The sequence below is a fragment of the Achromobacter sp. KK8 genome, assembly GCF_054188005.1.
In genome coordinates this window covers 2,693,737-2,748,859 of sequence record NZ_CM135178.1, presented here as the reverse complement: position 1 = coordinate 2,748,859, position 55,123 = coordinate 2,693,737, and the positions used below count along the sequence as shown (strand labels likewise).

The following is a 55,123-nucleotide window of genomic DNA, read 5'->3' as shown; positions in this document are numbered from 1 at the left end:
CATCGCCATCGTCGCCGAGATCTTCGCCACCAGCGCGCTGAAAAGCTCCGATGGCTTTTCACGGCTGGTGCCGTCGGTGGTGACGGTGTTCGGCTACATGATCTCGTTCTATTTCCTGTCGCTGACGCTGCGCGAGGTGCCGGTCGGCATCGCCTACGCCATCTGGTCGGGCGTGGGCATCGTACTCATCTCCCTGATCGGCGCGCTGTTCTTCAAGCAGCACCTGGACACCCCGGCGCTGGTCGGCATCGGCCTGATCATCGCCGGCGTGGTGGTCATGAACGTCTTCTCGAAGTCCGTGTCGCACTGAGCCGTTCCGGGCGCGAGCCCTGATCCGGCCCGCTCCCGGCATATATCCGAACCACCCGGCGCCTGCCTCCGTTTCAGACCGTGCCGTTCTCCGTTGGCGGCTTCGGCGCGCCCGGATGACGCAGATAATCCACCAGCGCCAGCGTGGCGCGATCCGGCGGCGGCGTCAGCAGCGACACCACGACGATCGTCAGGAACGCCACCGGCGCGCCGAACACCCCCGCCGCGATCGGCTGGATGCCCCACCACAGGTCCACCGGCTGGGTCCGCGAAATCCCCAGCACCCACTCGCGCAGCCACGGATGCGTATGCGTCATGTAGGCAAAGGTCACCAGCAGCCCCGCCGCCATGCCGAGCGTGGCGCCCCATTTGTTGGCGCGGCGCCAGAACACGCCCATCACCAGCGCCGGGAAAAACGACGAGGCCGCGAACGAGAACGCCGCCGACACCATGAACAGAATGTCGGCCGGCTTGCGCGCCGCCACCCAGGCCGCGCCGAACGCCACCACCAGCAGCAGGATCTTGGACACCATCACCCGCCGCGCCGCCGACATGCGCGGCGACACCATCCGGTACCACATGTCGTGCGACAGCGAATTGGACAGGGTCAGCAGCAGGCCATCGGCGGTGGACAGCGCCGCCGCCAGGCCGCCGGCCGCCACCAGCCCCGAGATCACATAGGGCAGCCCGCCGATCTCGGGCATCGCCAGCACCACCACGTCCGCGCCCATGCTGATTTCGCTGAGCTGGACCACGCCGTCACGATTGATGTCGGTGACGTCCAGCAGGTTGCTGTCGACCGCGCTCCAGGCATGCACCCAATTCGGCAGGCTGAGGAAATTCGACCCCACCACCTGCGTGTAGACCTCGTACTTGACCAGCAGCGCCAACGCCGGCGCCATGAAATACAGCAGCAGGATGAACAGCAGCGACCAGCACACCGAACGCCGCGCTTCCACCACCGACGAGGTGGTATATGAGCGCATCAGGATGTGCGGCATCCCCGCCGTGCCCAGCATCAGGCACAGCACCAGCGCCAGGAAATTGATGCGCATGTTGCGGCGCTCGTCCGGATCGCTGGACGGGAACGGTTCCGCATGCGGGGTCGGCGGCGCGGCCCGGGCCTCGAAAGTGGCCTTGGCCTGCGACCAGGCGATGCGCGCCTCTTCCACCGTCGGCGGAAATGCCGCCAGCTCGCGTTCGACCGAGCGGATCTCGACCATGGGCGCATCGCTGGCGTTGAGCTGGGCCAGGCGACTGCGCAGCTTGTCCTTTTCCAGCGCCCAGGACTCGGGCAGGTCATGGACCCGTTGCGCCATCTCGTCGGCGCGCTCCTGCCACAGGCGGCGCGCCTCGATTTCGGCGGGGTCGTTGCGCAGGTAGACCTCTTTTTCCGTCACTTCCTGCAGCACCACGCCGGCCGACAGCTGCGGCACCGGCATGTCGGTGTGCTTGATCGACAGCCACACCACCGGCACCAGGTAGGCGATGACCAGGATGATGTACTGTCCCACCTGGGTCCAGGTGACGGCGCGCATGCCGCCCAGGAACGAACAGACCAGCATGCCGCCCAGCGCCACGAAAATGCCCAGTTCGAACGAGATGCCGGTCATGCGCGTGGTGATGATGCCCACACCGTAGATCTGCGCCACCAGATAGGTGAACGAACAGAGAATGGCGCAGGCCACGCCCGCCAGCCGCGGCAGGTTGCCGCCATAGCGCGCGCCCATGAAGTCGGGAATGGTGTATTGGCCGAAGCGGCGCAGGTACGGCGCCAGCAGCATCGCCACCAGCACATAGCCGCCGGTCCATCCCATGATGTAGGCCAGGCCGCCGTAGCCCGTCAGGTAGAGCGTGCCGGCGACCCCGATGAACGAGGCCACCGACATCCAGTCGGCCGCGGTCGCCATGCCGTTGTAGATGGCCGGCACGCGCCGGCCGGCGACGTAGTATTCCACCTGGTCCGAGGTGCGGCAGACGATGCCGATGCCGGCATACAGGCTCACGGTCACCAGCAGGAAGACGTAGCCGATCCAGTTGCGCGGCAGGCCCAGGATCTCGGCCAGCGCCATCAGCAGGATCATCAGCGCGAAGCCGGCCGTATACAGCACGTAGATGCGGCGCAGCCGGATCCTGAATTGCTGCGGGGTATCTCCGCCGAACGGCATCAGCGGTTCTCCTTGGCCTCTTCCCCGCGTTGGTCGGCGCGGTTCATGATCCGGGCGTAGATGCAGATGATGATGAGGTACGCCAAGGGGGCGCCGTAGGCCGCCATCCAGAACGAGAACGGCCAGCCGATGAAATCGAACGACAGGCCTCGGGCAAAGTAGGAGGGGATGAATGTCAGCGCTGCCCAGACGAGCGCCAGCAGCGCGATCAGGCGCACATTGCGACGCCAATAGCGGGACGGGGTGGGCTCGGGGGAAACGCGGGATTCCGGCATAGCTGGCGTGAGCGAAACCTGAGGAATATCGCGAAACGCGGCGCTAGAAAACCCTGGCTGGACGAAATACGGGCTTTTTATGCGACAACGGCCGGCACTGCCTGGTGCCAGCCGTTGTGCGTTTTGCTTTTCTTGAGTACTGCTACTTTTTTATGTACCGGTGCCGCCGGTAATTGCCCATGCAGGGCTTTGTCTCCTCACCTGCATGGGAAGAGATTCTGCACCAGATGCGGGAATGCCACACTAGGGGAATGCCCTAATTCGGCGCATTCATTTACATATTCCATGCACCACATCAGTGCATTTTGGCATCTCTGTTCTAAATATTGGGATTTTTCCCGCCCAAAACCGCTTTCCGGAAGGGGGCGGCGCACCCGGTTTTGAGCCAGCCTCAACAACGCCCGCGCCGCCGCCCGGATCCGGGCACCCGCGTCGCGCCATCTCGGCGCATCCGTGACCGGGATTATGGCAGCGCGTCTTTACGTTCCGTTTACACCCCCCCGCCAAAGCTATACCCCGTTTTTACCCCCCGCTCCGTAACCTGCCGGTGTCCTGATTGGTCACTACGCCCGCGCGGTCCGCATCCCCTTTGCCGCGCCGGTTCGTCGTTCGAAGGGAGCCTGGCTCCCGGGAGGAAAAACGTGGATGCCATCTATATCGCGATCTTCGCCGTCATGGCGGGGCTGACCTACGCCCTGCTCCGATTCTGCGAAGCCTTGTCCTCGGGAGAGCAATCATGAGCTGGCTCTACTGGCTGAGCGGCCTCACGGCCGCGCTGCTGTTCGTGTACCTGCTGGTCGCCCTGTTCAAACCGGAGAAGTTCTGATGACTGCCGAATTCGTCGGACTGCTGGTCGTGTACCTGGCGGTCCTGCTCGCGATCGCGCCCTTTCTCGGGCGCTACATCCGCATCGCCATGGAAAACGGGCAATCCCGGCTGACCGCCTGGGGCCGCCCGCTGGAACGCGGCATCTATCGGCTGGCGGGCATCGACCCGCAGGCCGAAATGGGCTGGAAGCGCTACGCGCTGGCGGTGCTGGCCTTCAACATCCTGGGCATCGTGGCGGTCTATGCGCTGCAACGCCTGCAGGGCCTGCTGCCGCTGAACCCGGCCGGGATGGGCGCCGTCTCGCCCGACTCCTCGCTCAACACCGCCATCAGCTTCGTGGCCAACACCAACTGGCAAGGCTACGGTGGCGAATCGACCATGAGCTACCTGACGCAGATGCTGGCGCTGACGGTGCAGAACTTCGTCTCGGCCGCCACCGGCATCGCGGTGCTGTTCGCGCTGATCCGCGGACTGGCGCGCCACTGTTCGGCCACGCTGGGCAACTTCTGGGCCGACATGGTGCGCTGCACGCTGTACGTGCTGCTACCGCTGTCGCTGGTGCTGGCCCTGGCGCTGGTGAGCCAGGGCGTGCTGCAGAACTTCAACGACTACCAGGAAGTGCAGACGGTCGAAGCCCTGCACTATGACCAGCCGCGCGTCGACGCCCAGGGCCAGCCGGTGCTGGACGCCAAGGGCCAGCCCGTGACCGACCCGGCAATCACCCGCACGCAGACGCTGGCCATGGGCCCGGTCGCCTCGCAGGAGGCAATCAAGATGCTGGGCACCAACGGCGGCGGCTTCTTCAACGCCAACTCGGCCCATCCATTCGAGAACCCGACCGCGCTGTCGAACTTCCTGGAAATGCTGGCGATCCTGGTGATCCCGGCGGCGCTGTGCTTCAGCTTCGGTGAAATGGTGGGCAGCCGGCGCCAGGGCATCGCCATCCTCGCGGCCATGACGCTGCTGTTCGCCGTGTTCGCGCTGAGCGCCGCCTATTTCGAGCAACAGCCCAACCCAATGGCCGCGCAGGCCGGGGCCGACAGCGCCATGAGCGTGCTTTCGCCGGGCGGCAACATGGAAGGCAAGGAAACCCGCTTCGGCATCGCCGCCACCTCGCTGTTCGCCACCGTCACCACGGCGGCGTCGTGCGGAGCGGTCAACGGCATGCACGATTCGCTCAACGCCATGGGCGGCCTGACGCCGATGCTGCTGATGCAATTGGGCGAGGTAGTCTACGGCGGGGTCGGCTCCGGCCTGTACGGCATGCTGGCCTTCGCCATCCTCGGCGTCTTCATCGCCGGACTGATGATCGGCCGCACGCCCGAGTACCTGGGCAAGAAGATCGAGGCCTACGACATGAAGATGGTCTCGATCGTGATCCTGGCGACGCCGCTGCTGGTGCTGGGCGGCACCGCGCTGGCGGTCTCGGTGACGGCCGGCCAGGCTGGCGTGCTGAACCCCGGCATCCACGGCTTCTCCGAGGTCCTGTACGCCCTGTCCTCGGCCGCCAACAACAACGGCAGCGCCTTCGCCGGCCTCTCGGCCAACACGCCCTTCTACAACGTGCTGCTGGGAACCGCGATGTGGTTCGGCCGCTTCGCCGTCATCGTTGCCGTGCTGGCGATGGCCGGCTCGCTGGGGGCCAAGCGCCGCCTGCCCGCCGGGCCCGGCAGCATGCCCACCACCGGCCCCCTCTTCGTCGTGCTGCTGATCGGCGCGGTGCTGCTGGTGGGCGCCCTGACTTATGTGCCCGCGCTGGCCCTGGGCCCGGTCGCGGAACACCTGCAACCCTGAATGCAACAGGCTAGGAAAGAAAATGGCCAAGATTGATATGCCAACCCAAGGCGCCGGCGGCGGCGCCGCCCGCGCGCCCTCGGCCGCGCCGCACGAACGCACGTTCGGCATGTGGTCCAGCGCGCTGGTCGGCCCCGCCGTGGTCGACAGCCTGCGCAAGCTCTCGCCCGCGGCGCAGCTCAAGAACCCCGTGATGTTCGTGGTCTACGTGGGCAGCATCCTGACCACCATCCTGTGGATCATGGCGCTGCGCGGCCAGGCCGAGGCGCCGGCGGGCTTCATCCTCGCGATCACGGTATGGTTGTGGTTCACGGTCCTGTTCGCCAATTTCGCCGAAGCGCTGGCCGAAGGCCGCGGCAAGCAACAGGCCGCCACGCTGCGCGGCCTGCGCACCACCATCGACGCGCGCCTGCTCAAGGGCTTTCGCGACGAAGACGCGGCCACCGCCGACCCGGCGCGCTGGCGCGAACGGGCCGTCAAGCAGGCGTCCGGCCTGCTGCGCCGCAATGACGTGGTGCTGGTGCAAGCCGGCGAGACCATTCCCGGCGACGGCCAGGTCATCGCCGGCGTGGCCTCGGTGGACGAAAGCGCCATCACCGGCGAATCGGCGCCCGTCATCCGCGAATCCGGCGGCGACTTCTCCTCGGTCACCGGCGGCACGCGAGTGCTGTCCGACTGGATCTTCGTGCGCATCGCCGCCGATCCGGGCGAGAGCTTCCTGGACCGCATGATCGCCATGGTCGAAGGCGCCAAGCGCCAGAAGACGCCCAACGAACTGGCGTTGACCATTCTGCTGGTCGGCCTGACGGTGGTGTTCCTGCTGGTGGTGGCAACGCTCATGCCATTCTCGATCTACTCGGTCTCGGCCGCGGGCGGCGGCACCGCCGTCACGGTCACGGTGCTGGTGGCGCTGCTGGTGTGCCTGATCCCCACCACCATCGGCGGCCTGCTGTCGGCCATCGGCGTGGCGGGCATGAGCCGCATGATGGGCGCCAACGTCATCGCCACCTCGGGCCGCGCGGTGGAGGCCGCCGGCGACGTCGACGTGCTGCTGCTGGACAAGACCGGCACCATCACCTTCGGCAACCGCCAGGCCTCGACCTTCCTGCCCGCGCCCGGCGTGTCGCCGCGCGAACTGGCGGATGCGGCGCGCCTGGCCTCGCTGGCCGACGAAACGCCGGAAGGCCGCAGCATCGTGGCGCTGGCCGACAAGGCCATCCACGCCCCGGCCGTGCGCGCCCCGGACGCGGAATACGTGCCCTTCACCGCGCAGACCCGCATGAGCGGCGTCAACCTGAGGGATCGCGTCATCCGCAAGGGCGCGGTCGACGCGGTGCGCGCCTGGCTGGCCGCGCAGGATGCCACCGTGCCCGAGCAGGTGCTGCGCCTGGCCGAGGACGTGGCGCGCCGCGGCAGCACGCCGCTGATGGTCAGCGACGGCAACCGGGCGCTGGGCGTGGTCGAACTCAAGGACATCGTCAAGCCCGACATCCAGTCGCGCTTCGCCGAGCTGCGCCGCATGGGCATCAAGACGGTCATGATCACCGGCGACAACAAGCTCACCGCCGCGTCCATCGCCGCCGAAGCGGGTGTCGACGACTTCCTGGCCGAAGCCACGCCGGAAGCCAAGCTCAAGCTGATCCGCGCCTACCAGGGCGAAGGCCGCCTGGTGGCGATGACCGGCGACGGCACCAACGACGCGCCGGCGCTGGCGCAGGCCGACGTGGCGGTGGCGATGAACTCGGGCACGCAGGCCGCCAAGGAAGCCGGCAACATGGTGGACCTGGACTCCAACCCCACCAAGCTCATCGAGATCGTCGAGATCGGCAAGCAGATGCTGATGACGCGCGGCGCGCTCACCACCTTCAGCATCGCCAACGACGTGGCGAAATACTTCGCCATCATCCCGGCCGCCTTCGCCACGGTGTATCCGCAGCTGAACCTGCTGAACATCATGGGCCTGGCCACGCCGGCCTCGGCCATCCTGTCGGCCGTCATCTTCAACGCGCTCATCATCATCGTGCTGATCCCGCTGGCGCTCAAGGGCGTGCGCTATCGGCCGCTGGGCGCCTCGGTCCTGCTGCGCCGCAATCTCCTCATCTACGGACTGGGCGGCCTGCTGGTGCCGTTCGCCGGCATCAAGCTGATCGACATGGTGCTGGCCGCCCTGGGCTGGGTCTGACCCGCGCCCGCCATTACGAAGGAACCCGTCATGAAACAAGCTCTTCCCCTGCCGCGCCAAGGCGGCATCCTGCGCCCCGCGCTGGTGGTCTTCGCCGCCCTGTCCCTGGTGACCGGCCTGGCCTACCCGTTCCTGACCACCGGCATCGCCGCCGCCGTGTTTCCTCACGAGGCCTCCGGCTCGCTGATCCGCCAGGGCGACAAGGTGGTCGGCTCGGAATGGATCGGCCAATCGTTCAGCGCGCCGCAGTACTTCTGGGGCCGGCCCTCGGCCACTTCGCCGATGCCGTACAACGGCGCCAACTCCGGCGGCTCGAACCTGGGCCCGCGCAATCCGGCGCTGGCCGAAGCCATCCAGGCGCGGATCGCCGCCCTCAAGGCGGCCGATCCCGACAACCCCACGCCGGTGCCGGTGGACCTGGTCACCGCCTCGGGCAGCGGCCTAGACCCGCACATCAGTCCGGCGGCCGCGGCCTACCAGGCCGCGCGCGTGGCCCGTGCCCGCCACCTGCCGCGGGAAAAAGTCGACGCCCTGATAGCAGCCCATACCAGCAAGCCCTGGCTGGGCGTGCTGGGCGACCCGGTCGTCAACGTGCTCAAGCTGAATCTGGCGCTGGACCAACTGGCGCCGGTGCAATGACGCGCCGGCGTATAGTATTGCCAGCCGTTTCCCTCCTTCACTTGCGCGTTCATGGCTGACAATGCTGGCGAGCGTCCCGATCCGGACGCGCTCTTGAAAGACCTCGACGATGCCGCGCGCCAGGCGGTGCGCGGCAAGTTGCGGGTCTACTTCGGCTCGTCCGCCGGCGTCGGCAAGACCTACGCCATGCTGGTGGCCGCGCGCGCGCAGGCGGCGCAAGGCGCCCGTGTGCTGGCCGGCATCGTCGAAACGCACGGCCGGCGCGAAACCGCCGCCCTGCTCGAGGGCGTGGCGACCCTGCCGCTCAAGGACGTCGTCTACCGCGGCCACACGCTCAAGGAATTCGACCTGGACGGCGCGCTCGATGCCCATCCCGACCTGGTGCTGGTCGACGAGCTGGCCCATTCCAACGCGCCCGGCTCGCGCCACGTCAAACGCTGGCAGGACATCCAGGAACTGCTGGCGGCCGGCATCGACGTCTGGACCACGCTCAACGTGCAGCACCTGGACAGCCTCAACGAGGCCGTCGGCAGCATCACCGGCGTGCGCGTCTGGGAGACCGTGCCCGACGAGGTCTTCGATGCCGCCGACGAAGTCATCCTGGTCGATCTTTCCGCCGACGAACTGCTGCGCCGCCTGAAGGAAGGCAAGGTCTACCTGCCCGAGCAGGCGCGCCACGCCACCCGCAATTTCTTCCGCAAGGGCAACCTGATCGCGCTGCGCGAACTGGCGCTGCGCCGCACCGCAGACCACGTCGACGACGACGTCCAGGCCTACCGCCGCGACCGCGCCATCGAACCCGTCTGGCGCACCCGCGAAGCGGTGGTGGCCTGCATCGGCTCCGATGCCGACGCCGACTACGTGATCCGCAGCGCCCATCGGCTCAGCCAGCAGCTGGAATGCGACCTGCACGTCGTCACCATCGACGCGCCGCGCGCCGCGCCGCCGCCGCAGGCCGAGCAGGAACGGCTGCAACGCAGCCTGGCGCTGGCCGATTCGCTCGGCGCGCGCTGCGAAACCCTGGCTGGCGGCGACATGGTCGACGCGGTGGTGCGCTACGTGCGCCGCCACAACATCACCAAGGCCATCATCGGCCGCACCCGCGCCAGCGGCCTGCAGCGCCTGCGCCTGTCGCTGTCGGCGCTGCTGACGGCGGCCATCAGCCCGGGCTGGCTGTGGCGCCGCCACAGTTTTGCCGACATGCTGGCCGCGGGCTGCCCCGAGATCGACATCATCCGCCTGGGCGCGCCGCCCTTGCCCGCCAGCAGCGCGCCCGGCCGCGATCCGCTGACGCTGGGCCGCCGCGGCCGCCAGGCGGCCGACGAACGAGGCCCGCTGGCGCTGGCCGGCTACGCCTGGGCGCTGTGCTATTGCGCGGTGGCCACCGCGCTGTCGGCGCTGGCCTTTCCGGCGCTGCACCAGACCAACATCGTCATGCTGTTCCTGCTGGCGGTGGTGGCGGTGGCGTTGCGCCATGGGCGCGGTCCGGCCGCCCTGGCCTCCATTGTCAGCGTGGGATTGTTCGATTTCTTCTTCGTGCAACCGCTGGCCTCCTTCGCGGTCTCGGACGTGCAGTACCTGCTGACCTTCGGCGTGCTGCTGGCCGTGGGCCTGCTGATCGGCCAGCTCACCGCCGGCCTGCGGCTGCAGGCGCAGGCCTCGGTCAAGCGCGAGGCCGACGCGCGCAGCCTGTATGAGTTCGCGCGCGAGCTGTCCTCGGCGCTGCTGCCCGAGCAGATCGTCGCGTCCGCCGGCGCCTTCGTGCACGCCACCTTCGGCTCGCGCTGCGCGCTCTACATCCTGGGACTGGACGATCGCCTCAAGCTGGCCTCGCCCGCCGCCGCGGACATGCCGCCGCTGGAATCGGCGCTGGCCCAGTGGGTCTACGACCACGGCCAGCCGGCCGGCGCCGGCACCGCCACGCTGTCCAACAGCGACCTGCTGTACCTGCCGCTGAAGGCGCCGATGCGTACCCGTGGCGTGCTGGCGTTGGCGGCGCCGCGTCGCAGCCTGTTCTCGCAGCCCGACTCGCGCCGCCAGATCGAGGCCTACGCCACGCTCATCGCCATCGCCCTGGAACGATTGCACTACGTGGAAGTGGCGCAGCAGGCGCTGGTCAGCATGGAATCCGAAAAGCTGCGCAACTCGCTGCTGGCGGCAGTCTCGCACGACCTGCGCACCCCGCTCACCAGCCTGGTCGGCATGACCGACACGCTGATGCGGCGCCAGGACGCGCTGCCGGCCGACATCCAGGACACCATCCGCGCCATGCGCGACCAGGCCCAGCGCATGCACGCGCTGGTCGCCAACCTGCTGGACATGGCGCGGCTGCAGAGCCGCGACACGCCGCTGCGGCTGGAGTGGCAGTCGATCGAGGAACTGGTCGGCGCCTCGCTGGCCGCCATGCGCGAGCCGCTGGCATCGCATCGGATCTCGGTCGACAGCCTTTCCGGCCTGCCGCTGGTCGAATGCGACGGCGTGCTGATCGAGCGAGTGCTGTGCAACCTGCTGGAGAACGCCGCCAAGTACACCCCGGCCGGCAGCGCCATCCGCCTGCATGCTACGGCGCAGGACGGCGAGCTGCGTGTCGCGGTGTGCGACAACGGCCCCGGCGTGGCCCCCGGCGCCGAACGCCGCATCTTCGAGAAATTCACCCGCGGCGAACGCGAATCCGCCACGCCCGGCGTCGGCCTCGGCCTGGCCGTGTGCGAAGCCATCGTCAGCGCCCACCACGGCCGCATCTGGGTCGAACACGCGCCGGGCCAGTCCAGCGGCGCGCAGTTCGTCTTCACCCTGCCGTTGGGCACGCCGCCCCCGATCCAACCTGAAATCGCCTGAGCCCATCGCATGTTCGACTTTCAGCCCACCATCCTCATCATCGAGGACGACGCCAATATCCGCCGCTTCGTGCGCCAGGCCCTCGAGAGCGAAGGCTGTGCCGTGTACGAAGCCGACACCGTCAAGCGCGGCCTGATCGAGGCCGGCACGCGCCAGCCCGACGCCGTGGTGCTGGACCTGGGCCTGCCGGATGAAGACGGCATGACCCTGATCCGCGAACTGCGCGGCTGGACCGAAGTGCCGGTGCTGGTGCTGTCGGCGCGCACCGCCGAGGCCGACAAGGTGGCGGCGCTGGACGCCGGCGCCGACGACTACCTCACCAAGCCATTCGGCGTCAGCGAACTGCTGGCGCGGCTGCGCGTGCTGCTGCGGCGCCATGCCCGCGGCGGCGCCGGCAGCGCCGCCGAGATCAGCTTCGGCGACGTGCGCGTCGACTTCGCCAGGCGCGTGGTCGAGCGCGGCGGCCAGCACGTGCACCTGACCGCGATGGAATACCGCCTGCTGGCCGCGCTGCTGGCCCATCGCGGCAAGGTCATGACCCACCGCGAACTGCTGCGCGAGGTCTGGGGGCCTTCGCACGTGGAAAGCAATCACTACCTGCGCATCTACATGGGCCACCTGCGGCAGAAACTCGAAGCGGATCCGGCCCAGCCGGTCTATCTGCTGACCGAAATCGGCGTGGGCTACCGCTTCGCCGGCTAGGCGCGGGCGCGCTGAACTGAACGTGGCGGCGCCGTGCCGGGCGCGGGCGCGCACTACACCCATCATCATTGATGCGCCTTTTACGCCGGCCACGTAAGTCTTGTCTCGCCGTTTACGCCGCTTCTCCTATCTTGGCGATCCCGTCCAACACAGGAGAATCCCATGTCCCGCAACACCCTGGCCGCGCTTGCGCTGGTGGCCCTGGCCGCCCCGGCGCATGCCGCCGACAGCGCCGCCGCCGACGCCCCCGAGTACACGCTGACCGCCAACGTCACCCTGGCCAGCCAGTACCGCTATCGCGGCCTGATGCAGACCAACAACAAGCCCGCCATCCAGGGCGGCTTCGATTTCACCCATGCCAGCGGCCTGTACCTGGGCAACTGGAACTCCAGCGTCAGCTGGCTCAATGACGGCAACAGCGATGTGTCGGCGCCAGTGGAAATGGACTTCTACGGCGGCTACAAGGGCAACCTGGCGCCGGACGTGCCGTTCGACCTGGGCGTGCTGCAGTACTACTACCCGGGCGACTACCCCTCCGGCTACACCAGCCCAGACACCACCGAACTGTACGCCGGCGTGGGTTACGGCCCGGTCATGTTCAAGTATTCCGTCGCCATGACCAACCTGTTCGGCTTCGCCGACAGCAAGTACAGCCAGTACTTCGACCTGAGCGGCAACTTCGACACCGGTTTCTGGGGCCTGACGGTCAACGCCCACGTCGGCCGCCAGACGGTCCGCAACCTCACCGACGGCGCCTACACCGACTGGAAGCTGGGCCTGACCAAGGACTTCGGCCAGGGCCTGGCCATCTCGGTCGCCTATATCGACACCAATGCCGACCGCGCGGTCTACACCAATAGCCGCGGCCGCTACATGGGCCGCGCCACCGGCCTGCTGTCGCTGACCAAGACGTTCTGACGCGCCCGGGCGTTGACGCGCTTTTTACGCTTCGCGCCCGCATTTATCGGCAGGTTTTACGGCCCGCTTTCTATAGTGGAATCGTCATCAACCAACCGGATACGCGCCAGCCAGCACGGCCGCCGCCCCGCCAGATACCATGATTCCCCGCCAAGAACGCAGCACGCGCGCCTCGTTTGATCGCCCCGCCCCGGCCCATGCGCCGCGGCCCGCGGAGATGGTTGCCCTGACCGTCAGGATCGACACCCTGGACGCCCTGAAGGTACGGCTGGCGCTGCACCGCGAACTGGGCGAACGCATCGGCGTCTACGTGCTGTCGGTGGATCATGCGCACGGCCAGAGCATCCTGCAGCTGCAATGCGATCGCGGCCAGGTCGATGCCCTGATGCACGCGGTGATGTGTGGCCTGCCCCAGGCCGAGTTCGGCCCGCTGCGCCCGGCCGCCGCGATCACGGTGCAGTGAGCCATGGATACCTCGGTCCAAGCCACGTTCCCCGGCATCTGGCTGCCGATGGTCACGCCGATGCGCGGCGGTTACGTCGATTGCGAGGCCGCCCAGGCCCTGGCGCGCTACTACCGCAATGCCGGCATTGCCGGCCTGGTGCTGTTCGGCTCCACCGGCGAAGGCAACCTGCTGTCCATCCCCGAAAAGATCGAGATGATCGAGGCCATCCGCCGCGATCGGCACGCCCTGCCGTTGGTGTTCGGCGCCGGCGGCGTCGACACGCGCGGCGTGGCCGCCGCCATCCGCCGCCTGGACAAGTACGCCCCCGCCGGCTACCTGGTGCCGCCGCCCTACTACCTGGGTCCGTCGCAGCAGGGCATCCTGTGGCACTACCGGCAGATCGCCTGGGCCACCGAACGCCCCATCATCCTCTACAACATTCCCAAGCGCGCCGGCGTCTCCATGACCGTCGAGACCATGGAATCGCTGGCGCTGCTGCCCAATCTGCGCGCGGTCAAGGAATGCAATCCGGCCGCGCTGATGGCGTTGAACGCGCGCGGCCATCTCGAGGCGCTGTGCGGCGAAGACCTGGCGCTGCCCGACCATTTTCTGGCCGGCGGACGCGGCGCCATCCCCGCCGCCGCCCATCTGTTCCCCGAGCGCTTCGTCGAGGTCATGCAGCTGGCGCGCGACGGCCACGCCGAGGCCGCGCGCGAGCTGTTCGAGCCGCTGCGCGGCCTGGCCCGCCTGCTGTTCGCCGAACCCAACCCGGCGCCGATCAAACGGGCTTTGGCGCTGCAGGGCCTGATCGCCGACGAACTGCGCCTGCCCATGACCAGCGCCAGCCGCGAACTGACGCCACGCCTGCAACGCGCGATGAGCGTGGTGCAGGGGTCGCCTAGTAGGCTGCAGACAGCTTGAACACCGCCACCGCGCGCGCCAGGTCGTCGGCCTGATCGTGCAGCGTGGCGGCGGACGCGGCGAACTCCTCGACCAGCGCCGCATTCTGCTGCGTCACGCTGTCCAGGTGCGTCACCGCCTGGTTGATCTGTTCGATGCCCACGCTCTGCTCGGCCGACGCGGTGGCGATCTCGCCCATCAACGGCGCGCTGGTCGCGGCCGATTGCAGCACGCTGCCCATGGTGGCGCTGGCCTGTTCCACCCGCTGGCTACCGCGCGCCACCGAATCCGACGATGCCTCGATCAGGGTCTTGATCTCCTTGGCGGCGGTGGCCGAGCGTTGCGCCAGCGCCCGCACTTCGCCTGCCACCACCGCGAACCCGCGGCCCTGCTCGCCGGCGCGCGCGGCCTCCACGGCGGCATTGAGCGCCAGGATATTGGTCTGGAAAGCGATTTCGTCGATCAGGCGGATGATCTCGTCGATCCGCTGCGAGCTTTGCGAGATCTCGTGCATCGCGTCGATCGCGTGCTGGGTTTCTTCGCTGCCCTGGCGCGCCAGCTGCGCCGATTCGCCCGCCAGCGCGCTCACCTGCTGCACGTGATCGGCGCTCTGCCTGGCGGTCGCGGTGATCTGTTCGACGCTGGCCGCGGTCTGCTCCAGTGCCGCCGCCTGCTTCTCGGTGCGGTCGTGCAAATCCATGCTGCCCGCGGCGATCTGGCGCGATGCGGCCGCGATCGAACCGGTGGAATGGACGATGCTGCGCACCGCCACGTCCAGCCGCTCCTGCATCAGCGCCATGGCATCGAACAACCGGCCGATTTCCCCGCGATGATGGCGCGAAACGATGCTCGACAGATCGCCATGCGCCACGCGTTCACAGACCGTCACCGCTTCATCGAGCGGACGAATGATGTGCGACCGGAAGAACCGCAGCGCCGCCGCCAGCAGCAGCACCAGCAGCAACAGCGTCACGCCGCCCTGGCGCCACAGCGTGGCGCGGAACGCCGCGTCGACGTCGTCCACATAAAGGCCCGTGAACATCACCCAGCCCCATTCCGGGTCATGGGCGGCATAGCTGATCTTGGGCAGCGACGCTTCCGCCCCCGGCCGCGGGAAGCGGTATTCGACAAAACCACCGCCCGCCCTGCCCCGCTCGTGGAGATTCTCGAAAATCGGCAGGCCATCGCTGTCCTTGACCGCGCGCACATTGGTGCCGGCGAGCTTCGCATCCGGATGCACCAGCAACGCATAGCCGTCGTCGAACACGCCGACGTAGCCGTCCGCGCCATAGCCCAGCTGCGCGAGGCGCTGCGCCACATTGCGCTTGGCCTGTTCGACGGACAGCCCCTCCTCGACGGCGCGTTGCTTGCCATTGCGCACGATACTGGCCGCCAGGTCGAGCACGTGGCGCAATTCGGTCTTGCGCTCGGCCAGCATCTCGGCGCGTCGTTCCCAGGCATCCCAGCCACCCAGGGCCAGCACCGCGACCCCGATCGCCAGCACGAACCACAGCAACTCCCTGCGCAAGCTTGAATTCTTCATAGGCCCTCTTTCCTGATGTCCTTCCGCGCCCGCAACCAAAGACGGCGAAATGTGACGATTTATCTGTTGCGTCTGATCAGAATACGAGGGAGCAGCAGGGTTTTAACCGACGAGGCCGGCCCGGCTTGATCTACGTCAAGCCCGTCGGGCATTTGCCGCGCAACGCGCACGCAAAAAAAAAGCAAGGCCATACAAGCCTTGCTTTTCATGCGGACAAGCCGCCCGCGCCGGCGGCCGTTGGCGGCTAACGCCGCGCCGCCAGGCGCTGCTGCGCCAACCCGGTGCGGGCCGACGTCAGCGCGTACAGCACCACCACCGTCAGCGCGTAGATCGGCACGCTGCGCATGTTGCGGAACATCATTTCCGACAGGCTGAAGACCAAATGTCCCAGGCAGAACAACAGGCCTATCTGTGAACTGACATGCACAACCGGATCATCGCTAGCCGATCGCCGCCAGAAGACCACGGCAGGAATCAGGTACAAGGCCAGGATGCTCAAAAACCCCAAGGCGCCGTAACCGGCAAGCGCCCCCAACATATCGTTGTGCGGTTCACCAAAATCAGTGGACACCAATTCGGTGACCACGCCTTGCTGCTGAAGTCTGGCCAATTCCGATCGGAAATTTCTCACGCCCACGCCAACAACCGGGCTTTCCTTGAACATCAGCCAGGACGCTTTCCAGAGCTGGATACGAATTCCGACCGACGTGTCGCGGTCCTGCTGCTGATAGCTGTCCAGATCCGACAGGACGCCCCGCCAACGACTATCCTGTGAATACCAGGAGCCGACGGCCACAAGCGCCATCAACGCAATCAATCCGCCCACAAAGAACAACTTGGCGCGCATCGTCCAGTGACGCTTGGTCAGCAACAAAACCAGGCCGAGCACCGGCAAGAGCCCCCAGCTGCTACGCGTCTGAGACACCCATACCGCATACAGGCATATCGGCACTATGATGATTTTCAAGGCAAATTCCGCCCGCGGCCAGGGAGACAGCTTCCAGGGCAAGGTCAACAAGGACGCCAGGCCAAAGAGCATTGTCAGGTCCGCGAATCCCACGGCGTTGTAGCGGCCACCGAAATCAGATACCGCGTTTCGGCCCAGGCCGGGGGTATGGATGATGACCACCAGCATCACGGAGCCCGCAATCGCACCAAAGAGCAAGCTCCATTGCAGATGCTGCAGCCAATTGCGCGGCACCCGTAGCAGCAACCAGCAGACGGGCACGGCCAATGCGAAGCGCAATAACTTCTCGATCTCGGAAGAACTCCAAGCCCCCAGATAGGTGCAACTGATCAGCATTGCGGCAAATGGCGCTATCAATGCAACAGCGATGGCAGCCAACTCATTCAGCGCGAACGGCTCCCACCTGCGCACGAGGTTGGCCGCCATCGTGGTCAAGGCGATCAGCGCAGTCACATAGATGATGATGGGTCCGCCGACTGCGCTGGTCAGCGCCAGGGCGGGAATCAGGAGCGCCAGGAAGGCGACGCTACGCAAGCAGATTATTGGCATAGTGTGATATTCAACTCGGCCTTTGCGATGAAGACCTGAAGCTCGTTCGAGGAAGAAAGCCGGCCATCCGATGGCCGGATGGCGTTACCGCTGCATAAGGTCGTGGAAGTCCCGGAAACCCGTGAAACAGCGGCTCCAGCGCCCGACTAGAAACGGAGAGACTTGGAAGACGCGATTGATCTTTTGTAGTCGCGCGTCAAACCTTCGAAAGCCGCCATGACGCTTCCCGGCCGCAACCATTCGCGCCAAAGCCGGTCGCGCCAGCGGCCTCCCGGGATATACGCCGGATACGCAATGCGCGACATCGACCATCCCGGCCGCCACGCCTTGGTGCGGGTCGGGCGCCCGGTCAAGGTCAGCGTCGGCACGCCCACGCTGGACGCCAGGTGGCCGACACCGGATTCATTGCCGATGAACCAGCCGCATTCGTGGATGAATGCCGCCACGTCCACCAGGGCGGGCGACTGCTGGATGGCCAGGCCGGCCTCGGTCAGGCAGGCCCACTCGGCACGCTCGTGGGGGGCCAGGATGAACACCGGTTCATAGCCCTGGCGCTGCAATCGCAGGCCCAGCTCGACGAAATGCCGCGGTGCCCAGCAACGATCCGGGCCGGTGGACGACGGATGCACCGCCACCCGCTTCTCGAAGATGCGGTGGCGCCCCGCCACCGGCGGACGCAGGCCGATGTCGGTATCCGACAGCGCCAGGCCAAGTTGGTCGCGGCAATAATCCCTGATCTGGTTGAGCTTGACGAATCCCCTGCCGGTAATCACCACATGCGCGTCGTAATAGAAATAGGACGGAGCGTAGGCATGCAAGGCGTAAGGCCAGCCGACGTGCATCTGGGCGGCGCAATCAAAGTCCGCCAACGCCGCGGCGGCCTGTTCCTCCGCCAGGGAAGGTCGGATGTCCATCCCCGGGAACCAGTCGCGCAGGCCATAGGCGTAGTCGCCAAAAATGACCACTTCGCGGCCATGGGCGATCAGATTGCGGGCCATGGTCATCATGAGCAGCGTGTCGCCCAACCGGGGCGCCATCAGCAGCGCGACCCGTTTGGCGTCACGCAGGCTTTGGACACACGCCGGAGCGTCATAGGGCGGCATATTGGGAGCTGGTTGTGCCATGTCGAAGAAGAATCCGCAGACTGAAAGGAATACCGTACTTGGAACGCGGGAATTATAACGGCGTAATAATCACAATTTGATGCTTTCTGTCTCGGAACGAAGCATGAATGCAGCCCGCTTTTTCGGAGCGACGGAAACAGGAAATGCACCACAGCGCCCGCCTCCCAAAAAAAACCCGCAGGCCTCGCGGCATGCGGGTTTTAGGGGCGAAGCGCAGAGACGCTCCCGATCACATGTTGTCGATCATGACCTGGCCGAAGCCCGAGCAGGACACCTGGGTCGCGCCTTCGAGCAAGCGCGCGAAGTCGTAAGTGACCTTCTTTGAGAGGATCGATTTTTCCATGCTGGAGATGATCAGGTCGGCCGCCTCGGTCCAGCCCATGTGGCGCAACATCATTTCCGCCGACAGGATCTCCGAACCCGGGTTGACGTAGTCCTTGCCCGCGTACTTCGGCGCCGTGCCGTGCGTGGCCTCGAACATGGCGACCGAATCCGACAGGTTGGCGCCCGGGGCGATGCCGATGCCGCCCACCTGCGCGGCCAGCGCGTCGGAGATGTAGTCGCCGTTCAGGTTCAGGGTGGCGATCACGTCGTATTCGGCCGGACGCAGCAGGATCTGCTGCAGGAACGCGTCGGCGATGACGTCCTTGACGATGATCTCGCGGCCGGTCTTGGGATTCTTGAACTTGCACCACGGGCCGCCGTCGATCAGCTGCGCGCCGAATTCCTTCTGCAGCAGCGCGTAGCCCCAGTCACGGAAACCGCCTTCCGTGAACTTCATGATGTTGCCCTTGTGCACCAGGGTCAGCGAGGTACGGTCATTGTCGATGACGTACTGCGCCGCCTTGCGCACCAGGCGCTCGGTGCCTTCGCGCGACACCGGCTTGATGCCGATGGACGAGGTGTTGGGGAAGCGGATCTTCTTGACGCCGAGCTTGGTCTGCAGGAACTGGATCAGCTCCTTGGCCTGCTCGCTTTCGGCCATGTATTCGATGCCGGCGTAGATGTCCTCCGAGTTCTCGCGGAAGATCACCATGTTCGTCTTTTCCGGTTCACGCACCGGCGACGGCACACCCTTGAAATACGCCACCGGACGCAGGCAGACGTACAAATCCAGCTGTTGGCGCAGCGCCACGTTCAGCGAGCGGATGCCGCCGCCGACCGGGGTGGTCAGCGGGCCCTTGATCGACACCACGTAGTCCTTGACGACCTCCAGGGTCTCGTCGGGCAGCCAGACGTCCGGGCCGTAGACCTTGGTGGCCTTCTCGCCGGCATAGACCTCCATCCAGTGGATCTTGCGCTTGCCGCCGTAGGCCTTTTGCACGGCGGCGTCGACGACCTTGATCATCACGGGGGTGATGTCCGCGCCCGTGCCATCACCCTCGATATAGGGCACGATGGGCTGATCGGGCACGTTCAGCGAGAAATCAGCGTTGACCGTGATCTTCTGGCCCCCAGCGGGCACCTTGATATGTTGGTAGGACATGAATGCTCCATTTGCTCCGAGTGGTTTTGCTGCACGCGCGCCCATCGGCCGGCGTGTGGTCCGCAGGGCCGCGCGGCCCCGGCGAAACGCGCACTGGATGGCGGATAGCAACCAATTCTATATCGCATTGGGGCCGGCGGGCGGGCGGCGGACCCGCGGGCGGTAAAATAAAGCCATCTATAGCCCGCATGGCATCCTTCTACCGATGTTCAACCCTTCCCGCGACCAAGTCCGCGAATTCTTCATCGAAACCTGGCGCAAGCACCGCGCCAACCAGGTCCTGACCCCGCTGGAGGCCATGGCCCTGGACTGGATCATCGAACATCCGGAATACCATCCCGATCTCGAAAGCCCGGACGCCATGACCGCCGAGTACGCGGTCGAAAAAGGCCGCACCAATCCGTTCCTGCACCTGTCGATGCACCTTGCCATCGCCGAGCAACTGTCGATCGACCACCCGCCCGGCATCCGCAGCGCCTACCAGCGGCTGGTGGCGCGCACCGACGCGCACCAGGCCGCGCACGAGATCATGGAATGCCTGGGCCGGGTGGTCTGGGAAGCGCAGCGCCTGGGCACGCCGCTGGACAGCGATACCTACATCGACCTGATCCGCCAGCGCGCCGAACGCTGAACCGCCCGCCCAACGAAAAACCCTCGGCATGCCGAGGGTTTTTTCACTTTCGCCAGATCGAACGCGGCCTTATTTGCGCACGCCCAGGTCGCTGGGCAACGACGACAGCCAGGCGGCCACGTTGCTGATGTCCTGGTCCGACAACTGGGTGGCGAAGGCGCCCATGATGGGGTTCTTGCGCACATTGGCCGTGGCCGCGCTGCCCGAAGCGCCCCGCCGGTAGGCCTTCAGCGCATGCACCAGGTAGTCGGCATGCTGGCCGGCCAGCGTCGGATAGGCCGGGTCCACCGCCGTCTTGGCGTCGGCGCCGTGGCACGACGCGCACTGGAATTTCTCGAAGACGGCCTTGCCGGCCACCAGGTCCTGGGCCTGGGCGGCAGCGCCCGAAATGGCCAACGTCGCGCCCGCGAGGGCAAGCATGGTACGGTTCATGTGATTGCCCCCCGGTTATTTGAGATTCGAGTAGTACGCGGCCAGATCGGCGATGTCCTGGTCGGACAGGCTGCCGGCAATGGCGTCCATCGTGGGATGGCTGCGCGCGCCTTTCTTGTACTCATTGAGGGCGGTTTCGATGTATTTCGCGTTCTGCCCAGCGATCATCGGCACGTGGTAAAGCTCGGGAAACGTTGCCTTGTAGCCTTCGATGCCGTGACAACCGATGCACATGGACACCTTGTCGCGGGCGTTCTGGACATTGCCGACCGGGGCTGCATCTGCGGCGCTTGCCTGGCCGGCGATCGCACAGGATGCCAGCGCGGCCAGCAGGGAAACCGAGTACTTCCGAGAGAATCGCAACTTCATTGGGATGGCTCTTCTTGGTATGGCTTGAGGACTAGGGCCTGCTCACACGGAAAGGCCCCCGGCAAACACGTTGCGGGTCGAACCCAACTGCAAAACCGCCTGATTGTACGATAATTGCTCAGGATTAATACCTGAAAATGGCCTTGATCCCCATCAACCCCGAGAAGTCCGCTGATCCATGTCCGCTGCCCAGACCGCTCCTTCCGCACCGCAAGCACGCTTCGATGGCACCGATCGCTACGTCGCCACCGATGACCTGAAGCTCGCCGTAAACGCCGCCCTGACACTGCAGCGCCCGCTGCTGATCAAGGGCGAACCCGGCACCGGCAAGACCATGCTGGCCGAGGAAGTGGCGCGCGCGCTGGACCGCCCCTTGCTGCAGTGGCACATCAAGTCCACCACCAAGGCGCATCAGGGTCTTTACGAATACGACGCGGTGTCGCGCCTGCGCGACTCGCAGCTCGGCGACGAAAAAGTCCGCGACATCCGCAACTACATCGTGCAGGGCACGCTGTGGCAGGCCTTCGAGGCCGAGCAGCCGGTGGTGGTGCTGATCGACGAGATCGACAAGGCCGACATCGAATTCCCCAACGACCTGCTGCGCGAACTGGACCGCATGGAGTTCCATGTGTACGAAACGCGCCAGACCATCGCCGCGCGCCACCGCCCGCTGGTCATCATCACCTCCAACAACGAGAAGGACCTGCCCGACGCCTTCCTGCGCCGCTGCTTCTTCCACTACATCCGTTTCCCCGACCGCGAGACCATGCGCGACATCGTCGCGGTGCACTTCCCCGAACTCAAGCAGGACGTGCTGCGCGCGGCGCTCGACACCTTCTTCAGCCTGCGCGACGCGCCCGGCCTGAAGAAGAAGCCGTCGACCTCCGAACTGCTGGACTGGCTGCGCCTGCTGCTGGCCGAGGACGTCAGCGCGGCGCAGATCGACGCGCACACCGCCACGGCGGTGCCGCTGATGGCTGGCGCCCTGCTCAAGAACGAACAGGACGTGCACCTGCTGGAACGGCTCGCCGCCATGACCCGCGGCGCCCAGCGCCGCTGACGTTCCACTCACGGCGGCCGCCATGCTGATCGACTTCTTCTACCACCTGCGGGCCCACAAGCTGCCGGTCTCGGTGCAGGAATACCTGACGCTGGTGGACGCGCTGCGCCAGGACGTCATGACGCCGACGCTGGACGACTTCTACTTCCTGGCGCGCACCGCGCTGGTCAAGGACGAAGCGCTCTACGACCGCTACGACAAGGCCTTTGGCGCCTACTACAAGGGCATCGAGGCCGCGCTGCCGGCGGGCAAGGACATCCCGCTGGACTGGCTCATCAAGCAGTTCGAGAAGAGCCTGACGCCGGAAGAGAAAGCCGCCATCGAGAAGCACGGCTGGGACAAGCTGATGGAGCTCTTCAAGGAACGCCTGGAAGAGCAAAAGGAACGCCACGCCGGCGGCAGCAAATGGATCGGCACCGGCGGCACCTCGCCCTTCGGCAACGGCGGCTACCACCCCGAAGGCATCCGCGTCGGCGGCCAGTCGGCCGGCAACCGCAGCGCGGTCAAGGTCTGGGACATGCGCCAGTTCAAGGACTACGACGACCAGGTCGAGCTGGGCACGCGCAACTTCAAGGTCGCGCTGCGCCGCCTGCGGCGCTTCGCGCGCGAAGGCGCCGAACTCGAACTGGACCTTGACGACACCATCGCCAGCACCGCGCGCAATGCCGGGCACCTGGACCTGCGCATGGTCCCGGAGCGCCACAATACGGTCAAGGTGCTGATGCTGCTGGACGTCGGCGGCAGCATGGACGACCACATCGGCCGCGTCGAGGAACTGTTCTCCGCGGCCCGCAGCGAGTTCCGCAACCTCGAGGTCTACTACTTCCACAACTGCCCCTACGAGAGCCTGTGGCAGAGCAACCGCCGGCGCCAGAACGAACGCTTCGACACCTGGGACGTGCTGCGCAAGTACAACCCCGACTGGCGCCTGATCATCGTCGGCGACGCCACCATGAGCCCCTACGAGATCCTGCAGCCGGGCGGCTCGGTCGAGCACTACAACAAGGAACCGGGCGCGCAGTGGATGCGCCGGCTGCTGGACGCCTGGCCCAAGTCCGTGTGGCTCAACCCGGAGCCCACCGCGTCGTGGCAGTACCGCCAGTCGATCGCGCTGATGCGCGACATCATGCAGGACCGCATGTACCCCGTGACGGTCGCGGGCCTGGAACAGGCGATGCGAGTGCTGTCGAAGTGACGCGCCGCCGCGCCTGGCGGCGACGTCCCCGTGGCTCGCTTCAGCCGTCCACCGGCTGCACCGGCGTATCCAGGATCAACTGGTAGAAAGCCAGGTCGAGCCAGCGACCGAACTTGAAGCCGGCCTCGCGGATGGTGCCGGCATGCACGAATCCCAGCTTCTCATGCAGCTTGATGCTGCCCTGGTTGGCCGCGTCGATGCCGCCGATCATCAGGTGCACCTGGTTGGCGCGGGCGCGTTCGATCAGCACGCGCATCAGCGCCTCGCCCAAGCCCCGCCCGCGAAAGCGGCCGTCGACATACACGGAATGCTCGACCGAGTACTTGTAGGCCGGCCAGGCGCGGAACGTGCCGTAGCTGGCGAACGCCATCAGCTCGCCCGCCGCGTTCTCGAATCCCACCACCGGGAAGCCGCCGGCGGCCTTGGCCTGGAACCAGCCCAGCATCGCCTCGCGCGGCCGCGGCTTGTAGTCGTACAGCGCGGTGGAAGTGGCGATGGCTTCGTTGAAGATGGCCAGGATCTGGTCCGCATGGCGCTCGTGCGTGCAATCGACCAGGATGGCGCCGCCCGGGGCGCCGTTGTCAGCGTGCGTAGTCATGGCGCGGATTGTAGCGAGCCGCCTTGCCGATGGGACAAAAAAAACCGGCGATGGCGCCGGTTCAGTGACGGTACTGCCGCTTCTGGCCACTCTCAGGCGGCGCGGCTCTCCACAGATCGGTGTGCGCCTTCGGCCATGCTGCGCATTCCGGGGCATTGGCGCCAGGACAGCTCGTCGGCGTCCATATCCAGGTCGAACAGGTCATTGGCCGCGGGCCACGGATGCTGGCGCGCCTCGGCGCCCTCCATCTCGAGCACATGCCCCGCAAAGCCTCGCGGCGAGCCTCCGCATTCGGCGAAATAGCGCTGCGTGCGCAGGTCCACCACATAGGTGGTCATGTCATGGGTCAGTATGGCCACGAATTGGCCGTCATCACTGGCATAAGCGTACTGAAACTGTCCTTTGATGCGGTCGCCGCTCATGGGGCTGCCGGTCAATTGGGACAAGGCACGCGTGACGATCTCGGTCAGCATGGGTCGTTCCTCCGAAAGATGCGCCGGCAGGATGCCGGCGGCGAAGGCGCGAACAGCAAGCACCGTCGTCGCCCGCTAGGCGGGGTCGCGATCCGGCATGGGGCCGGTCTGCGACCCGGCGGGGCGGCGGCTGGCGTTGGACGGGAAACCTGTAGACGGCTGTCGCGCGTCCCGTCGACAACAGCAACTACGTTCTGCAAAGCTTACACCCGCGCCCGGCCCGACCTCAAATCGGCCTGGCCACGCCAGCGTGTTGCGTTGCACCAGCCCCGGTTGCCAAGGCTTGCCGGCCCTTTTCGGCCCCTCCATCAGTCCTTATGCCGCCGCGACCGGCTCCGCGCCTGTTCCTGCGTCACCATTTTTCCGCGCCCGCCAGGCCTCGCGCGCCAGCCGATACAACACATGCGTCTTCAAGGGATGACCGTCCGGCACCGCCGGATGCGCGAAGCGCGCTGCTTCCTCGCGCATGCCCAGGCGCCGCATCACCGCGCGTGACGGCTCGTTCTCCGGAACCGTGAACGCCACGATCTCGGAAAGACCGACCTGCTCGAATCCCACCCGCAGCGCGGCCTGCGCGGCTTCGCTGGCATAGCCCCTGCCCCAATAGGGCGCGGCCAGGCGCCAGCCGATTTCCACGCCAGGCGCGAACGGCAGCGTCGGCGCCAGCGCCTTGATCCCGACGAATCCGATGAACGGCGCGACGCCCGGCGCTTCGACGGCCCAGAATCCCCAACCGTATTCGTCGATGCCCGCGGCCAACCGATCGGCCAACGCGTCGCTTTGCGCCGCGCTCATCGGCAGAAGGTAGCGGGTCACGCGCGCATCCGTATTCATGGCGGCGAACGGCTTGCGGTCGGCAGCCAGCCACTGTCGCAGCACCAGCCGGGGAGTCTCGATTTCAAGGGATAGCGACATGCGCGGTTTTCCAGACAGAATGACGGAGCGGCGTGCGAGGGCCCAAGGCCCTGAACCATTCACACCGTATACACTCCAACGGATTCTGCCATGCCAAAGGAATAGTCCGCCATGCGCCTGTCCATATCGAAGCTGCCGCGCCCCCTGGGCGCGCTGCTGTTTTCATCCTTCCTGGCCTTCCAGGCCGGAGCCGCCAGCCTGCCGGCCGGCGTCACGGAGGCCGCCTCGATTGAAGGCATCACCGAATACCGCCTCAGCAACGGCCTGCGCGTCTTGCTGGTTCCCGACGAATCCAAGCCCTCGACCACGGTCAACATGACCTACCTGGTGGGCTCTCGCAACGAGAACTACGGCCAGACCGGCATGGCCCACCTGCTCGAACACATGCTGTTCAAGGGCACGTCCACCACCCGCAACGCCATGGGCGAATTCTCGCGCCGCGGCCTGCAGGCCAACGGCTCGACCTCCAGCGACCGCACCAACTATTTCGCCAGCTTCGCCGCCAACCCCGACACCCTCAAGTGGTACCTCGGCTGGCAGGCCGACGCCATGGTCAATTCCCTGATCGCCAAGGAAGACCTCGATTCCGAAATGACCGTGGTGCGAAACGAGATGGAAAGCGGCGAGAACAGCCCTTTCCGCATCCTCATGCAGAAGATGCAGGCGGCCGCCTTCCAATGGCACAGCTACGGCAAAAACACCATCGGCGCCCGCTCCGACGTCGAGAACGTCGACATCGGCCAGCTGCGCGCCTTCTATCACCAGTACTACCAGCCCGACAACGCGGTGCTGATCGTGGCCGGCAAGTTCGATCCGCAGGCCACGCTGGCCGACATCGAATCCACGCTGGGCAAGCTGCCCAAGCCGGACCGCCAGCTGCCACCGGAATACACCGTCGAACCGGCCCAGGACGGCGAGCGCGCCGTCACCCTGCGCCGCACCGGCGGCACGCCGCTGGTCGCCGCGATGTACCACATCCCGGCCGCCGGCAGCCCCGACTTCGTGCCGTTCGACCTGGCCACCACCATCCTGGCCGATACGCCGTCCGGCCGCCTCTACCATGCGCTGGTGCCGACCAAGCTGGCCTCGGGCGTGTTCGGCTTCACCATGGAAAACCTGGATCCGGGCCTGGCGATGTTCGCCGCTCAACTGACCCCGGGCAAGAGCCAGGACGCCGCCATGAAGGCGCTCACCGGCACACTCGAGGCGCTGGGCAAGAAACCCTTCACCCAACAGGAACTCGACCGCGCGCGCAGCAAATGGCTGACCTCGTGGGAGCAGACCTACAGCGATCCCGAACAAGTCGGCGTGGCGCTGTCCGAAGCCATCGCCGCCGGCGACTGGCGCCTGTTCTTCCTGCAGCGTGACCGCGCCCGCAAGGCCACGCTGGCCGAGGTGCAGCAGGCGGCCACCACCTACCTGGTGCAAAGCAATCGCATCGAAGGCCGCTACATCCCGACCGACAAGCCGCTGCGCGCGCCGCAGACGCAACGGGTCGATCTGACCGCGGTGTTCAAGGACTACAAGGGCGACCCCGACTTCAAGGCGGCATCCGCGTTCGATCCCACTCCGCAAAACATCGACCGCCTGACCCAGCGCAAGACGCTGGACCTGCCCAACGGCCCGGTGCAGCTGGCGTTGCTGCCCAAGGCTACCCGCGGCAACCGCGTGCAGGCGCAGATGCTGATCCAGTTCGGCAACGAAAAAGACCTGCTCGGCCAGCGCGTGAACTCCAGCGCCGTGGCCGACCTGCTGGCCCGCGGCACGGCCAAGCTGTCGCGCCAGGACATCCAGGACCGCCTCGACAAACTGCAGGCCGAGCTGGGCTTCAGCGGCGGCGGCACCACGCTCAGGATCGCCATGTCGACCAAGCGTGAAAACCTGCCCGAACTGACCCGCCTCGCCCTGGACATCGTGCGCAACGCCAACTTCCCCAAGGAACAGCTCGAGGAATACCAGCGCCAGCTCGAAACCTCGATCCAGAACGCCATGACCGAGCCGCAGGCCCTGGCCGGACGCGCCCTGGCCCGCCAGGACAATCCGTGGCCCGCCAACGACCTGCGCTACGTGCCGACGTTCGAGGAATCCCTGGCCGGCGTGCGCGCGCTGAACCGTGACGCACTGGTCAAGTTCCACGCCAAGTTCTACGGCGCCGGCAAGATCGAGTACTCGGCCGTCGGCGACTTCGAGCCCGAAGCCGTCGAAAAGGCCGTCAAGGATGGCCTGGCGGGCTGGAAACGCGCTCCCGCCTACACCCGTGTCGGCAATCCGTACCGCGACATCCCGGCCAAGCAGTTCGACATCGAGACCCCGGACAAGGCCAATGCGTTCTACATCTCGCGCATGCCCCTGAAGCTGCAGGACAGCGACGCCGACTACCCGGCGCTGTACCTGGCCAACTACCTGTTCGGCGCCTCGGAAACCTCGCGCCTGTGGAACCGTGTGCGCGAGACCGAAGGCCTGTCCTACAACGTGCGCAGCTCGCTGTCGGTGTCGTCGTTCGAACCCAGCGCCAGCTGGACCATGTACGCCATCTACGCGCCGCAGAACCGCGAGCGCCTGGAAAAAGCCATCGGCGAGGAACTGGCCCGTGTGCTCAAGGACGGCTTCACCGACAAGGAAATCTCCGAAGGCATCACCGCACTGCTGAACTACCGCAACCTGGCCCGCGCCCAGGACGATGTGCTGGCCGGCACCTGGCTCGACTACCTGCAACGTGGCCGCACCTTCGAATGGTCGGCCGAAATGGACAGGAAGATCACCGCCCTCACCCCTGACGTGGTCAACGCGGCGTTGCGCAAGTACCTGCGCCCTGACGGCTTCAGCACCGCCGTCGCCGGCGACTTCAAGAAAAAGGCGCCCTGACGCCACGCCTTCCGGCATCCCACGCCCCTGCTCCGGCAGGGGCTTTTTTTTGCCTGTCCGCCACCCCGCTCCCCTCATGAGGGACGGGCTGGACGCATGACCATGCCATAAACGGGGAGATTTCTTATCCAAATGTTTATTACCCATCCATTTGGAAAGATGTTTTCAAGATATACGGGTTTATCCCAGGTGGGATGACGCGCACAATTCAGTCATCGGGAACAAACAACGAACCACGACGGAGGGCCGCCGGATTCGGCCCCGTCTACAACATTGGAGGTCATTATGAAAACCCTGACGACTACCCTTCTGATTTCCCTAGCCTTGGCCGGCGCCGGCGCGCAAGCCGCCGGTGTCGAGCAAGCCAAGTCGAGCGCCCAGGTCGCGACCGAACTGCAACAAGCCAAGGTCAGCGGCCAATACACCTTCGGCGAGCTGGACTACCCGCCCGCCCTGCCCCAGGCCACCAGCCTGAGCTCGCAGGAAGTGCAGGCCCAGCTGCAACAAGCCAAGACCAGCGGCGAATACACCTTCGGCGAACTGCAATACCCGCCGGTCGTGGCAGCGCCCGCCGCCGGCAAGAGCCGCGCCGAAGTCCAGCAGGAACTTGCCCAGGCCAAGGCCAGCGGCCAATACACGTTCGGCGAGCTCGAATACCCGCCGATCACCCGGTGAGCTGCTTGCTGTAGCCCGACCGGCCTCGGACGGCATCATGGTTCGGGGTCGGTATTTTCCGGCAACGGCGGCAGAACTGTAGCAGTGGAAGTAGCAGGACCTGTAGTAGCAGTACGAAGTCTGTTTTGGAAGAGGCAGCAACTGTAGTTAGCAAGACCCGTAGTTAGCAGCACCCGTAGTCAGCAGTACGAAGTCTGAAGCAAGAAGTAGCAGTACCCGTAGTGAAACCGCGGCGCAAGCCGCGGTTTTTTTTCGCCCCGACGTCGTGCCGCCTGCCACAATGAAAGCGGCCCAGGGTCCGGATACCTCCAGACCCTGGGCCGTGGTCCGCCGCAATGGCGGGAGTCAGGTCAGGCGATTCAGCTGAAAAATTCCTTGACGCGATCGGTCCAGGACTTGCTTTGCGGCGAGTGGCGGTCGCCGCCGTCGTTCAGCGAGGCCTCGAACTGGCGCAGGATGTTCTTCTGGTCATCGCTCAGGCGCACCGGCGTCTCGACCACCACGTGGCAGTACAAGTCGCCCGGATAGCTGCCGCGCACGCCGCGGATGCCCTTGCCGCGCAGGCGGAAGGTCTTGCCGGACTGCGTGCCCTCGGGAATCGAGATCTCGGCCTTGCCGCCCAGCGTCGGCACCTGCAGTTCACCGCCCAGCGCCGCCGTGGTGAACGGGATGGTCAGTTCGCAGTGCAGGTCGTCGCCATCGCGCTGGAAGATCTTGTGCTGCTTGATGTGGATTTCCACATACAGGTCGCCCGGCGGGCCGCCATTGATGCCCGGCTCGCCATTGCCGCTGGAGCGGATGCGCATGCCGTCGTCGATACCGGCCGGGATCTTGACCTGCAAGGTCTTGTTGCGGCGGATGCGGCCGACGCCATCGCAGGCCACGCACGGATCGGTGATCTCCTTGCCGTTGCCGTGGCAGGTCGGGCAGGTCTGCTGGACGCTGAAGAAGCCCTGCTGCATGCGCACCGCGCCGGAGCCGCCGCAGGTGCGGCAGGTCTTGGGCGAGGTGCCGGGCTTGGCGCCGGAACCGTGGCAGGTGTCGCAGTTTTCCCAGCTGGGCACGCGGATCTCGGTGTCGAAGCCGGCCGCTGCCTGCTCCAGCGTGATTTCCAGCGCGTACTTCAAGTCGGCGCCGCGGTACACCTGGGGACCGCCGCCGCGGCGGCCACCGCCGCCACCGCCGAAGATCTCGCCGAAGATGTCGCCAAAGGCGTCGGCGAAGCCACCGCCCATGCCGCCGCCGCCCATGCCCGCGGCGTTGGGGTCGACGCCCGCGTGGCCGTAGCGGTCGTACGCGGCGCGCTTCTGTTCATCACCCAGGACCTCGTAGGCTTCCTTGGCTTCCTTGAACTTCTCTTCGGCTTCCTTGCTGTCCGGATTGCGGTCCGGATGGTATTTCATGGCCAGCTTTCGATAGGCCTTCTTGAGTTCGTCGTCCGAGGCATTTTTTGCCACGCCCAGGACGTCGTAATAGTCGCGTTTTGCCATGATCGGTGGGCTCGGGGGAGAGCCTTCTTTTCAGTGCTACAGAATGAGTTCGCCCGGTAGGCGGATTTCTCCGGCTACCGGGCGGCAGAGGCAGGTCAGCGCCCGGCCATTATTGGTCGCGCTTGACTTCCTTGAAGTCGGCGTCGACGACGTTATCGTCCACCGGCTTCGCGTTGTCGGCGGCCTGCTGCTGGCCGGCCGCTTGCTGCGCCTGCATGTCGGCGTACATCTTTTCGCCGAGCTTCTGCGAGGCGGTCGACAGGGCTTCGACCTTGGCGTCGATGGCGGCCTTGTCGCCATCCTTCAGCGTGTCTTCCAGCTCCTTGATGGCCGCTTCGATGCTTTCCTTCTCGGACGCCTCGAGCTTGTCGCCGTATTCGGTCAGCGACTTGCGGGTGGCGTGCACCAGCGCATCGGCCTGGTTGCGGGCCTGGGCCAGCTCGGCGACGCGGTGATCTTCCTCGGCATTGGCCTCGGCATCCTTGACCATGCGCTGGATCTCGTCTTCCGACAGACCCGAGTTGGCCTTGATGGTGATCTTGTTTTCCTTGCCGGTGCCCTTGTCCTTGGCCGAAACGTGCAGGATGCCGTTGGCGTCGATGTCGAACGTGACTTCGATCTGCGGCATGCCGCGCGGCGACGGCGGGATCCCTTCGAGGTTGAACTCGCCCAGGGCCTTGTTGCCCGCGGCGATTTCGCGCTCGCCCTGGAACACCTTGATCGTCACGGCCGGCTGGTTGTCGTCGGCGGTCGAGAACGTCTGCGAGAACCGGGTCGGGATGGTCGTGTTCTTCTGGATCATCTTGGTCATCACACCGCCCAGGGTTTCAATACCCAGGGACAGGGGGGTGACGTCCAGCAGCAGCACGTCCTTGCGGTCGCCCGACAGCACGGAACCCTGGATGGCGGCGCCAGCGGCGACGGCTTCGTCGGGGTTCACGTCCTTGCGCGGATCCTTGCCGAAGAATTCCTTCACCTTTTCCTGGACCTTGGGCATGCGGGTCATGCCGCCGACCAGGATCACGTCGTCGATGTCGGAAACCTTCACGCCGGCGTCCTTGATGGCCACGCGGCAGGGCTCGATGGTGCGTTCGATCAGTTCCTCGACCAGCGCTTCCAGCTTGGCGCGCGTGATCTTCAGGTTCAGGTGCTTCGGACCCGAGGCGTCGGCCGTGATGTACGGCAGGTTGATCTCGGTCTGCTGGCTGGAGGACAGCTCGATCTTGGCCTTTTCGGCGGCTTCCTTCAGGCGCTGCAGGGCCAGCACGTCCTTGGACAGATCGACGCCTTGTTCCTTCTTGAACTCGCCGATGATGTAGTCGATGATGCGCTGGTCGAAGTCTTCGCCGCCCAGGAAGGTGTCGCCGTTGGTCGACAGCACTTCGAACTGCTTTTCGCCATCGACGTCGGCGATTTCGATGATGGACACGTCGAACGTGCCGCCGCCCAGGTCATACACGGCGATCTTGCGGTCGCCCTTTTCGGTCTTGTCCAGGCCGAAGGCCAGCGCGGCCGCGGTCGGCTCGTTGATGATGCGCTTGACTTCCAGGCCGGCGATGCGGCCGGCATCCTTGGTGGCCTGGCGCTGGCTGTCGTTGAAGTAGGCCGGCACCGTGATGACGGCCTCGGTCACTTCCTCGCCCAGGTAGTCCTCGGCGGTCTTCTTCATCTTGCGCAGCACGTCGGCCGACACTTGGGGAGGCGCCATCTTCTTGCCACGCACTTCCACCCAGGCGTCGCCGTTGTCGGCCTTGACGATGGCATAGGGCATCAGGTTGATGTCCTTCTGCACCGCCTTTTCCTCGAACTTGCGGCCGATCAGGCGCTTCACCGCGTACAGGGTGTTCTTGGGGTTGGTCACTGCCTGGCGCTTGGCGGGCGCGCCCACCAGGGTTTCGCCGTCGTCCATGTAGGCGACGATCGAGGGGGTGGTGCGGGCGCCTTCGGCGTTTTCGATGATCTTGACCTGACCGCCGTCCATGACAGCCACGCAGCTGTTGGTCGTGCCCAGGTCGATGCCAATAATTTTGCTCATGGTCGGGTTACCTTGGATAAATCTGTGAAATTGGAGAGAAATTTCCTGTCCCCACATAACTGGGGCTGCCCGCAGGGTTTTTCAAGACGCCTGGCTGGAATTTTCCGCCGGGGTTTCCTGCAGGCGCCGGATCGCCGCCGTGAACTGGGGCAATCCGGGCCAACCGGTAATGCGGCCGAGCCGCTTTCCGGCCCGGTAAAGCACAAAAGTGGGGACGCCATGCAGGGAAAAGCGACGACCCAGGGGTTCGTCGGCGTAGACGTCAGCCTCGAACCAGGTCAGGCCCAGGCCCAGCAGGGTTTCCTGGTGCAGCAATGCCGCCTGCTTGAAGAGATTGCAGTTATAGCAATCCTGGCCCCACAGGAACACGCAGCGCAGGTCCGATCCCGGCGCCTGGACCACGGCCGCGTCGAATCCCGCGGAGTCGACATGCCGCATGTCGAAGACCGCGAAGACCTGCGCCGGGTCGAAACGGGGATCGGTCATGGCGCGCCGCCCGCTCAGCCTTGGCCGGCGGACACCACTACCAGCGCCGGGCGCAGCGTGCGATCGGCGATGACGTAGCCTTTCTGCAGCAGTTGCACCACCGTGTTGGCGGGCTGCTCGGCGGGAATCGACGAAATGGCCTGGTGCAGGTGCGGATCGAACTTGTCGCCCTGGACCGGCGCGATTTCCTTGAGCAGGTTGCGCTCGAAGGCGGCGGCCAGCTGCTTGAGCGTCACTTCGACGCCTTCGCGCAGCGTGTCCACGGTCTGGTCGGCCTGGGCCAGCGCGGCCTCCAGGCTGTCCTTGACCGGCACCAGGCTTTCCGCGAACGACTCGATGCCGAACTTGCGCGCCTTGGACACTTCTTCCTGGGCGCGGCGGCGCACGTTCTCGGCTTCGGCGCGCACGCGCAGAAGCTGGTCCTGCTGCTCATTGACGGTAGCCTGGGCCGCGTCCAGCTGGGCGCGCAACTCGTTCAGCTCGGCCTGCGCGGCGTCCTGGGCGGCGGGGGCCGCATCGGCGTCATCGCCGAATCCGGGCGTCTGATCTACAGGCTCGTTGGGTGCCGTCATGGGGAATCCTCCAAAAAGAATGGCTTTCGCAGACATGAATGGGGGCCAATACCCCTATTTCAAGCCCGGGAAAGCAAATATTCCCCGTCGCGGACCACCCTTGGGACGGGGCGGAATCCACGGCAAAAAGCCCGCCGTTTTCCTGGAGCCCCTCCAGACGCCCAGGATCAGGGGGCAAAATGCCCGTCCGGCCCGGTCAACGACAGGTCATTTCTTGCCCGGCTGGGCCGGGGCCGGCGCGTCGCTGGCGGGAAAGGTGTCTTTCAGGGCCCGGTCGACGGCAGGGTCGTCGTCGGGTTCCGGGTTGATGGCGATCGGGTCGCTTGCGGGGAAGGTCTCGGCCAGCGCCTCGTCCAGCTCGTGTTCGACCTGATCCTCGTCCACCGGGGTGCTGACGTTCCCCTTTTTCACAATCTTGCCCGTCTTGGGATCATGGTGCATGCGCCCTCTCCTTCAAGTCCGTGAATGCGTGGGCCACCCCTGCAAGTGCCGTTCCACCAGAGTGGCCAACCCTGCGATCCAGGCCGGATCGTCGTTCAGCGCCGGAATGTAACGGAATTGCCTGCCGCCCGCGCCAAGAAAGGCGTCGCGGCACTCCAGGCTGATCTCTTCCAGGGTTTCCAGACAGTCTGCCACAAATCCCGGACACACCACATCCACCTCGGTCACACCCGAGGCGGCCAGCGCCTTGAGGGTGGGTTCGGTATAGGGCTCGAGCCAGCGGGCGGTGCCGAAGCGGCTCTGGAAGGTCACTTCGATCTGCTCGCGCGGCAGCGAGAGGCGCTGCGAGAGCAGCCGCGCGGTTTCCATGCAGTCGCGGTAATACGGATCGCCCAGCTCGATGGAATAACGCGGCAATCCGTGGAAACTCATGACCAGTTTCTGCGGCTTGCCGTGCTCGCGCCAATGCGCCTCGATGCTGGCGGCCAGCGGATCCAGGTAGAGGGGTTCCTGGTGGAAGCGCTTGATGAAGCGCATTTCCGGCTGGTCGCGCAGCCGGGCCGCATGGCGCGTGACGGCATCGACCACGGTGGCGGTGGTGCTGGCGGCATACTGCGGGTACAGCGGCACGGTCAGGATGCGTTCGCATCCTTGCGCCCGCAAGCGCGAGATGGCGTCGGGGATCGAGGGATTGCCGTAGCGCATGCCCAGCTCGACCACCGCCTCGACGCCGGCGGCGCTCAAGGCCGCCTGCACGCCTTCGGCCTGGCGGCGGCTGTAGACCATCAGCGGCGAGCCGTCCTTGAGCCAGACGCCGGCATAGCGCGGCTCCAGTTTCTTGGGACGCAGCGTCAGCACCAGGCCGTGCAGGATCGGCTTCCAGAGATAGCGCGGGATTTCGATCACGCGGGGATCCGACAGGAATTCGCCCAGGTACTTGCGGATGTCCTTCTTGCCAGGGGTGTCCGGCGTGCCAAGGTTCACCAGCAGCACGCCGACCTTGCCTTCGACCCGCGGCGGCGGATCTTCGTTGAAGGGGTCTTCCTGCTCGGCTTCGGGCAGGTAGCGTTCAGGCCAGAGATACTTGAACAGGCGAAGAAACACAAAAACTCCCCTTCCTCCGCCAGGAGGATGTCGGTTCGGGTGGGACTACTGGTTGTGGCTGAGGGCGTTGGACAGCAGGCGCGCCGTGATGTCCACGATCGGGATGACGCGCTCGTAGGCCATGCGGGTCGGGCCGATCACGCCGAGCGTGCCGACCACCTTGCCGTCCACGCCGTAGGGCGCGGTGATGACCGAGACCTCTTCCATCGGCACCAGCTGGGAATCGCCGCCGATGTAGATCTGCACCCCCTGCGCCCGGCTCGACACGTCGAGCAGCTGCAGCAGGTCGGTCTTTTTCTCGAACAGCGAGAACATCTTGCGCAGGCGGTCCATGTCGGACGCGATGTCGGTGACGTCGAGCAGCTTGCGCTCGCCCGAGATGACCACGGCGTCGCCATCCTCGGCCGCTTCGGCGCTGGCCTCGACCGCCGCCTGCATCAGCCGGGAGATGTCTTCGCGCAACTGCGCCAGTTCGGTCGAGAGGGTGCGCCGCACCGCGTCGAAGGACTTGCCGGCGAAATGGACGTTGAAGAAATTGCCCGCCTCCAGCAGTTCGGCCTCGGCGTAGTCGCGCTGCACGAACAGGATGCGGTTCTGCACGTCGCCGTCGGGCGTGACGATGATCAGCAGCACGCGCTTGTCGGACAGGCGGATGAATTCGATCTGGCGAAAGACCTGGGCCCGCTTGGGAGTCAGCACCACGCCGGCGAACTGGGTCAGGTTCGACAGCAGCGCCGCGGCGGCGTTGACCGCGCGGGTGGGTTCGGCCGCCGCCAGCATGTCGCCCATGTTGTGGGGTTCGAGCTGGTAGGACTGCACCGCCAGCAGCGAATCGACGAACATGCGGTAGCCACGGGGCGTGGGAATGCGCCCCGCGGACGTGTGCGGACTGTGGATCAGGCCCAGTTCTTCCAGGTCCGCCATGACGTTGCGGATGGTCGCGGGCGACAGATCGAAAACCTTCGATAGCGTCCGCGAGCCGACTGGTTGCCCATCGGCGATGTAGCGTTCGATCAACGCTTTCAGTAATGCGCGTGCGCGGTCATCCATAGCGGGTATTTTAGGGAATCTTTTCCAATTAAGGCGATTTTTGTCCCGCAAGCCGATATGCGGCCCCATATAATCGGCTAACAGGCCCGATTCCGGACCGATTTCGTTTTTCTGATTCGCCTCGCCACCATGCACTTTCCTACCGTCGCGCTGATCGGCAGATACCAGGACACCGGCCTGGCCACTCCGCTAAGGGCGCTCGCGCACGCGCTCACGCAGGCCGGGCGGCAGGTGCTCGTCGATGCCGACACGGCCCGCAACACCGGCCTCACGGAATACCCGGTCGCCACTTACGAAGAGATCGGCAAGGATGCGTCGCTGGCGGTGGTCATGGGCGGCGACGGCACGGTGCTGGGCGCCGCGCGCCACCTCGCGCCCTACGGCGTGCCGGTGGTCGGCATCAACCACGGCCACCTGGGTTTCATCACCGACATTCCCGTGCAGGACGCGCACGGCGCGCTGACGCGCGTGCTGGAGGGCAACTTCCAGATCGAAGAGCGCATGCTGCTCGAAGGCAGCGCGTGGCGCGGCGACCAGCAGATGTACGCGGCCTCGGCCCTGAACGACGTGGTGCTGAACCGCGCCGGGCGCGGCGGCATGATCGAGGTGCGCGTCGAACTCGACGGCGCCTTCATGTACACGCAACGCGCCGACGGCCTGATCATCGCCACGCCCACCGGCTCGACCGCCTATGCGCTGTCGGCCAACGGCCCGATCCTGCACCCCGGCATGAACGCCATGGTGCTGGTGCCGGTGGCGCCGCAGACCCTGTCCAACCGCCCCATCGTCATTCCCGACAGCGGCGTGCTGAACATGACACTCACCGCCATGGGCCGCGTCGAAGTCGGGGCCAGCGTGCATTTCGACATGCAGACCTGGTCCGACCTGCAGCCCGGCGACCGTATCGTGGTGCAGCGCGCGCCCTACACCATCCGCTTCGTGCATCCGGAAGGCTACAGCTTCTTTTCCACCCTGCGCCGCAAGCTGCACTGGAACCTGATGCCGCAGGCCACCGACAACGTAGAGTAGTAAGCGCCCCGACATGCTGCGCACCCTGCACATCCGCGACTTCGTCATCGTCGAGCAGACCGAGATCCATTTCGGTCCCGGCTTCACCGTCTTCTCCGGCGAGACCGGGGCGGGCAAATCCATCCTCATCGACGCGCTGGCGCTGGCTCTGGGCGAGCGCGGCGACGTCAGCGTGCTGCGCGAAGGCGCCGCCCGCGCCGACATCACCGCCGTCTTCGACACGCCGCCGGCGCTGCGCGCCTGGCTGGCCGAACGCGAGATCGACGCCGACGACGAACTGGCGCTGCGCCGCGTGATCGACGCGCAGGGCCGCAGCCGCGCCTACATCAACGGCACGCCCGCCACGGTGGCGCAATTGCGCGAACTGGGCGACAGCCTGGTCGACATCCACGGCCAGCATGCGCACCAGAGCCTGATGCGCCCGGAAGCCCAGCGCGACCTGCTGGACGCGCATGGCGGCCACGGCGAGCTGCGCCAGGAGGTAGCCCAGGCCTGGAAGCAATGGCGCGCGCTGGCGCGGCAGCTGGAGCTGGCCGAAAAAGACGCCGCGGGCCTGGCGGCGGAACGCGAACGCTTGCAGTGGCAGGTAGATGAGCTCGACCGTCTCGGCCTTGCGCCGGACGAATGGGACGCCCTGCAATCCGAGCACACCCGCCTGTCGCATTCGCAGTCGCTGCTGGACGGCGCCACGCAGATCCTGGACGCACTCGATGGCGAAGGCGACTCCGCCCACCACCGGCTGACCGTGGCCAACCAGCGCATCCAGCAGATGCTGCGGCACGACACCGGCCTGCAGGGCATCTACGACGAACTCGAATCGGCCCGCATCGCCATCAGCGAAGCCGTGTCCGACCTGAACAACTATGTCAGCCGCGTCGATCTCGATCCGCGCCGGCTGGCCGACGTCGAGGCGCGCCTGAGCGCGGTGTTCGAGACGGCGCGCAAGTTCCGCACCGAACCCGAGGCGCTATGCGCCTTGCGCGACAGCCTGCATGCCGAGCTCTCGGCCCTGCAGGCCGCCGCCGACATCGACGCGCTGCGCGCCCAGGCGCAGGCGGCGCAGGCGCAGTACGACGCCGCCGCCGCCAAGCTCACCACGGCGCGCCGCAAGGTCGCCAAGGATCTCGGCAAGCAGGTCACCCAGGCGATGCAGACACTGGCCATGCAGGGTGGCAAGTTCGAACCCACGCTGGCCGCCTCCGCGCCGTCGGCCCACGGTAATGAACACGTCGAATTCCTGGTGGTCGGCCACGCCGGCACCACGCCGCGGCCGTTGGCCAAGGTCGCGTCCGGCGGAGAACTGTCGCGCATCTCGCTGGCGCTGTCGGTCATCGCCAGCCGCGCCGCGCGCGTGCCCACGCTGATCTTCGACGAAGTCGACAGCGGAGTCGGCGGCGCCGTGGCGGAAGCCGTCGGCAAGCTGCTGCGCGAACTGGGCGAGCGCCACCAAGTGCTGTGCGTCACCCACCTGCCGCAAGTCGCTGCCTGCGGCAACAACCAGTTCCTGGTCAGCAAGACCGAATCGCGCGGCACCACCCGCTCGCGCATCGAAGAGCTGGACGACGGCGCCCGGGTCGAGGAAATCGCCCGCATGCTGGGCGGCATCAAGCTCACCGCCACCACCCGCGAGCACGCCCGCGAAATGCTGGCAGGCTTTGGCCGCGCACCGGCCTGAGGCGGTTCAGGCCCGGGCGATCCCCATTCCCCAAGCCGGACTCGGTCCGGGAATAAAAAAAGCCCCTTCTTGGAGAAGGGGCTTTTGCTTTCACTGACTCGCGGCGAGCGCGGCCGCGGTCAGGTCCGACGCGAAAAAGCTCAGCGGCCTTTCAGGCAGCTGCCGCAGATGCCGTACAGCACCATGGCGTGGCTTTCCAGCGCGAAGCCGTTGTCCTTGGCGATCTTTTGCTGGCGCTTTTCGATGTCCGGGTCGGAGAATTCAACCACCTTGCCGCAGTTCGTGCAGATCAGGTGGTCGTGGTGATCGCCGTCGTTCAGTTCGAACACGGCCTTGCCGCTGTCGAACTGGCTGCGGGCAAGGATGCCGGCCTGTTCGAACTGGGTCAGGACGCGATAGACGGTGGCCAGGCCGATTTCGACGTTTTCGCCGATCAGGGCACGGTAGACGTCCTCGGCGCTGAGGTGGCGCTGGTCCGACTTACGGAAGATATCAAGAATTTTCAGGCGCGGGAAAGTCGCCTTCAAACCCATGTTTTTCAGTTCGCTTTGGTCGCTCATGGTGTAATCGCTCTCCGTCCGCGTTGGCATGGGCAAGGATACTCGGTAACCGCGAGCCGGCTCCCCAGAATTCCTGCCGCCCCGCAGAACTATCCTTATGAAACCTTTATGATAACGGTTTTGTCTGCTTCCAAATAATAGGGGCGCGTAGTGTCCATGATTGCACGAATTCCTTCCCGCTCGCTCAAGACCGGTTTGGCCATCGCCGCCCTGGCCGTCGCCCTCGCCGGCTGCACGGGGGACAAGTGGGGCTTCCCCTACAAGGCCGGTGTCCAGCAAGGCAACTGGATCACCCAGGAACAGGTCGCGCTGTTGCAGCCGGGCATGACGCGCGAGCAGGTGCGCTTCGCGCTGGGCAGTCCCACGCTGACCAGCGTGCTGCACGCCAATCGCTGGGACTACCCTTACTACTACAAGCCCGGCTACGGTGAGCCCCAGGAACGCAAGTTCACGGTCTGGTTCGAGAATGACCGGCTGACCCGCTGGGAAGGCGACAAGCAGCCCGACCTGCAGCCTTACCAGATCAACACGCCCAGCGCCGCCGCCGACGAAAAGGCCGACAAGCGCCTGAGCGAGGACGAGGCCCGGCTCAAGCAGGAAGAAGAACAGAAGAAGCGCGACGCCGCCGCCCCCACCAGCCCGATGAACCAATACCCCGGCCAGCCCGGCAACGCGCCCGAGCCGCTGCGCTAACCCAAGGATTTTCTTCATGCGTATTGCTATCGCCGGCGCCAGCGGCCGTATGGGCCAGATGCTGATCGACGCCGTCCTGAAGGCCGACGGCCTGCAACTGGCGGTCGCGCTCGACCGCCAGGGTTCGCCGTCGCTGGGCCAGGACGCGGGCGCCCCGCTGGGCCAGCAGACCGGCGTCGCCATCACCGATGACCTGGCCGCCCTGGCCAACGCCGACTGCCTGATCGATTTCACCCGCCCCGAGGGCACGCTGGAACACCTGCAGGCCTGCGCCAGGCTGGGCGTGAAGGCCGTCATCGGCACCACCGGCTTCGACGACAACGGCCGCGCCGCCATCGAAGTGGCCGCGCAGAAAACCGCCATCGTGTTCGCGCCCAACATGAGCGTGGGCGTGAACGCCACGCTCAAGCTGCTGGACATGGCCGCCCGCATCCTGAATTCGGGCTATGACGTCGAGGTCTTCGAGGCCCACCACCGCAACAAAGTCGACGCCCCCTCGGGCACCGCGCTCAAGATGGGCGAGACCATCGCCTCGGCCTGGGACGTCGCCCTGCCCGACGTGGCCACGTGGAGCCGCCACGGCGACACCGGCGTGCGCAAGCCGGGCACCATCGGTTTCTCGGTGCTGCGCGGCGGCGACATCGTCGGCGACCACACCGTGTCATTCTGCGGCATCGGCGAACGCATCGAGATCACGCACCGCTCGGCCAGCCGCGCCACCTACGCCGAAGGCGCGCTGCGCGCGGCGCGCTTCCTGGAAGGCAAGCACAACGGCCTGTACGACATGCAGGCGGTGCTGGGGCTCTGAGCCCGGCCGCCACCATGAAAAAGGACCCGCACGGGTCCTTTTTCATTTGTGTGCCGGCGGCTTCACACGACCACGGGTTCGGGTTCCAGCGCCACGCCATAGCGATCCATGACCGCGTCCTGGATCGCACGCGCCAGCGCCATGATGTCGGCCGCCGTGGCGCCGCCGCGATTCACCAGCACCAGCGCTTGCCGATCATGCACGCCGGCGGCGCCCAGCTGGCGTCCTTTCCAGCCGCATTGATCGATCAACCAGCCCGCGGCAAGCTTGAAACGCCCGTCCGGTTGCGCATAGGAAACCAGCCCTGGGAAACGCTCGAGCAGCGCATCACGCTGCGCGGCCGCGACGATGGGATTCTTGAAAAAGCTGCCGGCATTGCCCGTAACGGCGGGATCCGGCAACTTGGCGCGCCGGATCTCGCAGACCGCATCGAAGATGGCGCGCGCGGTCGGTTCCCCCGCGACCAGGCCCGGATGACGCTGCAAGTCGGGATATGCCAGCACCGGACGCCACGGCCGCGGCAGGCGCAAGCGCACCGCCACGATGACCCAGCCGCCGGGCGGCTCATGCTTGAACACGCTGTCGCGATAGGCGAAGCGGCAGTCGGCGGCGGTCATCTCCACGTAGCGGCCCGCGCGCACATCCCAGGCCGTCAAACTGTGGAAGCGGTCGGCCAGCTCGACGCCATAGGCACCGATGTTCTGCACCGGCGCCGCGCCCACGGTGCCCGGGATCAGGGCCAGGTTTTCCAGACCGTCCCAGCCCTGCCGGACGCACTCGGCGACGAAGCCATGCCAGGTTTCACCGCCGGCGGCCTCCACCAGCCAGGCATCGGGCTCCGCCCGCAGCAGGCGCACACCGCGCAACGCCACCCGCGCCACCAGGCCGGGCACGGCCTCGGGCAGCACCAGATTGCTGCCGCCGCCCAGCACCAGCAACGAGGCATGGCCCGCGGCCAACTCGGACAAGGACGGCAATTGCGCGACATCGTCCAGCGTCACGCAGGCCTGGGCCATGGACACCAGGCCGAGGGTATTGAGCCCGGAAAGATCCTGCGGCGCAGCGGTCAACACGGGCGCCGTAGCGGAGGGATTTGACATGGATACTATTGGGTATGCTATATTTTCTGTCTTCGCTCATATTACTTGATTGAGCTTGCCAGCCGATTCAACCCCGGCGGCGTAAAGCTTAAAGCGCTTGAAGCGATCCGCTGGCCCTGGCAAACAAGCGATGAAACATGCGCCTGAAATTAGCGACGGCAAGCACGATCGAAAAAAATCATGTAGAATGCGCGCCTTCTGATCGATAACCAAGTTGATCAGGCAATCGCGAAAGCGGTTGGCAATAAGAAATGGTTTGCAGGCTGAAAGGCCGGCGGCGCCACTGAAAAGTGCGCCACGGCGCCGGACATGCAAGCCCATGCGGGAGTAGCTCAGTTGGTAGAGCGCAACCTTGCCAAGGTTGAGGTCGCGAGTTCGAGACTCGTCTCCCGCTCCAGATTTTTTGCGCAGCGTCTTCACACTGCGCATGATGAAAAAGGGCCTGCGGGCCCTTTTTTCATTTCCACGACCACCCTCACACTCTCTCTTCCTCGCTGCCGTTCGATCGCGCGCGGACACCATCGGCTGGATCATCGGCCGCGCACCTGGCCGCGCTGCTGCCTGGAGGCGTCGACGACCTGCGCCCGTCGCCCCGGCGCGCGATTCATCATCGACGCCCCGAGGCCACGAAGACGTGTGGATGGAACCCTAGGCAGATAGCAGGTCGGCCCGGAACGGGGACGCCGCGAAATGCGCGGCGATATCCGCCTGGGCTCGCAAGCGGGCCGCCTCCAGGGCCTGCCCTCCCATCGCGGTGCCTTCCACCGAGAAGAATGCCAGCCGCTTCAGGCCGATGGTGGCCAGCGCCGCCTTCAGGTAGGGCGTCAGGAAATCAGGCTGGCGCGCGTCGGGCCCGGAAAACAGCCCTCCCGAGGACACCGCCACGAACACCGGCCTGTCCACGAGGATGCCAACCTTGCCTTCGCGCGTCACACTGAATGTGCTGCGCACCCGCACCACATGATCGATCCACACCTTCAATGCCGACGGCACGGTGTAGTTGTGCATCGGCGTGGCGATGACGACGTAGTCGGCATCGGCCAGGGACCGGATCAAGCGGTCGGACTGATGCAACGATCCCGATGGATCGCCGTCCGGATCGCGGGATGAGCCCAGCGCCCAGGCGTATTCGGCATCCACATGCGGCAACCGGTTGGCGTCGAGCTCGACCAGGTCGTGGCCACGCTCGGCGTCGACCCGCGCCAGGCCATCGACAATGAACTGCGACAACCGATGGCTTTCGGAATCCGCGCCGCGCGGGCTGCAAGTCAAACGCAGGACGCTCATGCCGCTTGCTCCCCCAGGACCTTGCTGAAGCGCATCGCGCCGGTCAGCAGCCCCTGCCGGAAGTAGAAGCGCTGCGCCAATGCGTTGCCCAGGCCGGTATCCAGCACCAGCTTGGCACAACCGGCCTCGCGGGCCATGCGCTCCAGCGCTTGCAACAGGCTGGCGCCATGGCGCGCCCCGCGACTGCGCTCGGTGACGACCAGATCGTCCACATAGAGAAAGCGCCCGTAGATCAGGTTTTCCTGAAAGCGGTAGCCGGCCAGCGCCACGGGTACGCCCTCCTCCCACACCGCCAGCAAGGCGTAGTTCTCGCCGCGCATGCGCGCGACGCGATCGGCGAAATCGGCCTCGCCGGCCAGGTGCGGGCGCAACTCCCGCATCACCGGGAAGCAGGCGCGCAGCTCCCCGGCGGTTTCGATGTGACGGATTTCCTGATGACTCATGACGGTCCTGTCCTAAATGAAGCCTCCCGCCGCGACGGCGGGAACAGACACCATGCTAGGGAAGCCATGCCATAATTTGAAGAACCATAAATTGATCTTTCAACTAGGCCATGATGCCCCCGCCTCTTGCCAGCCTGCCGCCCGCGACCAGCGGCGAGCCGTTGTACCGCCAGGTCTATGAACGCTTCCGGGGCGCGATCACCCAGGGCACGCTCAAGCCGGGCGACCGGATCCCCTCGGCGCGCGCGCTCGCCAAGGACCTGGGAGTGGCGCGCGGCACGATCGAAATGGCCTACTCGCTGCTGCACGCGGAAGGCTACGTGCAGCCGCGCGGCCAGGCCGGCACCGTGGTCACCCCCGGCCTGCAGGCCCAACCGGCGGCCAGACCGTCGCCGCCGCCCGCGCGGCCGGACCCCGACACCTGGCGCCAGCCGCCGGAACCGCTGCCGTTCCAGATGGGACTGCCCGCGCTGGATGCCTTTCCGCGCAAGATCTGGGCGCGGCTCGGCGCCCGGCACCTGCGCGCCACGCAGGCGGCCGACCTGTCCTACCCGCCCGCCGACGGCTTGCCCGCATTGCGCACCGCCATCGCCGCCCACCTGCAGGTCGCGCGCGGCATCCATTGCACCCCGGACCAAGTATTCATCACATCGGGTTATCGCGAGAGCCTCAACCTGGTGATCCAGGCGCTGCTGCAACCAGGCGACCAGGTCTGGGTGGAAGACCCCGGCTATCCGCCCACGCGCGAACTGCTTAAGCACTCGGGCCTGACGTTCGCGCCCGTGGAGGTCGACAGCGAAGGCGTCATCGTGTCGCAAGGCATCGCCCTGGCTCCCCAGGCGCGCGCCGCGATCGTCACACCGGCGCACCAGAGCCCGCTGAGCGTAACGTTGTCCTTGACCCGGCGCCAGGCATTGCTGGATTGGGCCGAGCGCCACCAGCGCTGGATCGTGGAGGATGATTACGACGGCGAGTACCGCTATGTCAGCCGGCCGCTGCCGGCGCTCAAGAGCCTGGATCGCCACGGCCGCGTGCTTTACGCAGGCACTTTCAGCAAAGTGATGTTCCCCGGCATACGCCTGGCTTACCTGGTGGCGCCCGCGGCGCTCGTGCAGCGCTTCGAGATCGTCAACCGGGTGCTGGGCAACGGCATTCCCGGGCTGACCCAGGCGCTGGTCAGCGCCTTCATGACGGAGGGACATTTTGCCCGCCACATCCAGCGCATGCGCAGGCTCTACGCGGAACGGCGCAATGCCACGGCGGCGGGCCTGGCCAAGGTTTTCGGCCCTGGCATGCCGATCGATCCACAGCCGGGCGGCATGCACCTGCTGGTTCGCATGAAGGGGTGCCATACCGACCGCGAACTGGCGCGGCGCATGCTCAGCAATGGCCTCTACGCGCACGCGCTGTCGCGCTGGGCTACCGCCGCGTCATGCGGTTCGGGCCTGCTGATGAGCTTCACCAACATCGAGTCGCAGGACCGCGCCGAGCGACTCGGCCGGCGCATACTCGAACTGATGTAGCGCGCCCGGCCTGCCGCCCCGGAAGGAGCGGCGCGGGCATTGCCGCGGGTTCAATCCAGGCCGGCCTTGTCCAGGCCGAAGGCGACATCCGCAGAGCCCGGTACGGTGCGGAAAGCGACATTCAAGCGGTTCCAGCCGTTGATGCCCACGACCAGGAAAGTCAGATCCGAGATTTCCTCTTCGGACAGTTGGGCACGCACTTGCTCGTACACCGCGTCGGACACGCCATGCGGGTGCAGCACCGTCAAGGCCTCGGTCCATTCCAGCGCCGCTCTTTCTCGCGCGCTGAACAGCGGGGATTCGCGCCAGATGGCGATATGGTGCAGGCGCAACTCGCGCTCGCCGGCTATCCTGGCCTGCTTGATGTGCATGTCCAGGCAGAAACCGCAGCCGTTGATCTGCGAGGCGCGAATGGTCACCAGGTCGTTGAACTCCTTGATCACCGCCTTCTTTTTCAGCGAGGCGCTGAAGTCAAGGTAGTGCTTGGACAGTTCGGCGGAAACCTGGAAGTAATTCAGACGCTGGCTCATTTCAGAAACACCTTGGTGGGATGACCTGCGGACGACATCGCCGCATGGCTGCATATTGCGGCCAGTCGCCAAGGCGAAGAAAGCGCCAAGAAACGTCATTCGGCCTGGGCCATGCGGCGACCCGACCGCGGCGGCTCCATGCCACGCGCTCTCCGAAGGCCGCGCCCTGCCTTCGTTGACCACATGTGAAAATCCTGTATACTCACGCCTCTTCAAAGCAGTGCCCGCGCGGGAGTAGCTCAGTTGGTAGAGCGCAACCTTGCCAAGGTTGAGGTCGCGAGTTCGAGACTCGTCTCCCGCTCCAGTCGATGCGTCGTTGGCTGAATGCCACCCCATCATTGGACCCCACCGCCGGGATCGCCAAAGCCGCCTGGACCACAATCGGGTCCGCTCAGCAGCCCCCCCCTCACCGTCCCCCCTCCCCCGCAGCGCTCCCAGGCAATGCCCCCAAACCAATGCCCGCCGCAACATCGCGTCGTAGCGGCAACTCTTGGTCGCGCGGCTGCCGATTCGACATGCGCAAGGATCGAACCGCAATGGGTGGACCGCGATAGACGAGGCGAGCCACGAGCGGCAATGGACGCGCCATGCGCGAGCGAGACTTGCTCGCCGGCAACGCGCGCGATGCCGCGGCGGCTTTTTCCGATAGAACAACGCCGAGCCCGCACAAGTCCTAAAAACTGTGTATAATCGCTGTCTTTGGTGGACACGGGCTCTTTCAGAACGTGTCGATGTGTCGGCAGCAATACCGGCAACATACTGGCAACACACCAGAACGCAGTGCCCCCGCGGGAGTAGCTCAGTTGGTAGAGCGCAACCTTGCCAAGGTTGAGGTCGCGAGTTCGAGACTCGTCTCCCGCTCCAAATACAAAAAGGAAGCACCGGCCTATACCGAGCTTCCTTTTTTCTTGCAGTACTGGCGCAATGGCAGAGTGGTTATGCAGCGGATTGCAAATCCGTGTACGTCGGTTCGATTCCGGCTTGCGCCTCCAGTACCTTCCCTGCAATCCCCCCTGCATCTCGTTACCCATCCCTACGCCCGGTCAATCGATTGATTGCTATGGTGACGCCGTTTTCATTTGACGACGCTCCCATGCTCAACAATCAAAAATCCCGCCGCCCCTCCCCTACGTTGTTGGCATTGTCCACCGCCGCCTTGATGACGCTGGCGCCGCTGGCCGCCGAAGCGGATTCCGATCGCCATCACCATCGCCATGGACATGGGCATGGCCGCGGCGAGTATAAAGAGAAATATTGGGATGGCGCCTGCGAAGTCGAGCGCAAATGGAAACGCAACGGCGACTATCGCGAAAAGCGTAAATGCCGCGACGACTACCGCTATGGCTACGCGCCCCAGCCGGTTCTGGTGCCGGCGATGCCGGCGCCCGCCATCGTCATCAACCCGCCCCCCATCATCATTCGCCCCTGACCATGGACCCCTTGGTGAAAGACGCCATTGCCCGCTGGCCCGACGTGCCGGCGGTATTCGGCTGGCTGTCGCTGGACGCGCGCGGCCGCTGGCGTCTGCATCCCCAGGGACAGGCCGCGCAAGGCGGCGCGGGCGAATCGATCACCAACCCGCAGATCCTGGGATTCATCAACCGCAATTACGAACGCGACAACGATGGCCGCTGGTATTTCCAGAACGGGCCGCAACGCGTGTTCGTGCGGCTGGACGCGGCGCCATACGTGCTGCGCCTGGGCGATGATGGCGGCAGCCTGGTCACGCATACCGACGCACCGGTCGATACCATCACCGCCTGGTGGCTCGATGACGCCGGACAGTTGTATGCCATGGCGCCGCAAGGGCCCGGCATCGTGCTGGACCGCGATCTGCCCGCGCTGATGGACCGTTTGACCACGTCCGACGGCGTGCCATTGCTGGACGCCGTGGAATCGCTGGCGGGCTCGCATCCCTTGCCCGTCACGCTGCCCGGCGCCTATCCCGCCGCGCCATTGCGGCAGGTCGAGCGCGCCGACGTGCCGCTGGTGCTCGGCTTCCAGGCAAATCCCACCGCCTGAATCTCACCCCCCACTGCGGCCGCGCGCCGCGCCGCATGCCGTTCAGAACATGCCATTGCCATTGGCGGACTGCTCGGGGATCGGCTGGACCGCGTCCCAGTGCTCGACGATCCTGCCCTTTTCGAGACGGAAGATGTCGATGATGGCGTTGCCGCGCGTGCCCGGCTCGCGCACCGCGTGCACGTGCAGGATCACGTAGTCGCCATCGGTGAAGACACGCTTGATCTCGCTTCTGGACTGCGGGTACTTGTCGCGCAAGAAGGCGACGAACTTGCGGAATCCCTCGGGCCCGTCGGCGGCGTTGGGGTTGTGCTGCACGTAGCGGTCGCCCAGATAGCGCAAGGCGGCATCCGCGTCCTTCTGGTTCAGGCCCTTCTCGTAGAAGGCCAGCACGGCCGCCTTGTTGGCGGCTTCCTGCTCGGGCGAGGCCTGGGCGGTGGACGACAGGGCGGCCGCGAACAGGACGGCAGCAAGGACTCGCATAACGGGTGACATGGGATCTCCAGGTAAGCCAAGGCGGCCGGCCCATTCTAGGGCCGGCCGCGCCGGGGACGATGCCCAATCCAGTAGACAGTTTGATGCGCGGGGCGATCAGCCGCGGCCGCTCTTGAGCAACGCGAACTTGCCGTCGCCCAGCAGCGCCAGCACCGCGGCAGCCACGGCCAGGAACACCGGATATTCCCAGCCGCCGCCCGGGTTGCCGAAACCCCAGCCGTTGCCGAAGTGGACGCTGGACGCGACAAACAACTGCACCGCCGCGATCACGGCGATCCAGCGCGGCCACACGCCGAGGATCAACAGCGCGCCAGCGCCAATTTCAAAGAAGGTCACGGGATAGGCCAGCCAACCGGCGAACCCGATCTTGGCGAAGAACTGCGCGGTGCCCGGCAGCGTGAACACCAGCAGCTTGGTCAAGCCGTGGGCCAGGAACATCACGCCCAGCGCGATGCGGAGCAAAAGCGCGGCATACGGCGCGGTACGGGTATCGATCATTGCATTCTCCGGGAGCGAATCGCCCAGGACGGGAAGATTCTTGATGGCCGCTATTCTTGCGATTCCAAAAACAAAGATAAACATGCAAAATCGCAACTTATTGTTCCCCATTAGGAAACAATCATGGACACCCATACCGCCATGCAGACCTATGTCCGGGTCGTCGAACTGGGCTCCTTCGCGGCGGCCGCCGACAAGATGGGCCAGGCGCGCTCGGTGGTGACCCGGCAGATCGCCTTCCTGGAAGAGAAGTACGGCGTGCGCCTGCTCAATCGCACCACCCGCAAGCTCAGCATGACCGACGCCGGCCGCGCCTTCTACGAGCGCGTGCGGCCGATATTGGCCGAAGTGACCGACCTGGAGTTGTCGCTGCAGGCCGAAGGCCAGGCTCCGAGCGGCCGCCTGCGCATCAGCGCCCCGGTATCGTTCGGCATCCTGCACCTGGGCCCCGCCATCGCGGAATATCTGCTGCGCTATCCGGACGTGGTGATCGACCTGGACCTGAACGACCGCGTGGTCGATCTGGTCGAGGACGGCTATGACGTCGCGGTGCGCATCGGCCCGCTGCAGGATTCATCCCTGGTGGCGCGGCCGCTGGCCCCGCAGCAACTGTTGGTGTGCGCCGCGCCGGCCTACCTGGAAAGCCATGGCGTGCCCCTCGTCCCCGAAGACCTGAAACAGCACCGCTGCCTGCACTATGCCTACGCCAGCACCGGCAACGAATGGCATTTCGAGAAGGACGGCGTCAGCCACCTGGTGCGGGTCAACGCGGCCTTGCGCGCCAACAACGGCGACGTGCTGCGCACCGCGGCGCTGGCCGGGCACGGCGTGATCCTGCAACCGGAATTCCTGGTGGGCGATGACGTGCGCGCCGGCCGCCTCGTCGCCCTGCTGCAGGACTATGTCCACACCCCGATTTCCATGTACGCGGCCTATCCCCATCGCCGCTTCCTGTCGCCCAAGGTGCGTTCCTTCGTCGAACACCTGGAAACGCGCTTCGGTGGCAACGCGCCGACTCCGCCCGCGCGGCGCGCCAGCCGGCGCCGCAGCCGTTAGAATCGTATCCATGACCGCCAAATCGCCCCTCGAATATTTCCCCGCGCCGCGCCGTGCGAATTTCTGCAGCCAATGCGGCTCGCCCGTGAACCGCCGGGTGCCCGAGGGCGACAACCGCGAACGTGACATCTGCGACCACTGTGGCGCCATCCATTACCAGAATCCGCGCCTGGTGGTCGGCACGGTGCCTGTGCTGGACAACCGCGTGCTGCTGTGCCGCCGCGCGATCGAGCCGCGCTACAACACCTGGACGCTGCCGGCCGGCTTCATGGAACTGGGCGAAAGCACCGCGCAGGGCGCCGGCCGCGAAACGCTGGAGGAATCCGGCGCCCGTATCCGCCTGGGCGACATCTACACCATCATCGACGTGCCGCAGATCGAACAGGTGCACGTCTTCTACCTGGCCGAAGTCCTCGGCCCCGAGCTGGATCCCGGCCCCGAGAGCCTGGAAGCCCGCTTCTACGACGAGGCCGACATTCCCTGGGACGACCTGGCGTTCCGCACCGTGGCGACCACGCTGCAACGCTACTTCGAGGACCGCAAGCGCGGCACGTTCGGCCCTCACCACTACACCTTAGAATCGCACCGTTGAAGCTGCCCTGGCTCGCCGCAGACACGCCGTTCCCGCCAGCCGAATTCGCCCTGACGGATCCGGACGGGCTGCTGGCGGCTGGCGCGGACCTGTCCATCGATCGCCTCGTCCAGGCCTATTCCAACGGCATTTTCCCGTGGTATTCCGAGGGCGAGCCGATCCTCTGGTGGAGCCCCGACCCGCGCATGGTGCTGGCCTGCCAGGACTTCGCCCCCTCGCACTCGCTGCGCAAGCTGCTGCGCCAGGTCGCCAGCCACGAACACGAGGCCGCGCCGCGCATCGAGGTACGGGTGGACACCGCCTTCGCCACCGTCATGGCCGAATGCGCCGCGCCCCGCGAGGGCCAGCCGGGCACCTGGATCACCGCCGCCATGCGCCAGGCATACCGCGCCTGGCACGAAGCCGGCTACGTCCATAGCGTCGAAACCTGGATCGACGGCGAACTGGCGGGCGGCTTGTACGGTATCAGCCTGGGGCGCATGTTCTTCGGCGAATCGATGTTCACGCGCGCGCCCAACGCCTCCAAGATCGCGCTGGCCTACCTGGTGCGCTATGTCAGCGCCCAGGGGGTGCAGTGGATCGACTGCCAGCAGCAGACACGGCACCTGGCCAGCCTGGGCGCCCGGCCGATCCCGCGCTCGCGCTTCCTGGCGCACATCCGCGCGGCGACCTCGCGGCCCGCCATCGCCTGGGCGCCCGGCAGGCTGGACAGCACCGGGCGGCTGATTCCGTTCGCGGCCTCGGCAGGCTAGCCGCGGCACGACGGGCGCCGCCCTGGCCGCGGCGTTCATGCGTCCCCTGGCCACATCGGATCGCGGGTTAGGCGTTACTATGTAGTCGTCCCCGTCACGGACTTGGCGCCGGACACCGGGATTCCAAATGAGCCAGCTAAAAGAATTACCTTTCTCCACGCTGCAGTTCTACGCGACCGCGCCCTACCCTTGCAGCTACCTGCCAGGACGCCAGGCCCGGTCGCAGGTCGCCGCGCCCGGCCACCTGATCAATGCCGGCACTTATTCGCAACTGGTCGAGCAGGGCTTTCGCCGCAGCGGCCTGTTCACCTATCGCCCGCATTGCGACAACTGTCACGCCTGTGTGCCGGTGCGGGTCGATACCGCCGGCTTCGCGCCAAACCGGAGCCAGCGCCGGGCCTGGCGCGACCACCGCGACCTGCAGTCGTTCGTGGCGGAGCTGGCCTGGTCGCCCGAACACTACCGTCTCTATACCCGCTACCAGCAAGGCCGCCACCCAGGCGGCGGCATGGACGAGGACAGCCGCACCCAGTACGCGCAGTTCCTGCTGACCAGCCGCGTCAATACCCGCCTGGTCGAATTCCGTGACCCGGGCGGCGTGCTGATGATGGTGTCGATCATCGACGTGCTGGACGACGGCCTGTCGTCCGTCTACACCTTCTACGACCCCGACGTGCCCGGCAGCCTGGGCACCTACAGCATCCTGTGGCAGATCGAGCAGTGCCGCACCCTCAACCTGCCCTGGCTCTACCTGGGCTACTGGATCGAGGACAGCCGCAAGATGTCCTACAAGGCAAGCTTCCATCCCGCCCAGTACCTGATCGACGGCGCCTGGGGCGAGCCTCCGGCACCGGCCGGCGGCGCCGACGATCGCGCCGCCTGACCCGCGGCGGCGGGCGCGCCCAAAGACGTTCTACAATCCCGCTCCATGTCGATCCTCTTCCACGCCTATCCCCTGGCCCGCCCGGCGCTGTTCGCCATGGACGCGGAAACCGCCCACGAAGTCACCCTGTCGGGGCTGCAACGGGCCTATGAATGCGGCGCCACGCGCAAGCTCCTGCATGCGCAGCCCGAGGCGCCATGCACGCTGATGGGCATGCATCTGGCCAACCCCATCGGACTGGCGGCCGGCCTGGACAAGAATGGCGCGTATATCGACGCCCTGGGCAACCTGGGGTTCGGTTTCATCGAAGTGGGCACCGTGACCCCGCGCGCGCAACCCGGCAATCCCAAGCCGCGCATGTTCCGGCTGCCACGCGCCAATGCGCTGATCAATCGCCTGGGGTTCAACAACCAGGGCCTGGACGCATTCCTGGCCAACGTGCAGCGCAGCCAATGGCGCAAGCAGGGCGGTATCCTCGGCCTGAACATCGGCAAGAACGCCGACACGCCGATCGAGCGCGCGGCAGACGACTACCTGATCGGGCTGGCGGGCGTGTACCCGCATGCCGATTACGTGACGGTGAACATTTCGTCGCCCAACACCAAGAACCTGCGGGCACTGCAAGGCGGGGACGAACTCTCGGCGTTGCTGGGGCAATTGGCGGACAAGCGCCGCGCGCTTGAAGACCAGCACCAGCGGCGCGTGCCGATGGCGGTGAAAATCGCCCCCGACCTGACGGTCGAGCAGATCGACGCCATTGCCGACACCCTGCCCCGCCACGGCATCGATGGCGTCATCGCCACCAACACCACGCTGTCGCGCGACGCGGTCAATGGCATGGCGCACGCCGAGGAAGCGGGCGGCCTGTCCGGCGCGCCGGTGCATGAACTGTCGCTGGCGGTGATCCGGCGCCTGAAGGAGCGCCTGGGCGACAGCCTGGCGATCATCGGCGTGGGCGGGGTGCTGTCGGGGCAGCAGGCACGCGAGAAAATGCAGGCCGGCGCCGATGCCGTGCAGCTCTATACGGGACTGATCTATCGCGGCCCCGCCCTGGTGGGCGAGTGCGTGCGGGCCGTCCGCCGCTGAACGGCAGCCTTGCGCACCAACTACGGCAAGCGGACGACAGGCAAAAAAAGAGGCCACCCCGAGGGGTGGCCCTAATTCCAGCTCTGCTCTGTCACTCAACAGTACTACATAACTGCAATTTGCGCAGCACCGCTGCGCCAAATACTTAGGCGCTGCGGCGGCTGCGGCTGGCGACCTTGGTGGCGGCGTCGGCGGCGTCCGTCGCGGCCTTGAAGGTCGCGTTGGCGGCGGCGTTCAGGTTCGACTCGGCGACTTCGGCGGCCTGCTTGGCGGCCTTGGTCAGCGAATCGTAGGCGCTGTTGGCAGTGGCCAGCGAGGACTTGATCAGGGCGACGGCGCTTTCCGAACCCGTGGGGGCGTTCTTGGAGAACTGCTCGACGGCGTCGGTCAGCTGCTGCTGGCCTTCGGCGATCTGTTCTTCGGTCAGCTTGACCAGGTTGCCCTGCACGCCGGCCACGATGTCATACACGTGCTTGGTGTAGGCCAGGGCCTTTTCGGCGCCCGGTTGCAGCAGGCCCGAGGCGAACGCCGCGGCTTCCTGCGGATCCTTGACGTCGGCGGCTTGCTGCGACTTCTGGGCGACTTCGTCCAGGGTGGCGCGCACGACCTTCAGGTTCAGTTCGACCAGCTTTTCGAAGCCGGCGAACACAGCCGACTGGGCGGCCACGAAAGTGTTGATGCTGGCTTTTTGACGGTCCAGGACTTGTTGCGGGATAGCGCTCATAGAATTGCTCCTTTTAGGGGTAGCCGGAGGCTGTCCGGCAGGTAAGGATGGTGTCTGCGACGAAATAAGGAACGTGCGCGGAAACTGGTACTACAAGCTACCGCCGGCCCGTTTGATGCACTGCACAATTGACATTCTACGGGCCAAAAAAACCTTGTCAAGCAATATTGGTGCAACGCAACAACTATTTGCACATTAACAGTGCAGGCGCCGGTGCCGATTTGATCCAGCACAAGGATTTCCCATGATTCGGGAAATACCGGACATGACGGCGTATCAATTCTTTTCTACACTGCTTGCACGCTGATGACAGACAAACACAAACGATAAGTCAGCGGTCAAAAACACATCGCAGCAAGCAAAACCCTGCAATTGGAGACTTCATGACCCTCATCCCCCGCACGCTTTCGGCCCTGCTCGCGGCCAGCGCCATGCTCGCGGCCGGCGCCGCCCACGCGGAATATCCGGAACGCCCCATCAACATGGTGGTGCCTTTCGCCGCTGGCGGCCCGACGGACAACGTCGCGCGTTCGCTGGCTGAAGCCATGCGGCAATCCCTGGGCCAGACTGTCGTGGTCGAAAACAAGGGTGGCGCGGGTGGCACGATCGGCACCACGCAGGTCGCCCGCTCGCAGCCGGACGGCTATTCCGTGCTGCTGATGCACGCCGGCTTCTCGACCGCGCCCTCGCTGTACAAGAATCCGGGGTACGACCCCTACAAGAGCTTCGAGCCCATCGGCCTGGTGGTCGACGTGCCGATGACCATCATCGCGCGCTCGGACTTCCCGCCCAACACCATCCAGGAACTGGCCGACTACGTCAAAAAGAACAAGGACAAGGTCTCGCTGGCCAATGCCGGCATCGGCGCCGCCAGCCACCTGTGCGGCACCATGCTGGTCGAGGCCCTGGGCGTGCAACTGCTGACCATCCCGTACAAGGGCACGGCGCCGGCCATGAACGACCTGCTGGGCAAGCAGGTGGACCTGCTGTGCGACCAGACCACCAACACCACGCAGCAGATCGACGGCGGCAAGGTCAAGGCCTACGCCGTCACCAGCCTGCAGCGCGTGCCCACCCTGCCCAAGCTGCCCACCATGGACGAGTCCGGCTTCAAGGGTTTCGAAGTGGGTATCTGGCATGGCATGTGGGTGCCGAAGGGCACGCCCAAGCCGGTGGTCGACAAGCTGGTCAAGAGCCTGCAGGCCGGCCTGGCCGACCCCAAGTTCCAGGAGCGCATGAAGCAACTGGGCGCGACGGTGCTGACCAAGGAAGCCAACCCGCAGGCGCTGGAGGCCAAGGTCAAGCAGCA

At 65.9% G+C, this 55,123-nt stretch carries 55 protein-coding genes and 4 tRNA genes (2 of these 59 running past the window's edge); 32 read left to right on the top strand and 27 right to left on the bottom strand.

The window, feature by feature from the left end:
• Nucleotides 1-310: the 3' portion of a DMT family transporter gene (locus ACVN9Z_RS12785; protein WP_076467631.1), read on the top strand. It extends 20 nt beyond the left edge of the window; the window shows 310 of its 330 coding nt (coding positions 21-330); its start codon lies beyond the left edge, outside the window; its stop codon occupies nt 308-310.
• A gap of 73 nt (nt 311-383) precedes the next feature.
• On the opposite strand, the gene ACVN9Z_RS12780 is transcribed toward ACVN9Z_RS12785, so the two are convergent.
• Nucleotides 384-2,477, bottom strand: a complete 2,094-nt coding sequence (locus ACVN9Z_RS12780) for a sodium:solute symporter family protein (RefSeq protein ID WP_155864774.1) — start codon at nt 2,475-2,477, stop codon at nt 384-386.
• On the bottom strand, nt 2,477-2,752 hold the full coding sequence (locus ACVN9Z_RS12775; RefSeq protein ID WP_006389072.1) for a DUF4212 domain-containing protein: 276 nt from the start codon (nt 2,750-2,752) through the stop codon (nt 2,477-2,479). Before ACVN9Z_RS12775 ends, ACVN9Z_RS12780 begins: the two co-directional genes overlap by 1 nt.
• A 736-nt stretch (nt 2,753-3,488) precedes the next feature.
• On the opposite strand from ACVN9Z_RS12775, the gene kdpF reads away from it, so the two are divergent.
• From kdpF to dapA, 9 genes are all read left to right on the top strand, one after another.
• The gene (kdpF, locus tag ACVN9Z_RS12770; protein ID WP_035183859.1) at nt 3,489-3,578 is read left to right on the top strand and encodes a K(+)-transporting ATPase subunit F; all 90 of its coding nucleotides are present in this window, start codon (nt 3,489-3,491) and stop codon (nt 3,576-3,578) included.
• Nucleotides 3,578-5,374: a potassium-transporting ATPase subunit KdpA gene (gene kdpA / locus ACVN9Z_RS12765; protein ID WP_006389070.1), complete on the top strand. Its 1,797-nt coding sequence runs from the start codon at nt 3,578-3,580 to the stop codon at nt 5,372-5,374. Before kdpF ends, kdpA begins: the two co-directional genes overlap by 1 nt.
• A 22-nt stretch (nt 5,375-5,396) precedes the next feature.
• The gene (gene kdpB, locus ACVN9Z_RS12760) at nt 5,397-7,556 is read left to right on the top strand and encodes a potassium-transporting ATPase subunit KdpB (protein WP_458213434.1); all 2,160 of its coding nucleotides are present in this window, start codon (nt 5,397-5,399) and stop codon (nt 7,554-7,556) included.
• 30 nt (nt 7,557-7,586) lie between these two features.
• Complete coding sequence (gene kdpC, locus ACVN9Z_RS12755) at nt 7,587-8,195, top strand: potassium-transporting ATPase subunit KdpC (protein WP_020924893.1); 609 nt, start codon at nt 7,587-7,589, stop codon at nt 8,193-8,195.
• 51 nt (nt 8,196-8,246) lie between these two features.
• Nucleotides 8,247-11,033 carry a sensor histidine kinase gene (locus ACVN9Z_RS12750; protein ID WP_038502969.1) on the top strand — a complete coding sequence of 929 codons (2,787 nt, stop codon included), beginning with the start codon at nt 8,247-8,249 and terminating at the stop codon, nt 11,031-11,033.
• 9 nt (nt 11,034-11,042) lie between these two features.
• The gene (gene kdpE, locus ACVN9Z_RS12745; protein WP_006389065.1) at nt 11,043-11,735 is read left to right on the top strand and encodes a two-component system response regulator KdpE; all 693 of its coding nucleotides are present in this window, start codon (nt 11,043-11,045) and stop codon (nt 11,733-11,735) included.
• 162 nt (nt 11,736-11,897) lie between these two features.
• Nucleotides 11,898-12,653 (top strand): TorF family putative porin, encoded by a 756-nt coding sequence (locus ACVN9Z_RS12740; RefSeq protein WP_054441419.1) that lies wholly within the window; start codon nt 11,898-11,900, stop codon nt 12,651-12,653.
• 217 nt (nt 12,654-12,870) lie between these two features.
• Nucleotides 12,871-13,116, top strand: coding sequence for a hypothetical protein (locus tag ACVN9Z_RS12735; RefSeq protein ID WP_024067991.1), 246 nt, complete (start codon nt 12,871-12,873; stop codon nt 13,114-13,116).
• Between the two features lie 3 nt (nt 13,117-13,119).
• Complete coding sequence (gene dapA, locus ACVN9Z_RS12730) at nt 13,120-14,019, top strand: 4-hydroxy-tetrahydrodipicolinate synthase (RefSeq protein WP_053497021.1); 900 nt, start codon at nt 13,120-13,122, stop codon at nt 14,017-14,019.
• On the opposite strand, the gene ACVN9Z_RS12725 is transcribed toward dapA, so the two are convergent.
• From ACVN9Z_RS12725 to icd, 4 genes are all read right to left on the bottom strand, one after another.
• Complete coding sequence (locus tag ACVN9Z_RS12725; protein WP_458213433.1) at nt 13,997-15,541, bottom strand: methyl-accepting chemotaxis protein; 1,545 nt, start codon at nt 15,539-15,541, stop codon at nt 13,997-13,999. The genes dapA and ACVN9Z_RS12725 overlap by 23 nt on opposite strands.
• A 244-nt stretch (nt 15,542-15,785) precedes the next feature.
• Nucleotides 15,786-17,057 carry an O-antigen ligase family protein gene (locus ACVN9Z_RS12720; RefSeq protein WP_458213432.1) on the bottom strand — a complete coding sequence of 424 codons (1,272 nt, stop codon included), beginning with the start codon at nt 17,055-17,057 and terminating at the stop codon, nt 15,786-15,788.
• Nucleotides 17,058-17,203: 146 nt separating this feature from the next.
• Nucleotides 17,204-18,181, bottom strand: coding sequence for a glycosyltransferase family 9 protein (locus ACVN9Z_RS12715; RefSeq protein ID WP_458213431.1), 978 nt, complete (start codon nt 18,179-18,181; stop codon nt 17,204-17,206).
• A gap of 229 nt (nt 18,182-18,410) precedes the next feature.
• Complete coding sequence (gene icd / locus ACVN9Z_RS12710; protein ID WP_006389058.1) at nt 18,411-19,667, bottom strand: NADP-dependent isocitrate dehydrogenase; 1,257 nt, start codon at nt 19,665-19,667, stop codon at nt 18,411-18,413.
• Nucleotides 19,668-19,872: 205 nt separating this feature from the next.
• On the opposite strand from icd, the gene ACVN9Z_RS12705 reads away from it, so the two are divergent.
• Nucleotides 19,873-20,298 carry a DUF1841 family protein gene (locus tag ACVN9Z_RS12705; RefSeq protein ID WP_006389057.1) on the top strand — a complete coding sequence of 142 codons (426 nt, stop codon included), beginning with the start codon at nt 19,873-19,875 and terminating at the stop codon, nt 20,296-20,298.
• A gap of 69 nt (nt 20,299-20,367) precedes the next feature.
• Here the strand turns inward: ACVN9Z_RS12705 and ACVN9Z_RS12700 are convergent, their stop codons facing one another.
• A complete protein-coding gene (locus tag ACVN9Z_RS12700; RefSeq protein ID WP_026382324.1) occupies nt 20,368-20,730 on the bottom strand; it encodes a c-type cytochrome in 363 nt (120 codons plus the stop codon).
• Between the two features lie 15 nt (nt 20,731-20,745).
• On the bottom strand, nt 20,746-21,099 hold the full coding sequence (locus ACVN9Z_RS12695; RefSeq protein ID WP_006389055.1) for a c-type cytochrome: 354 nt from the start codon (nt 21,097-21,099) through the stop codon (nt 20,746-20,748).
• Between the two features lie 178 nt (nt 21,100-21,277).
• On the opposite strand from ACVN9Z_RS12695, the gene ACVN9Z_RS12690 reads away from it, so the two are divergent.
• Nucleotides 21,278-22,159, top strand: coding sequence for an AAA family ATPase (locus ACVN9Z_RS12690; protein ID WP_006389054.1), 882 nt, complete (start codon nt 21,278-21,280; stop codon nt 22,157-22,159).
• Nucleotides 22,160-22,181: 22 nt separating this feature from the next.
• The gene (locus ACVN9Z_RS12685; RefSeq protein WP_054516458.1) at nt 22,182-23,354 is read left to right on the top strand and encodes a vWA domain-containing protein; all 1,173 of its coding nucleotides are present in this window, start codon (nt 22,182-22,184) and stop codon (nt 23,352-23,354) included.
• Between the two features lie 40 nt (nt 23,355-23,394).
• Here the strand turns inward: ACVN9Z_RS12685 and ACVN9Z_RS12680 are convergent, their stop codons facing one another.
• The 3 genes from ACVN9Z_RS12680 to ACVN9Z_RS12670 form a co-directional block, all read right to left on the bottom strand.
• A complete protein-coding gene (locus ACVN9Z_RS12680) occupies nt 23,395-23,952 on the bottom strand; it encodes an N-acetyltransferase family protein (protein ID WP_458213430.1) in 558 nt (185 codons plus the stop codon).
• 92 nt (nt 23,953-24,044) lie between these two features.
• Entirely contained in the window at nt 24,045-24,425 is a 381-nt protein-coding gene (locus tag ACVN9Z_RS12675; protein ID WP_006389051.1) for a hypothetical protein, read from the bottom strand.
• 315 nt (nt 24,426-24,740) lie between these two features.
• A complete protein-coding gene (locus ACVN9Z_RS12670; protein WP_006389050.1) occupies nt 24,741-25,340 on the bottom strand; it encodes a GNAT family N-acetyltransferase in 600 nt (199 codons plus the stop codon).
• A 111-nt stretch (nt 25,341-25,451) separates the two neighbouring features.
• Here ACVN9Z_RS12670 and ACVN9Z_RS12665 point away from each other — a divergent pair, with 111 nt between their 5' ends.
• Together ACVN9Z_RS12665 and ACVN9Z_RS12660 are read left to right on the top strand one after the other, a co-directional pair.
• A complete protein-coding gene (locus ACVN9Z_RS12665) occupies nt 25,452-28,205 on the top strand; it encodes a M16 family metallopeptidase (protein ID WP_054441425.1) in 2,754 nt (917 codons plus the stop codon).
• 285 nt (nt 28,206-28,490) lie between these two features.
• Complete coding sequence (locus ACVN9Z_RS12660) at nt 28,491-28,880, top strand: DUF4148 domain-containing protein (RefSeq protein ID WP_006389048.1); 390 nt, start codon at nt 28,491-28,493, stop codon at nt 28,878-28,880.
• 359 nt (nt 28,881-29,239) lie between these two features.
• Here ACVN9Z_RS12660 and dnaJ read toward each other — a convergent pair whose 3' ends face one another.
• From dnaJ to hrcA, 7 genes are all read right to left on the bottom strand, one after another.
• The gene (dnaJ, locus tag ACVN9Z_RS12655; protein WP_006389047.1) at nt 29,240-30,370 is read right to left on the bottom strand and encodes a molecular chaperone DnaJ; all 1,131 of its coding nucleotides are present in this window, start codon (nt 30,368-30,370) and stop codon (nt 29,240-29,242) included.
• Nucleotides 30,371-30,479: 109 nt separating this feature from the next.
• Nucleotides 30,480-32,405, bottom strand: a complete 1,926-nt coding sequence (gene dnaK / locus ACVN9Z_RS12650; protein WP_006389046.1) for a molecular chaperone DnaK — start codon at nt 32,403-32,405, stop codon at nt 30,480-30,482.
• 81 nt (nt 32,406-32,486) lie between these two features.
• Nucleotides 32,487-32,891: a thioredoxin family protein gene (locus ACVN9Z_RS12645; protein WP_006389045.1), complete on the bottom strand. Its 405-nt coding sequence runs from the start codon at nt 32,889-32,891 to the stop codon at nt 32,487-32,489.
• 14 nt (nt 32,892-32,905) lie between these two features.
• On the bottom strand, nt 32,906-33,463 hold the full coding sequence (grpE, locus tag ACVN9Z_RS12640) for a nucleotide exchange factor GrpE (protein ID WP_006389044.1): 558 nt from the start codon (nt 33,461-33,463) through the stop codon (nt 32,906-32,908).
• Between the two features lie 207 nt (nt 33,464-33,670).
• Entirely contained in the window at nt 33,671-33,904 is a 234-nt protein-coding gene (locus ACVN9Z_RS12635; RefSeq protein ID WP_006389043.1) for a hypothetical protein, read from the bottom strand.
• Nucleotides 33,905-33,916: 12 nt separating this feature from the next.
• Nucleotides 33,917-35,008, bottom strand: a complete 1,092-nt coding sequence (gene hemH, locus ACVN9Z_RS12630; protein ID WP_006389042.1) for a ferrochelatase — start codon at nt 35,006-35,008, stop codon at nt 33,917-33,919.
• A gap of 45 nt (nt 35,009-35,053) precedes the next feature.
• The gene (hrcA, locus tag ACVN9Z_RS12625) at nt 35,054-36,058 is read right to left on the bottom strand and encodes a heat-inducible transcriptional repressor HrcA (protein WP_006389041.1); all 1,005 of its coding nucleotides are present in this window, start codon (nt 36,056-36,058) and stop codon (nt 35,054-35,056) included.
• A gap of 129 nt (nt 36,059-36,187) precedes the next feature.
• Here hrcA and ACVN9Z_RS12620 point away from each other — a divergent pair, with 129 nt between their 5' ends.
• The gene (locus ACVN9Z_RS12620) at nt 36,188-37,087 is read left to right on the top strand and encodes an NAD kinase (protein ID WP_020924910.1); all 900 of its coding nucleotides are present in this window, start codon (nt 36,188-36,190) and stop codon (nt 37,085-37,087) included.
• A 13-nt stretch (nt 37,088-37,100) separates the two neighbouring features.
• Nucleotides 37,101-38,762 (top strand): DNA repair protein RecN, encoded by a 1,662-nt coding sequence (gene recN / locus ACVN9Z_RS12615; protein ID WP_458213429.1) that lies wholly within the window; start codon nt 37,101-37,103, stop codon nt 38,760-38,762.
• Nucleotides 38,763-38,902: 140 nt separating this feature from the next.
• Here recN and fur read toward each other — a convergent pair whose 3' ends face one another.
• Nucleotides 38,903-39,322 (bottom strand): ferric iron uptake transcriptional regulator, encoded by a 420-nt coding sequence (gene fur, locus ACVN9Z_RS12610; protein WP_006223539.1) that lies wholly within the window; start codon nt 39,320-39,322, stop codon nt 38,903-38,905.
• 156 nt (nt 39,323-39,478) lie between these two features.
• Between fur and ACVN9Z_RS12605 the strand changes: the two genes are divergently transcribed.
• Nucleotides 39,479-40,015, top strand: a complete 537-nt coding sequence (locus tag ACVN9Z_RS12605; RefSeq protein WP_054472875.1) for an outer membrane protein assembly factor BamE — start codon at nt 39,479-39,481, stop codon at nt 40,013-40,015.
• 16 nt (nt 40,016-40,031) lie between these two features.
• Entirely contained in the window at nt 40,032-40,823 is a 792-nt protein-coding gene (gene dapB, locus ACVN9Z_RS12600) for a 4-hydroxy-tetrahydrodipicolinate reductase (RefSeq protein ID WP_006389037.1), read from the top strand.
• 62 nt (nt 40,824-40,885) lie between these two features.
• Here the strand turns inward: dapB and murB are convergent, their stop codons facing one another.
• Both murB and ACVN9Z_RS12590 read right to left on the bottom strand, forming a co-directional pair.
• A complete protein-coding gene (gene murB / locus ACVN9Z_RS12595) occupies nt 40,886-41,923 on the bottom strand; it encodes a UDP-N-acetylmuramate dehydrogenase (protein ID WP_049055776.1) in 1,038 nt (345 codons plus the stop codon).
• Nucleotides 41,924-41,959: 36 nt separating this feature from the next.
• Nucleotides 41,960-42,244, bottom strand: coding sequence for a hypothetical protein (locus tag ACVN9Z_RS12590; protein ID WP_149894858.1), 285 nt, complete (start codon nt 42,242-42,244; stop codon nt 41,960-41,962).
• On the opposite strand from ACVN9Z_RS12590, the gene ACVN9Z_RS12585 reads away from it, so the two are divergent.
• A tRNA-Gly gene (locus ACVN9Z_RS12585) sits at nt 42,245-42,320 on the top strand.
• 251 nt (nt 42,321-42,571) lie between these two features.
• Here the strand turns inward: ACVN9Z_RS12585 and ACVN9Z_RS12580 are convergent.
• Nucleotides 42,572-43,210: an FMN-dependent NADH-azoreductase gene (locus ACVN9Z_RS12580; RefSeq protein WP_054504967.1), complete on the bottom strand. Its 639-nt coding sequence runs from the start codon at nt 43,208-43,210 to the stop codon at nt 42,572-42,574.
• Complete coding sequence (locus ACVN9Z_RS12575; protein WP_054447329.1) at nt 43,207-43,653, bottom strand: GNAT family N-acetyltransferase; 447 nt, start codon at nt 43,651-43,653, stop codon at nt 43,207-43,209. Before ACVN9Z_RS12575 ends, ACVN9Z_RS12580 begins: the two co-directional genes overlap by 4 nt.
• Before the next feature lie 110 nt (nt 43,654-43,763).
• Here ACVN9Z_RS12575 and pdxR point away from each other — a divergent pair, with 110 nt between their 5' ends.
• Nucleotides 43,764-45,176: a MocR-like pyridoxine biosynthesis transcription factor PdxR gene (gene pdxR, locus ACVN9Z_RS12570; protein ID WP_458213428.1), complete on the top strand. Its 1,413-nt coding sequence runs from the start codon at nt 43,764-43,766 to the stop codon at nt 45,174-45,176.
• A 50-nt stretch (nt 45,177-45,226) separates the two neighbouring features.
• Here pdxR and ACVN9Z_RS12565 read toward each other — a convergent pair whose 3' ends face one another.
• The gene (locus ACVN9Z_RS12565) at nt 45,227-45,706 is read right to left on the bottom strand and encodes a carboxymuconolactone decarboxylase family protein (protein WP_006389032.1); all 480 of its coding nucleotides are present in this window, start codon (nt 45,704-45,706) and stop codon (nt 45,227-45,229) included.
• Nucleotides 45,707-45,934: 228 nt separating this feature from the next.
• Between ACVN9Z_RS12565 and ACVN9Z_RS12560 the strand changes: the two genes are divergently transcribed.
• The 5 genes from ACVN9Z_RS12560 (at nt 45,935) to ACVN9Z_RS12540 (ending at nt 47,728) form a co-directional block, all read left to right on the top strand.
• Nucleotides 45,935-46,010 (top strand) — tRNA-Gly (locus ACVN9Z_RS12560).
• A gap of 484 nt (nt 46,011-46,494) precedes the next feature.
• Nucleotides 46,495-46,570 (top strand) — tRNA-Gly (locus tag ACVN9Z_RS12555).
• A 54-nt stretch (nt 46,571-46,624) separates the two neighbouring features.
• Nucleotides 46,625-46,698: transfer RNA gene (locus ACVN9Z_RS12550), tRNA-Cys, on the top strand.
• 68 nt (nt 46,699-46,766) lie between these two features.
• Nucleotides 46,767-47,135: a hypothetical protein gene (locus ACVN9Z_RS12545; RefSeq protein WP_006389031.1), complete on the top strand. Its 369-nt coding sequence runs from the start codon at nt 46,767-46,769 to the stop codon at nt 47,133-47,135.
• Between the two features lie 2 nt (nt 47,136-47,137).
• Entirely contained in the window at nt 47,138-47,728 is a 591-nt protein-coding gene (locus ACVN9Z_RS12540; RefSeq protein WP_006389030.1) for a DUF2946 family protein, read from the top strand.
• 42 nt (nt 47,729-47,770) lie between these two features.
• Here the strand turns inward: ACVN9Z_RS12540 and ACVN9Z_RS12535 are convergent, their stop codons facing one another.
• Nucleotides 47,771-48,223 (bottom strand): nuclear transport factor 2 family protein, encoded by a 453-nt coding sequence (locus tag ACVN9Z_RS12535; RefSeq protein ID WP_006389029.1) that lies wholly within the window; start codon nt 48,221-48,223, stop codon nt 47,771-47,773.
• A 96-nt stretch (nt 48,224-48,319) separates the two neighbouring features.
• Nucleotides 48,320-48,721 (bottom strand): DoxX family protein, encoded by a 402-nt coding sequence (locus tag ACVN9Z_RS12530; RefSeq protein ID WP_006389028.1) that lies wholly within the window; start codon nt 48,719-48,721, stop codon nt 48,320-48,322.
• A gap of 123 nt (nt 48,722-48,844) precedes the next feature.
• On the opposite strand from ACVN9Z_RS12530, the gene ACVN9Z_RS12525 reads away from it, so the two are divergent.
• From ACVN9Z_RS12525 to ACVN9Z_RS12505, 5 genes are all read left to right on the top strand, one after another.
• On the top strand, nt 48,845-49,777 hold the full coding sequence (locus ACVN9Z_RS12525; protein ID WP_020924967.1) for a LysR family transcriptional regulator: 933 nt from the start codon (nt 48,845-48,847) through the stop codon (nt 49,775-49,777).
• A gap of 10 nt (nt 49,778-49,787) precedes the next feature.
• Nucleotides 49,788-50,369, top strand: a complete 582-nt coding sequence (locus ACVN9Z_RS12520; RefSeq protein ID WP_006389026.1) for an NUDIX hydrolase — start codon at nt 49,788-49,790, stop codon at nt 50,367-50,369.
• The gene (gene aat / locus ACVN9Z_RS12515) at nt 50,366-51,121 is read left to right on the top strand and encodes a leucyl/phenylalanyl-tRNA--protein transferase (RefSeq protein ID WP_006389025.1); all 756 of its coding nucleotides are present in this window, start codon (nt 50,366-50,368) and stop codon (nt 51,119-51,121) included. Before ACVN9Z_RS12520 ends, aat begins: the two co-directional genes overlap by 4 nt.
• Before the next feature lie 127 nt (nt 51,122-51,248).
• Nucleotides 51,249-52,004, top strand: coding sequence for an arginyltransferase (locus ACVN9Z_RS12510; protein ID WP_020924968.1), 756 nt, complete (start codon nt 51,249-51,251; stop codon nt 52,002-52,004).
• A gap of 45 nt (nt 52,005-52,049) precedes the next feature.
• Nucleotides 52,050-53,090 (top strand): quinone-dependent dihydroorotate dehydrogenase, encoded by a 1,041-nt coding sequence (locus ACVN9Z_RS12505; protein ID WP_173010793.1) that lies wholly within the window; start codon nt 52,050-52,052, stop codon nt 53,088-53,090.
• A gap of 145 nt (nt 53,091-53,235) precedes the next feature.
• Here the strand turns inward: ACVN9Z_RS12505 and phaP are convergent, their stop codons facing one another.
• Entirely contained in the window at nt 53,236-53,814 is a 579-nt protein-coding gene (gene phaP / locus ACVN9Z_RS12500) for a TIGR01841 family phasin (RefSeq protein ID WP_006389022.1), read from the bottom strand.
• Between the two features lie 383 nt (nt 53,815-54,197).
• Here phaP and ACVN9Z_RS12495 point away from each other — a divergent pair, with 383 nt between their 5' ends.
• Nucleotides 54,198-55,123, top strand: partial view of a tripartite tricarboxylate transporter substrate binding protein BugD gene (locus ACVN9Z_RS12495; RefSeq protein WP_006389021.1) — the 5' portion only. Its footprint extends 52 nt past the window's final position; only the first 926 of its 978 coding nucleotides appear in the window; it begins with the start codon at nt 54,198-54,200; the stop codon falls past the right edge of the window.

Bases quoted from the DNA above. Each gene is read 5' to 3' on its own strand.
- kdpB (WP_458213434.1), top strand. From the start codon at position 5,397: ATGGCCAAGATTGATATGCCAACCCAAGGCGCCGGCGGCGGCGCCGCC.
- ACVN9Z_RS12780 (WP_155864774.1), bottom strand. From the start codon at position 2,477: ATGCCGTTCGGCGGAGATACCCCGCAGCAATTCAGGATCCGGCTGCGC.
- pdxR (WP_458213428.1), top strand. From the start codon at position 43,764: ATGATGCCCCCGCCTCTTGCCAGCCTGCCGCCCGCGACCAGCGGCGAG.
- kdpF (WP_035183859.1), top strand. From the start codon at position 3,489: ATGAGCTGGCTCTACTGGCTGAGCGGCCTCACGGCCGCGCTGCTGTTC.
- ACVN9Z_RS12705 (WP_006389057.1), top strand. From the start codon at position 19,873: ATGTTCAACCCTTCCCGCGACCAAGTCCGCGAATTCTTCATCGAAACC.
- ACVN9Z_RS12725 (WP_458213433.1), bottom strand. From the start codon at position 15,541: ATGAAGAATTCAAGCTTGCGCAGGGAGTTGCTGTGGTTCGTGCTGGCG.
- ACVN9Z_RS12530 (WP_006389028.1), bottom strand. From the start codon at position 48,721: ATGATCGATACCCGTACCGCGCCGTATGCCGCGCTTTTGCTCCGCATC.
- ACVN9Z_RS12735 (WP_024067991.1), top strand. From the start codon at position 12,871: ATGGTTGCCCTGACCGTCAGGATCGACACCCTGGACGCCCTGAAGGTA.
- ACVN9Z_RS12635 (WP_006389043.1), bottom strand. From the start codon at position 33,904: ATGCACCATGATCCCAAGACGGGCAAGATTGTGAAAAAGGGGAACGTC.
- ACVN9Z_RS12620 (WP_020924910.1), top strand. From the start codon at position 36,188: ATGCACTTTCCTACCGTCGCGCTGATCGGCAGATACCAGGACACCGGC.
- ACVN9Z_RS12505 (WP_173010793.1), top strand. From the start codon at position 52,050: ATGTCGATCCTCTTCCACGCCTATCCCCTGGCCCGCCCGGCGCTGTTC.
- dnaK (WP_006389046.1), bottom strand. From the start codon at position 32,405: ATGAGCAAAATTATTGGCATCGACCTGGGCACGACCAACAGCTGCGTG.
- ACVN9Z_RS12535 (WP_006389029.1), bottom strand. From the start codon at position 48,223: ATGTCACCCGTTATGCGAGTCCTTGCTGCCGTCCTGTTCGCGGCCGCC.
- kdpE (WP_006389065.1), top strand. From the start codon at position 11,043: ATGTTCGACTTTCAGCCCACCATCCTCATCATCGAGGACGACGCCAAT.
- ACVN9Z_RS12525 (WP_020924967.1), top strand. From the start codon at position 48,845: ATGGACACCCATACCGCCATGCAGACCTATGTCCGGGTCGTCGAACTG.
- ACVN9Z_RS12660 (WP_006389048.1), top strand. From the start codon at position 28,491: ATGAAAACCCTGACGACTACCCTTCTGATTTCCCTAGCCTTGGCCGGC.
- ACVN9Z_RS12675 (WP_006389051.1), bottom strand. From the start codon at position 24,425: ATGCTGACCGAGATCGTCACGCGTGCCTTGTCCCAATTGACCGGCAGC.
- grpE (WP_006389044.1), bottom strand. From the start codon at position 33,463: ATGACGGCACCCAACGAGCCTGTAGATCAGACGCCCGGATTCGGCGAT.
- ACVN9Z_RS12700 (WP_026382324.1), bottom strand. From the start codon at position 20,730: ATGAACCGTACCATGCTTGCCCTCGCGGGCGCGACGTTGGCCATTTCG.
- ACVN9Z_RS12685 (WP_054516458.1), top strand. From the start codon at position 22,182: ATGCTGATCGACTTCTTCTACCACCTGCGGGCCCACAAGCTGCCGGTC.
- ACVN9Z_RS12510 (WP_020924968.1), top strand. From the start codon at position 51,249: ATGAGCCAGCTAAAAGAATTACCTTTCTCCACGCTGCAGTTCTACGCG.
- ACVN9Z_RS12750 (WP_038502969.1), top strand. From the start codon at position 8,247: ATGGCTGACAATGCTGGCGAGCGTCCCGATCCGGACGCGCTCTTGAAA.
- ACVN9Z_RS12645 (WP_006389045.1), bottom strand. From the start codon at position 32,891: ATGACCGATCCCCGTTTCGACCCGGCGCAGGTCTTCGCGGTCTTCGAC.
- ACVN9Z_RS12605 (WP_054472875.1), top strand. From the start codon at position 39,479: ATGATTGCACGAATTCCTTCCCGCTCGCTCAAGACCGGTTTGGCCATC.
- murB (WP_049055776.1), bottom strand. From the start codon at position 41,923: ATGTCAAATCCCTCCGCTACGGCGCCCGTGTTGACCGCTGCGCCGCAG.
- ACVN9Z_RS12545 (WP_006389031.1), top strand. From the start codon at position 46,767: ATGGTGACGCCGTTTTCATTTGACGACGCTCCCATGCTCAACAATCAA.
- ACVN9Z_RS12670 (WP_006389050.1), bottom strand. From the start codon at position 25,340: ATGTCGCTATCCCTTGAAATCGAGACTCCCCGGCTGGTGCTGCGACAG.
- ACVN9Z_RS12740 (WP_054441419.1), top strand. From the start codon at position 11,898: ATGTCCCGCAACACCCTGGCCGCGCTTGCGCTGGTGGCCCTGGCCGCC.
- ACVN9Z_RS12665 (WP_054441425.1), top strand. From the start codon at position 25,452: ATGCGCCTGTCCATATCGAAGCTGCCGCGCCCCCTGGGCGCGCTGCTG.
- phaP (WP_006389022.1), bottom strand. From the start codon at position 53,814: ATGAGCGCTATCCCGCAACAAGTCCTGGACCGTCAAAAAGCCAGCATC.
- kdpC (WP_020924893.1), top strand. From the start codon at position 7,587: ATGAAACAAGCTCTTCCCCTGCCGCGCCAAGGCGGCATCCTGCGCCCC.
- fur (WP_006223539.1), bottom strand. From the start codon at position 39,322: ATGAGCGACCAAAGCGAACTGAAAAACATGGGTTTGAAGGCGACTTTC.
- hrcA (WP_006389041.1), bottom strand. From the start codon at position 36,058: ATGGATGACCGCGCACGCGCATTACTGAAAGCGTTGATCGAACGCTAC.
- dnaJ (WP_006389047.1), bottom strand. From the start codon at position 30,370: ATGGCAAAACGCGACTATTACGACGTCCTGGGCGTGGCAAAAAATGCC.
- ACVN9Z_RS12680 (WP_458213430.1), bottom strand. From the start codon at position 23,952: ATGACTACGCACGCTGACAACGGCGCCCCGGGCGGCGCCATCCTGGTC.
- ACVN9Z_RS12690 (WP_006389054.1), top strand. From the start codon at position 21,278: ATGTCCGCTGCCCAGACCGCTCCTTCCGCACCGCAAGCACGCTTCGAT.
- dapA (WP_053497021.1), top strand. From the start codon at position 13,120: ATGGATACCTCGGTCCAAGCCACGTTCCCCGGCATCTGGCTGCCGATG.
- ACVN9Z_RS12590 (WP_149894858.1), bottom strand. From the start codon at position 42,244: ATGGGCTTGCATGTCCGGCGCCGTGGCGCACTTTTCAGTGGCGCCGCC.
- kdpA (WP_006389070.1), top strand. From the start codon at position 3,578: ATGACTGCCGAATTCGTCGGACTGCTGGTCGTGTACCTGGCGGTCCTG.
- ACVN9Z_RS12580 (WP_054504967.1), bottom strand. From the start codon at position 43,210: ATGAGCGTCCTGCGTTTGACTTGCAGCCCGCGCGGCGCGGATTCCGAA.
- ACVN9Z_RS12540 (WP_006389030.1), top strand. From the start codon at position 47,138: ATGGACCCCTTGGTGAAAGACGCCATTGCCCGCTGGCCCGACGTGCCG.
- icd (WP_006389058.1), bottom strand. From the start codon at position 19,667: ATGTCCTACCAACATATCAAGGTGCCCGCTGGGGGCCAGAAGATCACG.
- ACVN9Z_RS12720 (WP_458213432.1), bottom strand. From the start codon at position 17,057: ATGCCAATAATCTGCTTGCGTAGCGTCGCCTTCCTGGCGCTCCTGATT.
- ACVN9Z_RS12695 (WP_006389055.1), bottom strand. From the start codon at position 21,099: ATGAAGTTGCGATTCTCTCGGAAGTACTCGGTTTCCCTGCTGGCCGCG.
- ACVN9Z_RS12775 (WP_006389072.1), bottom strand. From the start codon at position 2,752: ATGCCGGAATCCCGCGTTTCCCCCGAGCCCACCCCGTCCCGCTATTGG.
- dapB (WP_006389037.1), top strand. From the start codon at position 40,032: ATGCGTATTGCTATCGCCGGCGCCAGCGGCCGTATGGGCCAGATGCTG.
- ACVN9Z_RS12575 (WP_054447329.1), bottom strand. From the start codon at position 43,653: ATGAGTCATCAGGAAATCCGTCACATCGAAACCGCCGGGGAGCTGCGC.
- ACVN9Z_RS12565 (WP_006389032.1), bottom strand. From the start codon at position 45,706: ATGAGCCAGCGTCTGAATTACTTCCAGGTTTCCGCCGAACTGTCCAAG.
- ACVN9Z_RS12715 (WP_458213431.1), bottom strand. From the start codon at position 18,181: ATGGCACAACCAGCTCCCAATATGCCGCCCTATGACGCTCCGGCGTGT.
- ACVN9Z_RS12520 (WP_006389026.1), top strand. From the start codon at position 49,788: ATGACCGCCAAATCGCCCCTCGAATATTTCCCCGCGCCGCGCCGTGCG.
- recN (WP_458213429.1), top strand. From the start codon at position 37,101: ATGCTGCGCACCCTGCACATCCGCGACTTCGTCATCGTCGAGCAGACC.